Below are 55,371 nucleotides of genomic sequence, written 5' to 3'. Positions count from 1 at the left end.
CCCGCACGCGAACCGGCCAGCCCGTCGCAGGCGACCCCGCGGGCACCCGGCAACCACCGGGACCACCCCCAGCCCGGCCGGCGCTTGAGGCCAACCCCAACCCGCCACGAACCCGCAGGCGAACCAGCCAGCCCGCCGCAGGCGACCCCGCGGGCACCCGGCAACCACCGCAACCCACACAGCGCCGCAGGCCCACGCGGCACCCGACCGCAACCCGCGCAGCCCGCCGCAGGCGACCCCGCGGGCACCCGGCAACCACCGCAACCCACACAGCGCCGCAGGCCCACGCGGCACCCGGCACCCGACCGCAACCCGCACAGCCCGCCGCAGGCGACCCCGCGGCACCCGGCAGCCACCGGCACCCGCCCCCGCACCGGCACAGCGCCCAGCGTCACGCGTCCTCGCGGCGGACCGACAGCAGGTCCTCCAGTTGTTCCTCCCGGGCCTGCGCCGCCACGAACAGCAGCTCGTCCCCGGCTTCCAGCGTCTCCTCCGCGTGCGGCGTCAGCACCCGCGAGCCCCGGATGATCGTCACCAGCGACGTGTCCTCCGGCCAGGTCACGTCCCCGACCTGCGTCCCGGTCACCGCCGACTCCGGCGGCAGCGTCAGCTCCACCAGGTTCGCGTCGCCGTGGCTGAAGCGCAGCAGCCGCACGAGATCGCCGACGCTCACCGCCTCTTCCACCAGCGCCGACATCAGACGCGGGGTCGACACCGCGACGTCGACGCCCCACGACTCGTTGAACAGCCACTCGTTCTTCGGGTTGTTGACGCGGGCGACCACCCTCGGTACGCCGTACTCCGTCTTGGCCAGCAGCGAGACGACCAGATTGACCTTGTCGTCGCCGGTCGCCGCGATGACGACGTTGCAGCGCTGGAGCGCCGCCTCGTCGAGCGAGGTGATCTCGCAGGCGTCGGCCAGCAGCCACTCCGCCATCGGCACCCGCTCGACCGAGATCGCGGTGGGCGCCTTGTCGATCAGCAGGACCTCGTGGCCGTTCTCCAGCAGCTCGCCAGCGATGGAACGACCCACCGCGCCTGCTCCGGCAATCGCGACGCGCATCAGTGACCGCCCTCCTCAGGGCCCTCGGCGAAAGACGCCTCGACCTTCTGGATGTCGTCCGTACGCATCATCACGTGGACGAGATCGCCCTCCTGGAGCACCGTCTGCGACGTCGGCAGTATGGCCTCGCCGAGCCGGGTGAGGAACGCGACGCGGACGCCCGTCTCCTCCTGGAGGGTGCTGATCTTCTGGCCGATCCAGGCGGGCGACGCGTGGACCTCGGCGAGCTGTACGCCTCCGCTCGGGTCGCGCCACAGCGGCTCCGCGCCGGACGGCAGGAGCCGTCGCAGCATCTGGTCGGCGGTCCAGCGGACGGTGGCCACGGTGGGGATGCCGAGCCGCTGGTAGACCTCGGCGCGCCGGGGGTCGTAGATGCGCGCCGCCACGTTCTCGATGCCGAACATCTCGCGGGCGACCCGGGCGGCGATGATGTTCGAGTTGTCGCCGCTGCTCACCGCGGCGAACGCGCCCGCGTCCTCGATGCCCGCGTCGCGCAGGGTGTCCTGGTCGAAGCCGACGCCGTTGACGCGCCGCCCGCCGAAGCCGGAGCCGAGCCGGCGGAACGCCGTGGGGTCCTGGTCGATGACGGCGACCGTGTGCCCCTGCCTCTCCAGGCTGGTGGCGAGTGCGGCTCCCACTCGGCCGCAGCCCATGATGACGATGTGCACGTCCTCTTTACCCCGCAGTCCTGTTCGCCGAGCTGACCTGCGTAAACACCTGGTTCACTCTTCTTTCTCCGGGCGCCGGGCCACGGACGGGGACAACCGTACGGGGCGCCGCCCGGGACTGAGCTTATGCGTCCCTGTCCGACCTGCCGTCACCCGTGTCGGGGAGGCGCCGGGGGACACCCCGAGACGACCCCGAGTTACCCTCAGCGCACCCTGATATGTGTCAGGTTTCTTTGACAGGTCCGAACGCCCACTGTCAGTCTTCTCTGACAGGTGCTCATGAAGGGGGCTGCGTTGCCAGAGGTCCCGACCGGCGAAGAGCTGCTGAGAGTGCTCGGGGCGCTGGGCAATCCGCACCGTATGCGGATCGTCGGCGCGCTCCTGGGGGGCCGTAACTACGTCAGCAGGCTCGCCCGCGAACTCGGCATCGGCCGCCCGCTGCTGCACATGCATCTCCAGCGGCTGGAGGCGGCCGGGCTCGTCGTCGGGTCGCTGGAGCTGTCCGAGAGCGGCAAGTCGATGAAGTACTTCGAATTGACACCTTTCTGTTTCGCCCTGACCCCGCAGTCCGTCGCGACAGCGGCGCTGACGCTGCCCGAAGAGGAGAGAACGAGCATGAAGGAGTCCGCGAAATGAACGATTCGGGCTTTACGGACCTGGCCGGAGCGATCGGGGCCGGCGGTGTCTTCCTGTTCCTCATCGTGGTCGTCTGGCAGGTCGCGGCGACCTGGCGCGCGCGGATGCTGGCGGCGCGCGAGGAGCAGTACAAGCAGCTCGCCGTGAAGTACGCGCAACTGCTGGAGGACAACGTCGAGTTGCACCGCCGCACGGTCGACGAACTCACCCAGGCGCGCGGCGCGATCACGTCGATGGAGAGGATGATGCGCGAGGTCGGGTAGCCCCCAGGGGCACCGCGTGAAGCCGTACGGACGGTCGACGGCGCCGACGCGGGGGTGGGGGTCCTGCCGGCGGCTCGACTCGCGGAGAGGTCGTCGGGAGCGCGTGCGACGGAGCCTGTCCGACGCCTTTCCGGAGTCCCCGCGTCGCCGACCGTGACACTGGCGGGGCGCCGGGCCTCCGGCCCTCTCCGGGCGGGGTGGTGCTTGCTACGCCGCACGTGGGACGGCTTACGATCCTCAACGTGCCGAAACTGACCGACGTGCCGAAACGGATCCTGATCGGCAGGGCGCTGCGTAGCGACAGGCTGGGAGAAACGCTCCTTCCGAAACGCATCGCACTACCTGTCTTCGCGTCCGACCCGCTTTCCTCGGTGGCCTACGCGCCGGGGGAAGTCCTTCTGGTGCTCTCCATCGCGGGCGCGTCGGCGTACCACTTCAGCCCGTGGATCGCACTGGCCGTCGTGGTCCTGATGTTCACCGTCGTCGCCTCCTACCGGCAGAACGTGCACGCCTACCCGAGCGGCGGCGGTGACTACGAGGTGGCCAACACCAACCTCGGCCCCAAGGCCGGTCTGACCGTCGCGAGCGCGCTGCTCGTCGACTACGTCCTGACGGTGGCCGTCTCCATCTCCTCCGGCGTGGAGAATCTCGGCTCGGCGATCCCCTTCGTCATCGAGAACAAGATCATGTGCGCGGTGGGGATAATCGTCATCCTGACGCTGATGAACCTTCGCGGCGTCAGGGAGTCGGGCAAGCTCTTCGCCATCCCCACGTACATCTTCGTCACCGGCGTCTTCATCATGATCGCCTGGGGCGCCTACCGCGGGCTCGTGCTCAACGACACCATGCGGGCGCCGACCGCCCACTTCGAGATCAAGGCGGAGGAGAGCGGCCTCGCCGGTTTCGCCCTCGTCTTCCTGCTGCTGCGCGCGTTCTCCTCCGGCTGCGCGGCCCTCACCGGCGTCGAGGCCATCAGCAACGGCGTCCCCGCCTTCCGTAAGCCCAAGAGCAGGAACGCCGCCACGACCCTGGCCCTGATGGGCACCCTCGCCGTCACCATGTTCTGCGGCATCATCGTCCTGGCGATGGCCACCGACGTGAAGATGGCCGAGTTCCCCGGCAAGGACCTGCTGCGCGACGGGGTGCCCGTCGGCGACGGCTACGTCCAGAACCCGGTCATCAGCCAGGTCGCCGCCGCCGTCTTCGGCTCGGACACCTTCTTCTTCGTCCTGCTCGCCGCGGCCACCGCGCTCGTGCTGTTCCTCGCCGCCAACACCGCGTACAACGGCTTCCCGCTCCTCGGCTCGATCCTCGCGCAGGACCGCTACCTGCCGCGCCAGCTCCACACCCGCGGCGACCGCCTCGCCTTCTCCAACGGCATCGTGCTGCTGGCCGGCGCCGCCATCCTGCTGGTCTGGGTGTACGGGGCGGACTCGACCAAGCTGATCCAGCTCTACATCGTCGGTGTCTTCGTCTCCTTCACCCTCAGCCAGACGGGCATGGTCCGGCACTGGAACCGCCATCTGCGCACCGAGCGGGACAGGGCCAAGCGCCGCCATATGATCCGCTCCCGCGCGATCAACGCCTTCGGCGCCTTCTTCACCGGGCTGGTCCTGATCGTCGTCCTCGCCACCAAGTTCACGCACGGCGCGTGGGTCGCCCTGCTCGGCATGGTGATCTTCTACGGGACGATGACCGCGATCCGCCGGCACTACGACCATGTGGCGCGGGAGATCGCCGCGGCCGAGAGCCCCGGCGACGACGGCGTACGGCCGTCCCGCGTGCACACCATCGTCCTGGTCTCCAAGCTGCACAAGCCCACGCTGCGGGCCCTGGCGTTCGCCAAGCTGACCCGCTCGGACCGGCTGGAGGCGCTCAGCATCAATGTCGACCCCGCCGAGACGAAGCAGCTCAGGGACGAGTGGGAGCGGCGCTGTATCAATGTGCCGCTGAAGATCCTCGACTCCCCGTACCGGGAGATCACACGGCCGGTCATAGAGTACGTGCGGAGTCTGCGCACCGAGAATCCGCGCGATGTGATCAGCATCTTCATCCCGGAGTACGTGGTCGGCCGCTGGTTCGAGCAGGTGCTCCACAACCAGAGCGCGCTACGGCTCAAGGGGCGGCTGCTCTTCACACCGGGCGTGATGGTGACCTCGGTGCCGTACCAGCTGGAGTCCTCCGAGGTCGCGAAGAAGAGGGCGAGGCGCCGCGCGGAGTGGAACGCGCCGGGCGCGGTACGGCGGGGGCCGGTGGACACGCGGGCGAAGAAGGAGCCGGGGGCGAAGGAACCGACCGAGAAGCCCTGAGGCACTCGGTGTGGCGATGGCCGGCGCCGCCCGCACGTAGACTGGCTGGCTGCCGTCCGCCTCCGACCTTTTGGAGCACAGCCCCTCATGCAGACAGAACCGCAGCCTTCGGAGCAGGCGCCGGCTCCCCAGCAGGCCCCGGCTCCTGAGCAGGCTTCGCTGGTCGGGCGGGAGTACGAGGTCGAGGTCGGTCCCGTCGCGCACGGCGGCCACTGCGTCGCCCGCACCGACGAGGGCCGGGTGCTCTTCGTACGGCACGCGCTGCCCGGCGAGAGGATCGTCGCCCGCGTGACCGACGGCGACGAGAGCTCGCGCTATCTGCGGGCCGACGCGGTCGAGATCCTGGACGCCTCCAAGGACCGCGTCGAGGCGCCCTGCCCGTACGCGGGTCCCGGCATGTGCGGCGGCTGCGACTGGCAGCACGCCAAGCCCGGCGCTCAGCGGCGCCTCAAGGGCGAGGTCATCGCGGAGCAGCTCCAGCGGCTGGCCGGGCTCACCCCGGAGGAGGCGGGCTGGGACGGCACGGTCATGCCCGCGCCCGGCGACAAGCTGCCCGCCGGTGAGGTGCCCCAGTGGCGTACGCGCGTGCAGTACGCCGTCGACGCCGACGGCCGGGCGGGACTGCGCAAGCACCGCTCGCACGAGGTACAGCCCGTCGACCACTGCATGATCGCCTCGGCGGGCGTCAGTGAACTCGGCGTAGAGAAGCGTGAATGGCCCCAGCTGGCCTCGGTCGAGGCGATCGCGGCCTCCGGCTCCGGCGACCGCCAGGTGATCCTCGCCCCCGTCAAGGGCGGCAGGCTCCCGCTGGTCGAGCTCGACAAGCCGGTGTCAGTCCTGCGGATCGAGGAGCACGACGGGGGAGTGCACCGCGTCCACGGCCGCGCCTTCGTCCGCGAACGCGCCGACGACCGCACCTGGCGCATCGGCATGGGCGGCTTCTGGCAGGTCCACCCGAAGGCCCCCGAGGTCCTGGTGGAGGCGGTGATGCAGGGCCTGATGCCCCGCAAGGGCGAGACGGCCCTCGACCTCTACTGCGGGGTGGGCCTCTTCGCCGGGGCGATCGCCCAACGCGTGGGCGAGACGGGCGCGGTGCTGGGCATCGAGTCGGGCCGGCGAGCGGCGGAGGACGCCCAGTACAACCTCCAGGACCTGCCCCGGGTCCGCGTCGAACACGGCAAGGTCGACGCGGTCCTGCCCCGCACCCAGATCACCGAGACGGACCTGATCGTCCTCGACCCCCCACGCGCGGGCGCGGGCAAACAGGTCGTCACCCACCTCGCGTCGCTGGGCGCCCGCCGCATCGCCTACGTGGCCTGCGACCCGGCGGCACTGGCACGCGACCTGGCGTACTTCCGCACGGCGGGCTACAAGCCGAGGACGCTGCGCGCGTTCGACCTGTTCCCGATGACGCACCACGTGGAGTGCGTGGCGATCCTGGAGCCGGTGAAGAAGGACGCCTGACCCGCTGCTTCAGGGGGGAGGCGCCTGTGTCGGCAAGAGGCTCCGCCGCACCGGGGGCGTGGTCCGGCGGGCGGCTGGGTAGTTGGGCGGCGTCGTGGGCCCCCGCCGGGGTGAATTCGGGATTCACCGCGGCGGGGGCGGGGTGGTTCTCGATGTTCTGGGTCGCGGGGTGGGCTGTGGGGCCGGTCCGGTCGGTGGGGTACCGGGACGTGTCAGGCATCGGTGTCCGCCGTCGCGGCCTCGTTCTCAGCGGTTCGCCCTTCCGTCCGCGGCAGGTCCTCTCAGCTGTGGGTCCAGCGTTGGTTGCTGCCGTTCGAGCAGGAGTAGAGCTGGATCTGGGTTCCGTTGCCGGTGCCGGCTCCGACGGCGTCGAGGCAGAGGCCGGACTGGACCCCGACGATGGATCCGTCGGAGTTGAGGCGCCACTTCTGGTTGTCGCCGCCCCAGCAGCTGTAGATCTGGACCTGGGCGCCGTTGCCGGTGCCGGCGGCGTCCAGGCACTTGTTGCCGTAGACCCTGAACTCGCCGGCGTCGGTGTGGGTCCACTGCTGTTGTGTTCCGCTGTGGCAGTCCCAGAGGTTGACCCGGGTGCCGTCGGTGGTGCTCGCGTTGGGTACGTCGAGGCAGCGGCCCGAACCGACGCCCCTGATCGGTCCGGAACCGGTGGGGGGCGTGGTGGAGCCGCCGTTGAGTGCGTTGAGGACGGAGGTGTAGGCGGCCTTCTTGCTGCCGTCGCTGTTGAACAGCAGCGGCGTGTGCTCCGGGCGCCAGGAGTCGCTGTCGCGCACACCCCAGACGGTGATGCCCAGGCAGCGCGGGACGGCCAGGCAGTCGTTGGTCACGTTGGCGTAGGTCGTCCCCGAGGCACCCTGGATGTCGAGCTCGGTGATGGCCACGTCGACGCCGAGGGCGGCGAAGCTCTGCAGGGTGGTGCGGAAGTTGCTGTTGTAGGGGCTGCCGCTGTTGAAGTGCGACTGGAAGCCGACGCAGTCGATCGGCACGCCGCGCTGCTTGAAGTCTCGGACCATGGCGTACATGGCCTGGGTCTTGGCCCAGGTCCAGTCCTCGACGTTGTAGTCGTTGTAGCAGAGCTTGGCGGCCGGGTCGGCCGCGCGCGCCGCGCGGAAGGCGACCTCGATCCAGTCGTTGCCCGTGCGCTGGAGGTTGGAGTCGCGCCGGGCTCCCGAACTGCCGTCGGCGAAGGCCTCGTTCACGACGTCCCACTGGACGATCTTGCCCTTGTAGTGGCCCATCACGCCGTTGATGTGGTCGATCATCGCCTGGCGCAGCGTGCTGCCGCTGAGGCTCTGCATCCAGCCGGGCTGCTGGGAGTGCCAGGCCAGGGTGTGGCCGCGCACCTGCTTGCCGTTCTGCACCGCCCAGTTGTAGACGCGGTCACCGGCGGTGAAGTTGAACTGGCCCCGCTGCGGTTCGGTGGCGTCGATCTTCATCTCGTTCTCGGCCGTCACCGAGTTGAACTCACGGTTCGCGATCGTCGTGTACGTCGAGTCACCCAGCCTGCCCGAGGCGATGGCGGTGCCGAAGTACCGGCCGCTCTGCGCCGCCGCGGCACCGAGCGTGGCCTCGGCCGCTTCTGCTCTCGGCGGCGCGCTCAGTGCGGTGACGGTACCGAGGACGCCGACGAGCAGCGCCAGCAGCAGGACGCGGAGCTTCCGGTGGACGACGGTTCTGGGAAGGGCGAATAAGCCCATGGCTCTGCCTCCAGGGTAGGAATCACGGAAGTGATGAAGCGCGGGGAGTGCGTCGTGCCCGGATCTTTTCGCGCGGTTGTGGGCGGGTCTGCCGGTGCGGCATGTGCCCGGAACCAACGGGGGTCGAAATCCCGAACTACGACCGGTGTCTCACAGGTGGAGATGATTGAGGCATTGCCGAGAGGTCGTCAATACACCCGGCAAAGAAAGTTTCGGTTTCGATCCCGAAAATTTCCGAGACCCCGAGGGGTCGGATGAGTCCCCGCCGCCGTCGTCCGCGGACGCGGTGGATCCGGGCCAGGGCGCGCATGCGGGGGCTCTCCCGGTCTGCGCGAAGCTTCTCAAGGTCCACGGAGGGGAGCTGTTTATGGACAGATCGACGGCGGGGCTTGACCGGAGCGCCCGGTATTCCTAGCTTGTGGCGTCAGAGAATCGGAAAACTTTCCGAAACTTTTCGAAGTAGATCCCGGACCCGGCGCGGCCCTCCGCGGTTCATCGGGTCGCCTCGCCCCCGCCCCCACCGAAGGAGCCCCACCGATGTGGTTCCGCCACCTGTCCCCGGTCCGTCCACGACGCTTCCTCGCCGCCCTCGCGCCCCTGCTCCTGGTGGCAGCCTTCCTCGGCGCCCAGCCCGCCGGCGCGGCGACCGTAGACCCCAACGCCTCGTACGTGCTGGTCAACCGCAACAGCGGCAAGGCGCTTGACGTGTACAACATGGCGACCGACAACGGCGCCCGGATCACCCAGTGGACCAGGAACGATCAGTACCAGCAGCAGTGGCAGTTCGTCGATTCGGGAGGCGGCTACTACCGCGTCAAGTCCCGCCACTCGGCCAAGGTGCTGGACGTCCACAACTGGTCCACCGCGAACGGTGGTCCGATCGTCCAGTGGACCGACCTGAACGCCACCAACCAGCAGTGGCGGCTGGCCGACAGCTCGGACGGCTACGTCAGGTTGATCTCGCGCCACAGCAACAAGGCCCTCGAAGTGCAAGGCGCCTCCACCGCCGACAGCGCGAACATCGTCCAGTACGACGACTGGGGCGGCGCCAACCAGCAGTGGCAGCTTGTCAAGGTCGGCGGCGACAACCCCGGCCCATGCGATCTTCCGTCGGCATACCGCTGGACATCAACGGGCGCGCTGGCTCAGCCCAGGTCGGGATGGGTCTCGCTCAAGGACTTCACCGTGGCCCCCTACAACGGCAGGCAACTCGTCTACGCGACGACGCACGACACGGGGACGAGCTGGGGTTCGATGAACTTCGGCCTGTTCACCAACTGGTCGGAGATGGCCTCGACCAGCCAGAACGCGATGTCGGCGTCCACTGTGGCGCCCACGCTCTTCTACTTCGCGCCGAAGAACATCTGGGTGCTCGCCTACCAGTGGGGCGGAACCGCCTTCTCCTACCGGACGTCGAGCGATCCCACCAACCCCAATGGCTGGTCGTCCCAGCAGGTGCTCTTCTCCGGAAGCATCTCCGACTCCGGAACGGGACCCATCGACCAGGCCCTCATCGGTGACGGGACGAACATGTACCTGTTCTTCGCCGGTGACAACGGCAAGATCTACCGGGCCGCTATGCCGATCGGGAACTTCCCGGGCAGCTTCGGCACGACCTCGACCGTGGTCATGAGCGATACGGTGAACAATCTGTTCGAAGCCCCGCAGGTCTACAAGCTTCAGGGCCAGAACCGCTATCTCATGATCGTCGAGGCGATCGGCTCGCAGGGCCGCTACTTCCGCTCGTTCACGGCCACCGATCTGAACGGCTCCTGGACACCCCAGGCCGCGACCGAGAGCAATCCCTTCGCCGGCAAGGCCAACAGCGGCGCCGGCTGGACCAACGACATCAGCCATGGCGAACTGCTCCGCAGCAGCCCCGACCAGACCATGACCGTGGACCCCTGCAACCTGCAACTGCTCTACCAGGGGCGCAGCCCCAACTCCGGCGGCGACTACGGCCTCCTGCCCTACCGTCCAGGTCTGCTGACACTCCAGCGCTGACGGTGTGACACGGGTCCACGAGGGCCTGACCGGTGGAACAGGATCTCTCGTTCCGCGAGGTACGGCGTCTCCTCGGGGCCCGTACGGCGGAGGGGGCCGGCACGGCACCGTGCCGGCCCCCCTCGCGCGGGTGTCCGAAGGGTCAGGCGGCACGCGCCACCTGGCTGCCCGGCGCGTTTCAGGAGATCCGTACCGTCACGGACTTGCCGGGCTTCAGGTTGATCCGTTTGCGGAAGTCGCCCGCGCGCAGTTCCGTCGTCGTACCGCCGACGCTGCGGACCGTGGCCTCCGTCGCCCTGCCGTTACGCCAGGACAGATCCACCTCGAAGCCGCCCCGGGCTCCCACTCCGCTCACCGAGCCCTTCTCGGCCCAGGCGTCGGGGAGCGCGGGCAGCAGTTCGATCACGTCCGGGCGGGAGTAGAGGATCATCTCCAGCGCGGCAGCGGCCCCGCCCAGGTTCGCGTCGATCTGGAAGATCGTGTAGCTGCCCTGGCTGTACATGTCGAACCAGTTGGCCGAGGTGCCGTTGCCGTTGCTGATCGACGGCCGAAGAATCGTCAGATAGAGCTGGTACGCCTTCTCCGCGTCCTTCAGACGCGACCAGCACAGCGACCGCCACGCGCAGGCCCAGCCGTAACTGTCCATGCCACGGGCGGTGAGCAGCTCACGTACGCCGTCGAGCAGTGCGGCGGGGCTGGTGTCGGCGCTGATCCTGTCGCCGGGGTACAGGCCGATGAGCGGGGACAGATGGCGGTGCGTGGTCTCGCCGAGGTTGTCCGGGGTCATCCACTCCTCCAGCCAGCCGGTCTTCGGGCTGACCCTGGGCATGTAGAGCCTGTCCTGCATCGCCGCGAGGTCGGCGGCGAGCTCCACGTCCCGGTCCAGCGTCGCGGAGGCCACCTTGAACTCCTCGAAGAGCTCCCACGCCAGTTCCTGGGCGTAGGTGTTGCCCTTGCGGTCCGGGCCGTGCTCCGGCGACCAGGAGGAATCGTCGATCAGCACCTCGCGTGAGGTCCCGTCCGGATCGGTGACGTTCGTGGTGATCAGCCGTGCCTGCCAGAACTCGGCCGCGCCCTTCAGTACCGGGTATATCAGTTCGAGGTAGTCGCGGTCCTGGCTGTACTCGTAGTGCCTCCAGAGGGAGTTGCACAGCCAGGCGTTGCCCGACGGGTGCCAGGCCCAGCCGCTGCCGCCGTAGATGTTGGTGGAGAACGCGATCGCCCAGCCGGCTATCTTCCCGGAACTGTTGCGGAACCGGTTCTTCTCGCTGTTGTAGAGCCGCTTGGTGACATCGGTCCAGACCGGCAGCTGGGACACGCAGTACCTGGCGAGGGCGTGGGAGCTCTCGCCGAGTCCGGCCGGGTCGGCGAGCCAGTAGTTCATCTGGACGTTGATGTCGGTGTGGTAATCCGCGTACCAGTCCGGGTTGTTGTTGTGCACCCAGAGCCCCTGGAGGTTCATCGGGAGCCAGTCGCGGGAGCCGGTGATGGTGAGGTAGCGGCCGAACTGGACGTACGTGGCCTCCAGTTCCGGGTCCGGCGTGGATCTGTCGGTGTACCGCACCGCGATCCGCGACCAGGAGTCCAGCGAGCGCTGCACCGAGGACGACTTGCCGAGGTCCAGCGTGAACCGGTTGTAGAGCCGCTGGTAGTCCGCGACGTGCGTGTCGAGGAGCTTGCCGGCGGACACCTTCGCCGCGGCGCTCACCTTGCCGCGGGCCACGGCGAGGGGATCGGTGCCGGGCTCGCGATAGTTCTTCGCGGCGTCGGGGGAGTAGTCGGTGCCGCCGCACAGCACGATCAGCACCTCGCGGCAGTCGGAGAAGGCGATCTTGTCGCCGTCCACGCGCACCTTGCCGGTGTCGCCGGTCGCGGTCACGGCGGCGGCGTAGCGCAGGCCGTTGCCGAGGGCCCCGGCGATGGACAACTGCCCTTTCTCACCTGACGTCTTCTCCTCGTGCGTACCGAGCAGCGAGACCGTACCGGTGTGCTTGCCGTCGCCGGTGAGCCGGATGACGACCACGTCGTCCGGGTGGCTGATGTAGACCTCACGGCGGTAGCGAGTACCGCGGTGGCGGTAGGAGGCGGACACCACGCCGTTGCTCAGGTCGAGTTGGCGGCGGTAGTCGCTGATCGCGTCGCCCGTGTGGCCGGGCAGCGCGACGCGGAGTTTGGCGAGCAGTCCGAAGCTTCCGAAGTCGTCCTTGCCGTACGGCAGTTGTCCGTCATCGGTGAGGGTGTCGTTACGGCCGCCGGTCCAGAACGAACCGTCGGTGAGGTAGACGAAGTCGTCCACCGGGTCGCAGCCGACGAGCGCACCCAGCCGGCCGTTTCCGATCGGCAGGGCCTCCTGGATGATGTTCGCCTCGACGGCGGGTGTGCGGTACCAGAGGGTGGTGGCTCTGCCTTCCGGAACCAGGTCCACGCTGGACGGGCGGACCGGGGCGGCGTGCGCGGTGAACGGGTAGAGGCCGCCCGAGAGGGCGAGTCCGCCGCCGGCGGCGCCGGTGAGACGGAGGAAGTCGCGACGGGATGAAGAGGGCACGGCAGGTCCCTTCGACAGGAACACACGGGATGTCGCCGCTAACTATTCACAATTATTAGGTCGGGTCAACGGTCGGCGTCGACATTCATCCGATCTATAGGCCTGAAGTGGCCGGGTTTGTGTGCGTTTTCTTCATGGGGCGGCTCTTCTGGCGTCAACCAGGAGCAGGTGAGATCGGATGACTGAGTGTGACTCTCCGTAGCTGTTCGGTCGCGGTCGGACGAGGGCTTCAGAAGGGCCTCTCGTCTTCGGGGATCCGTACGACGATCGTGGCGCGTTTCTCCTCGGCTCCGGCTCCCTTGCGGGCGGCCCATGTTTCGTCGGAGCGCATCCAGGAGGGCAGTCCGGCCGGGAGGTCGGCCTCCGGGATCACGGCCAGTTCGGAGGGGGTGAAGGCCTCGCCGTACAGATCCAGGGGGCGTTGGACGTCCGGTGTGACGGCCCCGCTCAGGGTGGTCAACGCGCTGTTCCAGTTCTTCAGGAGGCGGCGCATGGCGACCTGGTAGTCGGTGCCGGAGGCCGAGGCGCTGTCGGGGTAGGTGGGATGCAGGATGTGCGCGTGCGCCCCGTCGTACGGGGCGCTGTCGGAGTCGTTCCGCCAGATGTCGAAGGCGGTGTTCGCCAGTCCGCCCAAGGAGATGACCGCTTCGATCCGGTTGTGGGTGACCAGGGTGTCGAGCCATCGGTGGCGGTAGCGCGCGATGTCGGGATCGTCGGCGTGGGCGTTGCCGGCCTGCTGGCCGTAGACGCTGTACAGGTAGGTGTTGATCAGCACATAGCTGGTGTCGATCCCGAGCTTGTGGAGAAAGCCCTGGAAGCGGCGGCCCGCGGTGCCGACCAGGATGCGGCGGGTGATGGCTTCATGGGTGGCGGGGTCCTGGCCGATGACCAGGACGCGTGCCGTGCCGTCGAGCCGGCCCCGGTGGAAGATCGGGCCCCACTCCACCCGGAATTCCCTCGGCGGATAAGTCTCCGGCCCCGGGTGCTCGCCGACCAGGGCGGCGTACGGGGCGTGGGCATAGCCGGGGTCGAATGAACGCATGCGGGCCTCCGGGTCCATACGAGGGATCAATGATGACTTAAAGTAATTATGTGTGACTTTACGTCATTATGCCTGTTAGGTGGCGGCACCGATCAGAACGTCTCCGGGGAGATCGGGCGAGAGGATGCCGCATGCCGCCTGGAAACGACGGCCCGACGACGCACCGCTTCGCACTGCGCGGACGCGTGGTCACCCTTGACGAGAGCGACACGGTGCTCGACGACGGCGTCGTCTACGTCGGCGGCCGGAGCATCGATGCCGTACTCCCCGCCGGGGCACCGGCTCCGCGGGGCTTCGAAGACGTGGCTCCGGTCGTCACCGGCGGCACCGTGTATCCCGGACTGATCGAGCTCCACAACCATCTGCCCTACGACGTCCTGCCGTTGTGGAACGTGCCGAAGAGGTACGGCAACCGCTCGCAGTGGGGCGGCAGCGGGAATCCGGCCTATCGCACCCTGGTCACCGGGCCCATGCGGGTGCTCGGAGAAGACCCGGACCTGATGCCCGCCGTCGTCCGCTACGTCGAGGCCAAGGCGCTGGTCAACGGAACCACCACCACGCAGGGCATCGCCCTGTTCAGCAACGCCGGGGCGCGCCGGATGTACCGGGGAATCGTCCGCAACGTGGAGGAGACCGACGATCCGGAACTGCCGGAGGCCGCTTCCCGGATCGCCGACGTGGAGGCGGAGGACGCCGAGAAGTTCCTTGCGCGTCTCAAGCAGTCGCGCCGGCTGCTGCTCCATCTCGCCGAGGGCACGGACGAGGCGGCCCGGGAACACTTCCTCGCTCTCAGGATCGAGGAGGGCCGCTGGGCGATCACCGAGAACCTGGTCGGCATTCACTGCACCGGGCTCGCGGCCGAGGACTTCCAGATCCTCGCCGACCACGGCGCCTCGATGGTCTGGTCACCGTTGTCGAACCTGCTGCTGTACGGGCGGACCGCCGACATCGCCGCCGCCCGCCGGGCCGGTGTGCTCATCGGGTTGGGTTCGGACTGGTCGGTCTCCGGCAGCAAGGGTCTCCTCGGTGAGCTCAAAGCCGCCCGGCTCGCCGCCGATGCCGGAGAGGTGGACCTCGGTGACCGCGAGCTGGTGGCCATGGCCACCCGGGACGCGGCCCGGATCCTGCGCTGGGAACACGCCGTCGGTTCCCTCCGGCCCGGACTGCGCGCCGACCTGTTGATCACCGCCGGCACGGCCGACGACCCCTACACCGCCCTCGTGCAGGCCCGGGACACCGACATCCAGCTGGTCGTCATCGACGGCATCGCGCGCTACGGACTCCGTGACCTGGTCGGCGCCTTGGTCTCCGACGGAGAACTGGAAGAGGTGTCCGGGACCGGGGCGGACGACCGGGTCGTCAACCTGGACGACGCGGCCGGTGATCCCCTTGTCGCCGGTCTGACGCTGGCCGAGGCCACCGATCGGCTGACCACCGCCCTGGCCGACCTGCCCGCGCTCGCGGCCCGCCCTCCACAGCCGGCGCCGCTGACCGGGGCCCTCGCAGGGGGTCTGCGCTGGCGGCTGGCACTGGACGAACTCGCCCCGACCGGGGCCGAGTTGCGCCCGCGACTGACTCTGTCTGCCGCCGGGCGCACCCACCGTACGGGGCCGGAACTGGGACCGGTGACGGCAGCGGTCGGCGCTCTCACCCCGCTCAGGCTCGACGGCCTCACCGCCAGTGGCGACAGCTCCTTCGGCACGGTCCTGGCCCAGGAGGCCAACCTGCCCGCCGACTACGGCGCCCGGCTCGCCCGGCTGCTGACCTGACCTCGTCGTCCGGCGCGATCGCACCCACACCGACCGAACAGGAGCCCAGCCATGCTCGTCACCCAGCTCGCTCTGGTGTCCGAGACCCGCCGGATCAACCCCTCGCAGCTCAACCGGGTGGCCGCCGCCCTGCAGAAGCAGGCGATGCGGGACTTCTCCCCGATCTGGAAGATCCCGGCCAGCGTCGACGCCTTCGACAACCTCGACGACGTCCCGGTGGGCTACTGGCCGATGATCGTCAAGGACGACATCAACCAGGACGGGGCGGCCGGCGTCCACCTCGACAAGAACGGCCAGCCCTTCTCCCTCATCGAGTACAGCGACAGCTGGTCGCTCACCGCCAGCCACGAGATGCTTGAGATGCTCGCCGATCCCGGCGGCAACCGCCTGGTCGCCGGCCAGTCCCTGAAGCCCGGCCAGGGAGTGGTGGAGTTCCTGGTGGAGGTCGCCGATCCGTCCGAGGCGCCGGAGAACGGCTACACCATCAACGGTCTGCTGATGTCGGACTTCTTCACGCCCAACTTCTACGACCCGGTCGCGGCACCCGGTGTGCGCTACAGCTTCACCGGCAAGCTGGGCGGGCCCCGCACGATTCTGCCCGGCGGCTACATCAGCTGGCACGACCCGGTCAGTGACCACTGGTGGCAGCAGGTCTGGTTCGGCACCGAGGAGCCCGAGTTCGTCGACCTCGGCCGGCTGACGGCCCGGGCGGGAAGCCTCCGGTCGGCCATCGATTCGCGCACCGGGACGAACATGCGCATCGCCCGCAGCGGTCCGCGGTCCGATCGTTTCGCGGCGGCCCGCACGTTGACCGCGGCGGTCAAGCAGTCCACCGCCTCCCGGGCCGACGGATGGCGCGGCCGGATCGAACAGCTACAGGCCGATCCGGTCGTCGAGGGCACGTGGGAAGACGGCGAGTAGGACAGCCGGAGCAGGTCGTCGGTGGTAGGAGAATGGAAGCGATGTCGGCATCGGATCGCCGGAGACGGAGGGCGCACCGTGGCTGAGGACGAGAACGAGAACGCGAACGAGAAGAGCGCCAAGGACCGCGCCGATCAGCTGCATGAACTGATCGACCGGCTCGAAGCCGGTGCGGAACGTCCCGACGGTCCCGCCCCGACCGGTCCCGCCCCGACCGGTTCCGGCGGGGAAAGCCTCCGTGAGGCCGTACACCGTCGGATGCGCGAACTCCGTGCTCGGGGAAACGACACGGAGGAAGAGCCGACTCCGGACGACGGGTCCACATGAGCCGATTCGATCGCGGCGGCAGCACGCGTGCATGTCGCGGAGCTGTGTCGCCGAATCGCTGAGCCCGCCACTGTCGTGCGCCGGCTCCTACGCCCAGGGAGTGACGGTGAGCCGGATTCGCGACCCCTCACCGAGGATGGGCACGGCGGTGGCGGGCACCGGGATGTCCGCGACCCACACACCGCCGTCCGGGTCCTCGTCGTCGAGGGGCGTGCCGTCGGGTTCGTGGTGACTGATGGCGCCCGGGATGACGGAGTTCCAGGTGGCCCAGATCCCGGGACCGGTGTCCGCCGTACCGATGTCGACGACCAGGATGTCGTCGAAGTCGGCGGTCTGTTCGAGATGGTCGCCGAAGCTGAGGAACCCGTGGTGTTCCCGTAGCGAGAGCACCCGCACGTGCAGCGCGTAACGCATGGTCCCGACACCCGGCGGACGCGACAGGTCGCCGCACAGGAATGTCGTGGCCAGTGGGACGGCCCCGTCGGACGAGTCGTCGGCGTGCTGGGCGGAGAGCTGGATGGGGCACCAGTGGGAGGCCAGTTGTTCGTGCATCACGATCGGCAGGCCACGTACCGACAGCCGCGTCTCGGCCTGCCAGGTGACGCCGTCTCCCGTAGCGAGCCGATGGTCGACCAGTGCGGCCTCGACCTTCCGGTCGCCGAAGAGGAAACGTCGCAGGTTCTGGTATCCCTCCTCGGAGTTGACCAGGCCGTACCGTCCGCTGTGGCTGCGGTGCACATACGCGCGGTGGGCGCCCGGGACATAGGCGTTCTCGATCTGTACGAGCCCGTCGCTCCGGGCTCCGACCGCGGCCGAGGACAGGCCGAGCGCGACGTCGTAGTCCTTCGGGTCGGTCCCCACCAGGCAGAAGACCCGGTGCCGAGGGAAGGACCCGGGGCCCTCGGGCATGTCACGAGGACTCCAGGAGCCGGGAGGGCCCTGCGGGTCCAGGTCGCTCTCCGGGGTCAGATACTCGTACATGCGCCGCGGGCCGAAGATGTCGGCTCCGTCGACGCCGGTGACATCCCGTATTTTCTCCAGGAGTCCGAAACCGATGTCGAAGGTGATACCTCCGTGCGGGGTTCCGTAGGTGAAGAGCTTGTCGACGTAATCCGTCGGTTCGCGATTCAGATCGGGGAGGATCTTCTGCAGGAGTGAGCGGCAGATGAGCCCGCCCATGGAGTGGGCGACGAGAATCACGCGGGGCGCACCGGTCTTGGCCCGGATTTTCTCGACCAGACGCAACAGGTCGGCCGCCGCGTCCTCCAGCCGGAACTCCTCGGGTTTCCCGCCCCAGGTGCTCGCGGAGGCGTCGTAGAAGCGGTGCACCCAGATGCTGTTGGGCGCAATGGCGTCATGACTGTCGAGATAGGCCTCCTGGTCGCCCTCGACGAGAATCTGGTAATCCTCGTCGGTGTGCAGTCGCAGCAGCGGGCTCTCGAACTGGTAGAAGCTGGGCCGGTCGTCCGGACCGACCCGTACATGGGTGGACCCTTCGTTGAATCCGTAGAAGGGGTCCACGACGGCGGAGTTGATCCCCGAGGTGTCGCCCGCGAATCCCCTCACATAGACGATCGGAAACCTGACCACATCCGTCATGACGTCTCCTTCGTGGTTCGACGAGAACGGCGGGGACCGGAAAAAAGGGGCCGACTGTCCACCCGTACCGTGCCGTCCCGCTCCCCGCACGCCCAGGACTCCGAGCGTCACTCACCTGGCTCAATGGGCCCCCGGAGGGGTCGTGTGTCGGCGCTCTCTCCCGACGAGAAGATTGCTCCAATGGGGTCTATCGTTTTAACCATGACGACACAAACGACACACCTCACGCACTACACGGTCCAGCGCGGTGACACGCTCAGTGAAATCGCCGAGATGTTCGGGACAACGGTCGAGAAGCTCGTCAAGTGGAATCAGATCGATGACGCGGATCTGATTCATCCTGGTGACCGGCTGATCGTTGCTCAGAGCGACTCACCCAAGGACATCTTCTACACGGTGAAGGCAGGTGACACGCTCGGCGCCATCGCCAAGACGTACGGACAAACGGTCGACAAGCTTGTCAAGTGGAACCGGATCAAGGACCCGGATCTGATTTATCCCGATCAGCGGCTCATAGTCGCCAAATCGGATGCGGCAGCGGCGTGACCGGGAAATCCGAGCAGTGAGTCCATTCGAGCCTCGCGTCCACCGCGAGGCTCTACGCGTCAGCGGTCCGCTCTACGCGGCCGGGGTCTGGGAATCGCGTTTGCGCTTGCCGGCCTGCTTGGTCGGGCCCCCGACGGAGTTGAGAACGGACTGGCCCTGATTGTCGACGAACACGGTGAAGAGCTGCTGGGCGTAGCCGAAAATGGCGGCCCACGCGATGATCTGCGCCGATGAATCGAGTGCCTGGAGACCCGGCACGAACTCCCCGCGCATGAGCAGCAGTCCGAGCACGGCCGTGAGCGCACCGGTCGGCAGTTTCAGCAACGCCAGCGCGACGGGAACGTTGTAGGGCGTGGACGTGCCCCTGATACGTCGCAGTGAGGTGGCCGCGGCAACGGTGGCGGCCACGAGCCCGACGAATTCGACGACGAGATAGTCCCACCGGGATGCCACGGTGGCGTACAGGTCGTCGACGTCGCCCGGGGCCTCCGGGCCTCCTCCTCCGCCGTCGGCGCTCGCGGTGGGACAGACCACTCCCATGCGCTCGGGGTTGAAACAGAGGGGAACCGTTCTCGGTGACAGACCGCCGAGCAGCCCGACCAGAATGGCGACGACCGCCAGAACCGCCGCCATGCCGTAGACGATGTAGGCGAAACTGCGGACCCTGAGGGCCTCCTTCAGATGCCCCTGCCGGGCGACGGTCATCGCGTCGACGAGCACCTCGCGCTGTACGTCGTCGAGGATTCCCCCCGCCCGGACGGAGAGGGCGATCTCCTCGACCTGCACTCTCCGCTCGTCGGTGACAGGGAGATGCTCCCGGACGTACGCGACCAGGCCGGACAGCATCGCCTTGACGTCGTCCAGGGGAGACAGACGCAGCATGAGGTTGTGCGCGGCGTCGTAATGGGTCTGGGCCACCGCGAGGTGGGCCGCCGGGTGCTGTCGCAGATGATCGTGGTGGAGCTGCTCCCTGGCTTCCTTGAGCTCCTTGAACGCCTGCGCCGCCAGGGGCTGTACCGCCGCGGGCACCTGTCCCTGCCCTGCCCTGGTCTCGAGGAGCGCTTCCAGCTCGCTCACGCGCGAGCAGAGACTCTCCTTGAGTTCCCAGCTTCCCCTCTCGTATCTGCTCATCCTCCTACGCTCCCAGAAACTCGATTTATCTCCCATGTGCCGACTATCGCCGCTTTCGCCCGGTGCGTGCCGCATTTCCCGGCCCCGGGATCGGCCCCGCGTCGCGGCAGGGCTCGCCGGGCGGCTGGGGAATGCGCGTGCGGTCGTCGGCCTCGGCGTGTGTACGGGAGACGATCACGCCGTCGTGGGTGGCTCCGGTGCCATCGCGACGGCGTCAAGGGCCTTGTGGAGGAGGGGAATCAGATCCTCGGCCTCCGGGCCGTTGAGCTGGGTGTTGCCCAGGATCATGCGTGTGAGCAGGACGCCGGAGCAGATGGCGACCAGGAGCGCGGCGCGGCTGTCGGTCTGCCTGCCGGGCAGTGCGTCGGCGAGGAGGTGCTGGTAGCTGTTCTCGATGATGTCCCGCATGATCGCCGCCGCCTGTGGGTTCGCCGCGGATCGCAGGGTCAGCAGCAGTCCTTCCAGGGCGGACCGGTCGGCGTCGATCAGCAGCGCGCGGGCCGCCTCCCCGTTCAGCTCGGGCGTCATCATGAGCGACTTCTGGTAGGCGAGGCCGACCACTTCCGCGAACAGCTTCTCCTTGGAGCCGAAGTAGCGGCCGATCAGCCGGGGGTCGACGCCGACGGCGCCGGCGATGTCCCGCACGCCCGCGCCGTCGTAACCGCGCTCGACGAAGAGCCGCCGGGCCGCCTGGAGGATCGCCGCCCGCGTCGCGGCGGAGTCTCTGCGTCGGGCCGTGGCGGGGGGAGCGCCGTCGTCATCTTGCATACGCACCAGGATACGAAGCGCGCGGGCGCCTCCCGTCTCCGCGCGTGGTACGGAGGCACCGTTTGCATGTCCTCACCTGAGGACATAGCATGGTGGCGAACGGGAACGAAGGCGACTTCCCCCTTGAACTATCACAATTCGTGAGGTTTCCCATGACTCTCCCCCAACGTCTCCTTGGCACGAACGGCCCGGTGGTGGGCGCCATCGGCTACGGCGCCATGGGCTTCGCCCGCCCGTACGGCCAGAGCGAGAACGACATCGCCGACGGTGCCGATGAGCTGCTCAACCGCGCCCTTGATCTCGGGGTGACGCTCATCGACACGGCCGACGGCTACGGCCCCAGCGAGGCGATCATCGGCAAGGCCGTGGCCGGCCGCCGTGACAAGGTCGTGCTCGCCACCAAGTTCGGAATCGTCCGCGCCATCACCCCCGAGGGCCCGCCCGTCGTCAACGGCCGCCCCGAGTACGTACGCGAATCCATCGAGCGATCGCTGACCCGGCTCGGGACCGACCATGTCGACCTCTACTACCAGCACCGCGTCGATCCCGGCGTGCCCATCGAGGAGACGGTGGGGGCCATGGCGGAACTCGTCGCGGAGGGCAAGGTGCGCCACCTCGGACTCAGCGAGGCGTCCGCCGACACCGTCCGGCGTGCCCACGCCGTCCACCCCATCGCCGCCGTGGAGACCGAATGGTCCCTGTGGAGCCGGGACGTCGAGCACGAGGTCGTGCCGGCGTGCCGGGAACTGGGCATCGGCCTCGTGCCGTACAGCCCGCTGGGGCGCGGCATGCTCACAGGGAAGATCAGGTCGCGGGACGACCTGCCGGAGAACGACTACCGGCGCGGGATGCCGCGGTTCTCCGAGGAGTTCTTCGACGTGAACCTGCGGGCCGTCGACGTGGTGCGCGGGATCGCGGCGGCGCACGGCGCACAGCCCGGGCAGGTCGCGCTGGCCTGGCTGCTGGCCAAGGCGCCGGACGTCGTGCCCATCCCGGGCACCCTGCGCATCGAGCGGCTGGAGGAGAACGCCGGCGCCGCCGAACTCGCCCTCTCCACCGAGGAGATCGCCCGCCTCGACGCCTCGTCGGCGGTGGGTGAACGCGAGAGCGAGATGGGCCACAACTGGATCGCCGGGACCACCCCGGCACGATGAGGGGGCGGCTCCGTCGGCCACCCCGCCGGCGCATGGCCTCAGCCGCTCGTCACGTCGGTGAACCGCTCGACGACCGGAGGCGCGGACAAGTACGGCCGGAGAGCTTCCCCGTACCTCGTATACCGGTCGGTGCCACGGAAGTTGTCGAGATGGGCTTCCCAGGACTCCCACTCGTTCACGCCGACGAACCGCGAACTCTCACCGCTCCGGTACATCTTCACGCTGAGGCACCCGGGCGTCGTGGCGAGGAGTTCGTGGCCGACATTCTGGAAGGCGGTCGCGAACGCGGCCTCCTGGCCGGGCCGGACTTCGATAATCGCGATTTCGGTGACCATGGGAGCATTTTTCCTCCCAGACGGACGCCGGGGCGCATGACGCGCCACTCAAGCGATCGATCCGTGGCCTGCCCGTCAGGCCGCGCGAGGCCGGGCGAGGGTCAGGCCAGGCCCGGTCCTCGGTAGAGGTCGAGCTCTCCGGCCAGTTCGAGCGCGAGTACCGTCGCCTCGGGGTCCACGTCCGACGCATGGGGAGCGTCCGTCCACAGGACGCCCGGCACGTCGTGCAGGCCGCCGACGACACGGTGGGCGAGTTCGGTGCCCGTGCCGAGGACGGTCACGCGCGTGACCGGCGTACGCAGTCCCCGTACCGCGACCGTCTCCCGGGGCGGGTCGAAGCAGACCAGGTAGAGGGTCCGCCGGTCGGCGGAGAGCGTGCTGGGGCCGTAGTGGTGTCCTGCGGGCAGTCCGGCGACGGTGCCGTACACCGCCTCCCTGTGCCGGGCGATCCACGCCCCGAGCCCTTCGAGGCGCGCCGTCTGCTCCGGGGTGATCGTGCCGTCCTCCCGTGGGCCCACGTCCAGGAGGAGATTGCCCCCCATCCCGATGGTCTCGGCGAAGTAACGCACCAGCCGGCGTACGGACTTGTGCTGGTGGTCGGTGGGCTGGAAACCCCAGGAGTCGTTGACCGTCAGACACAACTCCCAGGGCCCGTCCGGGGCTTGGAGCGGGACACCCTGCTCCGGGGTGGCGTAGTCGCCGTGGCTGAGCATCCGGGCGTTGAGGACGGTCCTCGGGTTTCCCGCGTGGATCAGCGCCGCCAGCTCACCCGTCCGCCACTGTTCCTCGGCGCGTTCCCACTCGCCGTCGAACCAGATCAGATCGGGCGCGAAGCGGTCGACGAGTTCGCCCACCTGGGCGTCGCGGTAGTCCAGGAAGCGGCTCCAGGCACCGGGGTCGTCGGCGGCGCCGACGGGGGGAGCGCTGAACGGGTTGGTGTTGATGCCGGGGTTGTGGTGCGGGGGGTCGGGGTGCCGCACGCTCGCGTAGTCGGGGTGGTTCCAGTCGGAGTGGGAGTAGTAGAGGCCGACCTTGAGCCCCCGGGCGCGCAGCGCGTCGACGTACGGCGCGACCAGGTCGCGGCCCGCCGGAGTGTGCCGTACGACGTTGAGATTTCCCTGGGCGGTGTCCCACAGCGCGACGCCGTCATGATGCCGGGCGGTCAGTACGGCGTACCCGGCGCCCGCGCGCGCGAAGAGATCGGCCCAGCCCTCGGGGTCGTACGCCGACGCGGTGAAGCCGTCGAGCTGCCTCATGTACCGGGCGTGCGGCACCTGGCCGAGATAGAAGGCCCAGGACTCGGGCACGCCGTCGACGGCGTAGATCCCGTAGTGCACGAATATGCCGAGCTTGGCGTCGGGGAACCAGGGTTGCATGGCCATGGCGTCACGCTAGACCGGGGGCGGGCGCACGGCCACGGGCGGGCCGGACCGCTCATTCGCCGGGGGGCCCGGGCTCCGGCATGAACTCCCGGACGAGTTCGACGAACTGGGGCGGGGCCGGAGGCATCGGGGTCCCGATGAACGTGCCGAGCCCGACGTCGTACCGCTCTCCCCAGGGAGGATCGACGACGTGGTATCCGTCGAGTCGGAGCTGTTCGACGTTGCGTCGCACGGCGGGCTTCTGCCACATCTCGCCGGTCATCACCGGGACGAATACCACGGGGAATTCGGCGGCCAGGATCGTCGCGGACAACATGTTCGGGACCGCGCCCGTCGCGGTGACGGACAGCACGTTCGCGGTGGCCGGCAGGACGACCATCATGTCGTGTTCCGCCGCGAGGGTCCCATGATTCTCCTGGGCCCATTCGTCCGGGTCCGTTCCCGTGACCACTCGGTCCGCGAACAGCGCGACGGTGTGCGGGGGAAGGAAAGTGGTCGCCGTATGCGTCATCAGGACGGTGACGGTCCCGCTGAACGCGCCGCGGAGCGCGCTGATGTACAGGGGAAGGGAGGCGACGGCGGCGGCGCCCGTAGCGCCGATGAGGAGACGCCCGCCGAAAGGGGCGGTATCGCTGGTGGTCATTTCCGCACGATAGGTCGCGGCGGAATCCGCTCGGACGCAACGCGCCGCCCGGGTCGTCGGGCCGGGCGCTTCGGACTCAGGAGATCTTCGAGAAATACCGCGCCCGGATGTCGAGAACACCGGGCCCGCTCCGTCCCAGGGGCAGAAGCGGCCACGTACCCGCCGCTCGACCACGCCGACGAAGGAGCGACCACCATGCGGCAGACCGAGATCACCGAGATCCTGAACCGCCCGCTCAGCCGCGAACTGCTGGCCCGCGACCTGACCAGGCTGGCCTACGTCGCCAAGGACGGCACGCCGCGCAGCATCCCGATCGCGTTCTCCTGGAACGGTTCGGAGATCGTCCTGTGCACCTCGAAGAACGCCCCGAAACTGCCCGCGCTGCGCGCGAACCCCATGGTCGCCCTGACCATCGACACCGAGGTCCACCCGCCGAAGATCCTGCTCGTCCGCGGGCGTGCCGAGCTGGACGTCGTGGAGGGCATCCCGGACGAGTATCTCCAGATGAACGGCAGTTACGAGATGACACCCGAGCAGCGCGTCGAATGGGAGGCAGAGGTCCGCTCGCTCTACGACGGAATGGTCCGGATCGTCGTCACCCCGACCTGGGCGAAACTCATCGACTTCGAGACCACGCTGCCGAGCGCGGTGGAGGAGCTGATCCAGCGGCGGGCGGAGCGTCAGCACGCCTGAGATCGGCGGACCAGAGGAACGGCCGCACGGATACCGCGGAGGTCAGCGCCACCGGGCGGTTCGAGCCGCGTCAGGCGAGGCAGGCCTCGGCGACCGCCGTGTCCTCGGCGACCCGGCCGCCCGAGACGCCCACGGCGCCGACGACGCGCCCGTCCCTGACGAGGGGCAGACCGCCGCCGAAGGTCACCAGGCCGCCGTTGGTGACCTCGATGTTGAAGAGCTCGCCGCCGGGCTGGGAGAGCTTGCCGATCTCGGCGGTCGGCATCTTGAAGTAGACCGCGGTCCTGGCCTTCCTGATCGCGATGTCGATCGAGCCCAGCCAGGCGTCCTCCATCCGCGAGAAGTGCAGGAGGTGGCCCGCGTCGTCCACCACGGCGACGTTCATGGCCACGCCCATCTCGGCGGCCTTGGCGACGCCGGCCGCGGTCCGGTCGATCGCTTCCTGGAGCGTCAGTGCGGTCACTGTTCCTGGCCCTTCTCGGCGTTGACCCCGCTGGCGGGCCCCTCAATCCGGGGGACCATAAGCGGACATTATGCGATGAACCTACCGCATTCATGCGCTCTGGGCCGGGAGGCCGAAGCACGTGGCAGAGCCAGGCCCTAGGGCCGAAAGCCGATGGCAGGCGCCTCCCGGCCGAACATAGCGTGGGCCGCATGGCTGACAGCACACGGACAACGACAGGGTTCGACCTCGACGCGTACCTGGAGCGGATCGGCTGGACGGGGGAGCGGCGGGCCGACGCGGACACCCTGTGGGGCACGCACCTCGCCCATCTGGAGGCCATCGCCTTCGAGAACCTCGACGCCGTCGGCGGTACCGCGCCCTCCCTCGGCCTCGGCGACCTGATGGCCAAGCTGGTGCACGATCGCCGGCGCGGTGGCTACTGCTACGAGCACAACACGCTGTACGCGACCGCCCTGGAGGCCCTGGGCTTCGGGGTGACCCGGCTGAGCGCCCGCGTCGTCCTCGGGGCGGAGCGCTTCGAGGACCGTCCCCGTACGCACATGGCCCTGCTGGTCGAGATCCCCGGCGACCCGCGGCGCTGTCTGGCCGACGTCGGCTTCGGAGCCATCGGCTCCCTGCTGGAACCGGTGCCCCTGGTCGCCGACACCGAGTTCTACGGTGCCGGGCGCCGGCACCGGCTGGTGCGCGTACCCCACCGGGGGCCGCTGGAGATGTGGGTGCTGGAGGCCCACGACACGCCCGCGGAGCCCTCGCGGGGCGGCTGGACGGCGCAGTACGCCTTCACGCTGGAGCCCTTCGAGCACTCCGACTACGAGGTCGTCAACTGGCACGTCGCCACGAACCCGCGCTCCCCGTTCTCGCACCGCCTGTACGTCCAGCGCCTGACACCGGACGGGCATCTGCTGCTCGACGGCGACCGGGTGACCGGGACCGGCGACGACGGGACGGTCACGGAGCGGAAGCTCGACGACGAGGCGGACGCGCGCCGCGTGCTGGCGGAGGATTTCGGCATCGACGCCCCCGACGGGCTGACACTGCTGAGCTGACGAGGGCGGCCCCGCCCTCGTACGAGCCCCGCCCCGCGACCATTCGCCAGCGGGTCCGACCTGTCCTAGCCTTGTTTGTTGAGTATGGGTGGATCGGCTGCCGATGCTTCCCGGAAGGGAAAACACCGTCGCATCGGGCCGGTGGGCCTCAACGGTTCAGGGAGCCGGCTCCGAGGCCCCTGCCGAACGGCAGTGATTCCGGTGCTCGGCGCGCCGCCCATCTCGGCGGTCCGCAGGGCAACGCCGACGGCACCCGCTCCGGAAGGCACGGGATGACGTTCGCACGGAGTTCGACCAGCACTGCGACCGCGATGATGGCTGAAGCCGCGGTCGCGGTTCTCGACGCGGCGGGTGCCGTGACGGGGTGGACCGGGCATGCCAGGCGCCTGCTGGGCTACTCGGCGGCCGAAGTCGTCGGGCGGCCCGGGGCGTTCATGCTGGACTCGTCCGAGGACGGCGAGGCGGTGGCGGCGGACATCGCCGAGCGGAGCCGGGGCGGCGGGGACTGGTCGGGACGCCTGAAGTTCCGGCACCGCGAGGGCGGCACCCTCTCCCTGGAGGTCCGGGTCTCACCGCTCAGCGGGCGCGGCAAGCCCCGTACGACCGGCTGGCTGGTCGTCGCGGCCAACCCGCAGACCAACGCCCAGGCGGCCTGGAACGCGGCCGTCTCCGCCGCCGTCGTCACGTACTCACCGGTGGCCACCGTCATCTGGGACACCGGGCTGCGCTATCTCTGGGTCAACGCGGCGCTCGAGGCCGAGAGCGGAATCCCGCAGGACCAGTGGGTGGGCCGGAGCATCGAGGAGGTGCTCGGCGACGCGCTCGACGTGCCGTCCCTCGAAGCGGTGATGAGGGAGGTCCTGCGGACCGGCCGTACGGTCCTGGACTACGAGTACACCCGTCGCACACCGAGCGACCTGCACCGAAGGCGTACGTACTCCATCTCGATGTACCGCCTCGAAAGGGGCGACGGCACCCCGCTCGGCATCTGCGGTCTGCGCTCCGACGTCACCACCGCGCGGCGGAACCGCGAGCATCTGGACACGCTCAGCGAGGCCGGCACGAAAATCGGCACCACCCTGGACGTGATACGCACCGCCCAGGAGTTCGCCGACTACGCGATCTCGCGGCTGGCCGACTACGTCACCGTCGACCTCGCCGACACCGTGCCCCTGGGCGGCGAGCCCCTGGAGCGGCTGGAGGCGGACGACGGCCGGATACCCGTCTTCCGCCGCGCGGGCGTGGCATCCGTCCATCCGCAAGCCCCGGAATCCCTCTTCGACCGGGCCCAGCCCGTGTTCGTACCTCCCTCGTCCCCGTTCACGAAGGCCCTGTCGAGCGGCCGGGCCGTCATCGAACCCGTTCTGGACACGACACCCGGCAACTGGCTCGACCAGGACCCGGAGCGGGCCCGCGTCATCCGCGAGACGGGCATGCACTCCCTGATCGTCGTGCCGATCGAGGCCCGCGGAGCCGTGCTCGGTGTCGCCGTGTTCGTCCGTCACGAGACCCCGGCGCCGTTCGACCGGGACGACCTCTGGCTGGCGAAGGAACTGGTCGCACGCGCGTCACTGAGCCTGGACAACGCCCGCAGATACGCCCGTGAGGCGGACGCGGCCCTCGCCCTGCAACGGCATCTGCTCCCGCAGCGACTCGTGGGAAGCCGAACCGTGGAGGTGGACGCCCGGTACCTGCCGGCGGACATGGCCAGCAGGGTCGGCGGCGACTGGTTCGACGTGATCCATCTGAGCGGCGCCCGGACGGCCCTGGTCATCGGCGACGTCGTGGGGCACGGGATCAACGCCGCCGCCACCATGGGCCGGCTCCGTACGGCGGTGCAGACCCTCGCCGAGATGGATCTGCCGCCCAGCGAGCTGCTGTCGCGCCTGGACCGCATCGTCGTGCGCCTCAACCAGGAGGGCCCGGAGAGCCTCGGGCCGGTCGCCGTCGGGGCCACCTGCCTGTACGCCGTTCACGACCCGATCAGCCGGCGGCTGGAGATCGCCAGCGCCGGGCACCCCCCTCCGGTGATCGTCGACCCGGCGAACGGCGCCGCCTTCCCCGACCTCCCTCCCGGGACGCCCCTGGGGCTCGGGGTGAACTCCTTCGAGTCCGCGGAGATCGAAACCTCCGAGGGGAGCACCATCGCCCTCTACACCGACGGGCTCGTCGAGACGCGCGAGGACGACATAGACGTCGGGATGAACCGCCTGGCGGGCGCCCTCACCACACCCCTGGCCCCCCTGCGGGACCTCTGCGAAGCCGCGCTGGGAACCGCGGACACCAGCTCGCTCACCGACGACGCCACACTCCTCGTGGCCCGGTTCCACGACGTGAAGACGGACCACGTCGTCTCGTGGGACATAGCGAACGAGCCCGCCGCCGTCTCCCGTGCCCGCTCGACGGTCGCCTCCCAGCTGCGGACCTGGGGGCTGGACGACCTCGTGCCCTCGACCGAGCTCATCGCCGACGAACTGCTCACCAACGCGCTCACACACGCCGTGCCGCCCATCCGGCTGCGCCTGGTCCGCCACGACACCCTGCTCTGCGAGGTCTCCGACGCGGGAGCCGGCGCACCCCGCCCCCGCCAGGCCGGCCCTCCGGGCGACAACGGATTCGGGCTTCTGCTCGTCGCCCACTCGGCCGACAGCTGGGGATTCCGCCGTACACCGGACGGAAAGGTCGTATGGGCGGCCCAGCACACACGAAGAGGTACGAAGCATGACGCCGCGTGAGCTGACACCCAAGGGAACTCCGGCAGTCGTCGCGGTCCGGCGCGACGGGGTGATCTTCTGGTGCTCGCCCGCCGCGACGGAGCTCCTCGGGCTGTCCGCGCGGGAGCTCCGTGGCCGGTCGATCGGTGAGTTCCTGACCCGGGAGTCCGGCGGCGAACCCGGTCCCGACCCCGGTCCGGACCTGCGTACACCCGGAGTGCACACCGCGTATCCGCGGCAGGGCGACAGCCGGGCCGCGGAGATCGCCTACCGCGTCGTACCGGTGGAGGGCATGGGGGAGAGCCTGGTGCTCGCGGCGAGGACCGCGTGGGCCGGGAGCCGGGAAGAGACGGAGACCCTGCTGGAGGGGCCGGTCGCGCAGCGGGAGATCGACGTCGCCGTCGCGGACCTCGCGCATACGACGAGTGGACCCGGATCCCGCAGATACCAGGAACGGCGGCTCCGTCTCGCCAGGGTGCACGACGCCTCTGTCCGTATCGGCTCCTCCCTTGAAGTGACCGAGACGGCGCAGGAGTTGGCGGATCTGCTGGTGCCGGACCTGGGCGATCTGGTGACCGTCGACCTCGCCGAGGCCGTGGTCGTCGGCGACGAGCCGCCGAGAATGGTGGGCGGCGGAAGGCCCCACATGCTGCGGTCGGCCATCGCGTCGGCGTCGGAGGCCTGGCTGGGCAAGATCCTCATGCCCGGGGCGCCGTATCCGGTCCTGCCCGACAGCTCGCAGCTGCGGGAGATCCAGATGGGTGAGGTCGTCACCATGGACCGGGCCTCCGTGGTGGCCGCCCTCGACGACGAGGAGCTGATGGAGCAACTCGTCCCGCCGTTCGCCCACTCCGTCACCGTGTCGCCGCTGATCGCTCGCGACCTCATCCTGGGCACCGTCTCCGTATGGCGCGACGAGCCGCCGGATTCGTTCCAGGAGGACGAGAGGAAACTCCTGACGGAGATCACCTCCAGGGCGGCCCTCGGCATCGACAACGCCCGCCGCCACAACCGTGAGCAGCGCGCGGCGGTCACCCTCCAGGAGCGGCTGCTGCCCAGCGCGACGACGTCGTCCGCCGCCGTGTCCACCGTGGGGATCTACCGGCCCGCGGGCAAGGGGGCCGGTATCCGGGGGGACTGGTTCGACGTGATCACTCTGCCCTCGCTCAGGGTCGCCCTGGTGATCGGCGATGTCGTCGGCCACGGCCTCTCCGCCACCGCCACCATGGGACGCCTGCGTACGGCCATACAGACCCTGGCGGATCTGGAACTGGATCCCCCCGAACTCCTCGCGCACGTCGACGAACTCGTCCAGCGCCTGGCTGCGGAGGGCCCCGGTGACCAGGACCCCGTCGGCGCTACCTGCCTCTACGCCATCTACGACCCGCTGACCCGCCAGTGCACTCTCGCGAGCGCCGGCCAGCTTCCCGCGGTCGCGATGCGGCCCGGCGGCCCCACGGAGTTCATCGACGTCCTGCCCGGTCCGCCGCTGGGCGTGGGTGGGGTGCCGTTCGAATCCAGGACCCTGGAACTCGAACCGGGCAGCGTGCTCGTGCTCTTCACGAACGGCCTGCTGGAGGCGGATCACGATTCCGAGACCGGGATGCGCCGTCTCCGGGCCCGGCTCGCGACCTTCAACGACCAGGGCCGCTCCCTGGAGGCGATGGGCAATTCCCTGCTCAGCGATCTGGGGACCACGCCCACGGACGACGACGTCGCCTTCCTGCTGGCCCGGACCCGCGCGGTCCCGCCGGACTCCGTGGCGAGCTGGGAGTACCCGGCCGAGCCGGACTCGGTGGCGCTCGCCCGCAGGGACATCATGGACCAGCTGGCGGCATGGGGGCTGGAGGCCCAGTCCATGGACACCGAACTCGTGATCAGCGAGCTCGTCACCAACGCGGTCCGGTACGGGGGCGGCCCCGTCGGCGTACGCCTCATCCGTGACGGCGTCCTCATCTGCGAGGTCACCGACTCCAGCAACACCCAGCCGCGACTGCTCAGGGCGAACGCCACCGACGAGGGAGGCCGGGGCCTCTTCATCGTCGCCCAGTGCACGACGCGCTGGGGTAGCCGGTACGGGCTCCGCGGAAAGACGATCTGGACCGAGCAGCCGATCACCTGACCCCCGCCACCTGTACAGATCACCTGCCCCCGCCAACTGGCCGGCCACCCGACCGATCACCCGACCGATCGCCTGGCCGGCGTGGCGGTCGAACGCGCCGCGCGGGCGGGCGTGATAAGCCCGGAGCGGGTCATCGGCCCACTCCCTCGCCGACGACAGCGTCGGCCACGCGACCCACGTACGGAGGACAGAGATGTCCCAACGCCCGTTCCGCTTCGGCATCAGTCTCCTCACCGTCGGCTCACGGTCCGCCTGGCACGCCCGGGTCCGCGAGGCGGCGGATCTGGGATACGACGTGCTCCAGGTCGCCGACCACCTCGGCACCACCGCGCCCTTCCCGGCGCTGGTGGCCGCGGCCGAGGTCACACGGATGCGGCTGGGCACGTTCGTGCTCAACGCAGGCATCCTCAGCCCCGCCTATCTCGCCCGCGACGTCGCCGACGTGCACCGGCTGACCGACGGCCGCCTGGAACTGGGGCTCGGCGCCGGCTATGTCCCGGCCGAGTTCGAGGCCGTCGGTCTGCCCTTCGGCACCGGCGGCGAGCGGCTGCGCAAACTGGAGGCGACCCTCGCGGCGACCCGGTCCCTGCTCGCCGCGGAGGCCGACGCGCCCCTGCCGCCGATCCTGCTGGGCGGCGCCGGGGACCGCATGCTGCGGTTCGGCGGACGGGAGGCCGACATCTTCAGCTTCTCGATCATGGCCGGGGTCACCGAGCACATGGCCCCGGAGGACGCGCTGGCGCGCCGTATCGGCATCCTGCGCGAGAGCGCCGGAGACCGGTTCCCCGACATCGAGCTGAACATCTTCGTCGCTGCGGTGGCCGCCAGTCCCGTGGAGGCCGACCTCGACATCATCCGCCGGGCGAGCGGGCTCCCCGAGGAGCAGCTCACGCAGCTGCCCGGCGTGCTGACCGGATCGCCCCAGGAGATCGCGGAACGGCTCCAGCGCTATCGCGAGCAGTTCGGCATCACCTACATCAGCGTGCTGGAGCCGCACATGGCCGCCTTCGCCGAGGTCATCAAGCTGCTGCGCTGAGCGCTGACATCGGCTCAGGGACGTCGCCCACGGACGCGGCCGAGCGGTTGCGGCCCCCGACGGTGGTTGCGAGAGTGATTGCTGTGGTGATCAAGCCGGTCATCCTTCGAGAAGACGGAGAGGCCCGGGTCATGTACCAGATTCTCGTTTCTTTCACCGTCCGGCCCGAGCATCGGGACGACTTCGTCCGGGCTGCGAAGAAGACGGCTCGTGACTCCGTGGCGAACGAGCCTGGCTCCGCCCGGTTCGAGCTTCTGGAGGACGAGAAGGACTCCACGGTCTTCTATCTGAACGAGGTCTACGCGGACGCCTCGGCCCTGGAGACCCACGCGGGCGGCCCGTACTTCGGCGCGTTCTTCGCCGAGGTCAGCGGATACGCCGAAGGCCCCACCTGGCTCATGCGCGCGAACCGCGTCGAGAACAACGCCGCCGCCTGATCCCTCCCGGACCCACCCGTCCCCGGTGGCTGGACGGCGGCGCATGGGGCCGAGACCCTCGCGCATGGTCACCCCGGACGGCCGCTGTTGTACTCGAAACCATGACAGACCACACCCCGCGTCAGCGGCGCGCCCGGCGCGACAGCCTGAGATCCGTGATGCTGATTCTGGCGATCGTGACCACCGGACTGCTCGCCGGTGTCTTCGCGAGCTGGTCGAACGCGATCATGCCCGGTCTGCGCGAGGTCGACGACCGTACCTTCGTGGCGTCGTTCCGGGCGCTCGACGAGGCGATCACCAATCCGTTGTTCCTCGGGGGATTCACCCTCGCCCTGCCGCTCATCGCGCTGTCCGCCGTCCTCCACCGACGGCCGGAGCACCGCGCGGTGCTGGTCTGGGTCGGGGTGGCACTGGTGTGTTACCTGATCGCGGTCGTGATCACGTTCGGCGTCCATGAGCCGCTCAACGGGGAGTTCAGGACCGCGGCCGAACCCGGCGCCGGTGTGGGGAGCGCCGCCGCTCGGGCCCGGCTCGACGAGGCGAAGTGGACGGCCTGGAACACCGCGCGGGCGTGGGCGTCGACGATCGCGTTCGGCTGCCTGGCCCGGGCCCTGGTGATCCGTGGGCGGCTCGACGCCTCACCGGCGAGGACCGGCCCCCCGGCGTCGGCCTGACGGACGGACACATACCGGCCACCACCGCCTGTGGGTCGTTTCACCCGTCTGCCGCCGCACGCTGTCGCCCCTGGTGGGGGCGGCTCGGGCACCGTAGCCCTAGTGCCCGAGCCACCGGCGTACACCGGCCGCGTGCGACCGGGCGTGCGGCCGATTCGATGTGACGGGGAAGCGGGGAAGGCGTGAGCGGATGAACGGCTTCACGGCCGCGCTGTCCCTGCTGGCCCTGGCACTGCTCGTCGTGGCCGGTCTCCACGGCGCCGGGCGCGCCCTGCGCGTCTCGCACGAACCGTTGGACGCCCGGCCGTTCGGGTCCGGGCACGAGCCTGTCGAGCACGCGGTCAGCCGCTTCCATCTGCGCTGGTACACGGTGTCGATGCTCTTCCTCGCCTTCGACATGGAGATGGTCTTCATGTATCCGTGGACGCTCGTCATCTCCGTGATGGGGCCCACCGCGGTGATCGAGATGTTCGTCTTCCTCGGCGTTCTGCTCTGCGGCGTCGTGTATGCCTGGCGGGAGGGGGCGTTGCGATGGGCCTGACGGACCTTCTCCTGCGCGCGGCGGCCCTCCGGCCGCGCGTGCTGCTGGTGACGACACCCGGCGGGACCCCGGCACGGCTGGCCGCCGAGAGGGAACTGCGCTGCCGGGGCTGGGCGGTGGCGCCGACACCGGCCTCGGCGGATCTGCTGCTGGTGGCAGGCCCCGACTGCCCGACGCTGGAATCCCAACTCGACAGGGTGTGGCGGGACATGGCCCGTCCCCGCGCACGCCTGCGGGCGGAGAGGCCCGAGGACGTGGCGTCGGTCCTCGACACCGGGCGTGCCCGGCTGGGCAGGACGGAGCGCGGGCGGCGGAGCCACGAGAGAGCGGCGGCCGATCACAGCGGCGACAGCGACGGCATGGGCATGCCCGCCGGGCTGCCGATGGCCCAGCTCGGCGAGGACCGCGACGGGCTGACCCTGGACCGACTGCACGTGTCGCTCGGGCCGTTCCTCGCCGACTGGCCGGCCGGACTGGTCGTGCGGGTCGTGCTCCAGGGCGATGTCGTCCGGTCTGCGCAGCTCGGCGAACCGTACGCGACCGGCCCCGCCGGCCCGTTCTGGAGCGGGCCCTGGATCCGGGCCTCGGCCGGTGAGCCGGTGCGCCTCGCCGAGGCCGCCCGGTGCCGGGCGGCGGCCCATCTGGACAGTCTGGGCCGGTTGCTGGCGGTGGCGGGCTGGCCCGCCGAGGCGCTCACGGCCCGGCGGCTCCGCGACGATCTGCTGGAGCGGGCACCCGCGAACGCCGTTCTGCCCCGGGCGGTCCGCTTCGCCCGCCGCGTGGGCCGGTCCCGGACCCTGTACCGGCTGACCCGGGACATCGGCCCGCTCACCGCCGCCGACGCGCGGGCCGCGGGGGTGGGCGGACCGGCGGCGCGGGCGGACGGGGACGTACCGGCCCGCTACCGGCGGTGGCTCTCCGACGCCCTCGCCGACATCCGGCGACCGGACGACGGAGCCACCCTTCTCGACCCCCGTACGGAGGAGAGCCCGCGCGGCCCGTGGGACGCCGGACGGCCCCCGTCGGCCGCCCTGGCCGCCCTGCTGCCCCGGCTGCTGGAGGGTGCCGAGCTGGCCTCGGCGCGTCTGGTCGTCGCCAGCCTCGACCCCGACCCGGACGAACTCGCCGTCAGGCACCCGGAGGTGGCGCGTGGTTGAGGCGGGAGCGTGGTGGACCCTGCCGGTGGCCCCGGCCCTGCTGCTCGGCCTCGCGGTCCTGGCCGCGGCCGGCGACGCCGCGCTGGACGACCGGGCCTCCGGACGGACCGTCACCCCTCTCGGCGCGCTGCGTCCGCTGCTCGCCGTGCCCCGGGCCCTGATCGCGCAGCCCAGACGGCTCCCCGCCTCGGACCGGCCGTTGTGGCGCCTGGGCGTGGTCACCGTGCCTGTCGCGGCGGTGCTGTCCACGCTGGTGATCCCGTTCGGGAACCACGCGGTCGCCGATCTCTCCGTGGGAGTCGTGTGGTTCAACGCCATGGAGGTGCTGACCTGGGCCGGGCTGTGGCTGGCCGGGTGGGGCCCGAACGCGGCGTTCTCCCTGGTCGGCGGTTACCGCTTCGTCGCCCAGGGCCTCGCGTACGAACTGCCGTTGATGTTCGCCCTGATCTCGGCCGCCACCGGCGCGCAGTCCCTGCGGGTCACCGAGATCGCCGGCGCGCAGCACGGCCTCTGGTACGCGGTGTGGATGCCGTTCGCCTTCGCCGTCCATCTGGCCGGGGTGCTCGCGTTCAGCTTTCTGGGCCCGTTCGCCCATCCGGCCGGCCGCGACATCGCGGGCGGTGTGCTGGGCGAGACCTCGGGGGTGGACCGGCTGCTGCTCCAGGCCGGGCGGTGGCTGTGGCTGGCGGCCGGGGCGGCGATGGCGGTGCCGCTGTTCCTGGGCGGCGGCGCCGGTCCGGGGCTGCCCGGCTGGGCGTGGTCGCTGGTCAAGACGGTGCTCGTGCTGGGGCTGTTGGTGTGTGCGGCGCGGCGGCTGCCGGTGCTCCGCGCCGACCGGTACGTGGAGTTCGCCTGGGTGGTCCTCCTGCCGGCGGCGGTCGCGCAGGCGCTCGTGCCGGCCCTCGTGGCCCTCGGCCCGTAACGCCGCCCGTCCGGAACAACCCGTCGGCCGACCCGGCCCGTGGAGAAGGAGCGTGTGATGGGCGTGACGCACACTGTGCTGCTGTGGGTGCTCGGTCCGCTCGCCCTGGCCGGCGGTGTCCTGGTCTTCACGCTCGACTCGATGGCCCGGGTCACCTTCGCGCTGCTGGGCTGCCTGGTGTGCGTCGGCGGCGTGGTGACGGTGCTGGGACTGCCGTACCTGGGCGTGGTGATCGTGCTGATGATGGTCCTGGAGATGGTGATCATGGCCGGGTTCATGGTCGCGTACATGATGGATCCGGCCGGTCTGATGCCGATGACGATGCGGCACAACACCCGTGGCGCGCTGGTCATCAGTGGCGCGGTCTTCGCCGCGCTGGTCGCCGGGATCGCGCTGGTGCGCCGGCCCGCCCGCACGGGTGCGCGGCCGGGCGACAGCACCTTCCAGTTGGGCGTGTCGCTCATGGGGGACCAGATGCTCACCATGATCACCCTCGGGTTCGTGCTGCTGGCCACCATGGTCGGGGCCACGGTGCTCGCCGCCGGGCGCGGCCGTTACGACCGCTTCGGCGACGATCTCGACCGCCGGCCCGCCGACGACCCGGCCGGTGGGGGAGTGGGCCGATGACGTACGAGCTGCTGCTGGTCCTCGCCGCCGGACTCTTCTCGACCGGGCTGTTCGGCGCGCTCTCCCAGCGGTCCATCGTCATGATCATGATGGGGATCGAGCTGATGATCGGCGGCGTCGTCGTGGCCGCCGCCGTCTACTGGTCCTTCCTCTCCCCGGCCGCCGCGAGCGGCCAAGTGGTCGTCGTCGCCGCCGTGTTGGCGATGGCCGTGGAGATGGCCATGGGCTTCGCCGTCACCACGGCCCTCTACCGGGCCCGGCGCGCGGAGACGACCGACGCGGCCGGGGATCTGAAGGGATGAGCGCGCTGCTCTGGGCGCTGGTCACGCTGCCGCTCGGCGCGGGAGCCCTGCTCACCGTGGCGGTCCCACGGCGCGACCGCTGGGTGCCCGCCGTCGCGGTGACAGTGGCCGTGGCCACGCTCGGGATCGCGATCGCCGCCGCCCTCACCCGCCCGGCCGTGCGCGCGCCCCTGTTCGCCGGGATGGACGCGGGCCTCGCGGTCGACGGCCTGTCCGCGGTCATGGTGGTCACCGTCGCGGCGGTCACCACCGCCGTCCTCGCCTTCGCGGTGGGGGAGTTCGGCGCGGACGCCGGTAGCGAACGTTCCGCCGACGCGGGCCGCGAACGTTCCGCGGACGCCGGCCGCGGCCGGTTCTTCGGGCTGATGCTCGTCTTCTCCGGCGCCATGCTCGTCACCGTCACCGCGACCACCCTCCCCCTGCTGCTGATGGCCTGGGAGCTGATGGGCGCCACCAGTTGGGCGCTCATCGGCCACCGCCGGCGAGCGCCCGGCACGGCGCTCGCCGCCGATGTCGCGTTCCTGACGACCCGTACGGCCGACCTCGGCCTGTACGTGGCGGCGGGTGCCGCCCTCGCCGGGGGCGTCACCACCCTGCGTCTCGACGCCCTGCCGGGGGCCGCCTCGCCCTGGCCGCATGTGATCACCGCGGGCATCGTGCTGGCGGCGCTCGGCAAATCCGCCCAACTGCCCTTCTCCTTCTGGCTGTCCCGGGCCATGGAGGGACCCAGCCCCGTGTCCGCACTGCTGCACTCCGCCACGATGGTCGCCGCCGGTGCCTATCTGCTGCTGCGCCTGGAACCCCTGCTGACCGCGACCGGCTGGGCCGGGCCGCTCGTCGCCTGGTCCGGCGTGGTGACCGCCCTCGCCCTCGGAGTGGTCGCCGCCGCCCAGACCGACCTCAAGCAACTGCTCGCGGCCTCCACCTGCGCCCAGATCGGCTTCATCGTGCTGGCGGCCGGCAGTCACGGGGTGGCCGGGGGCACCACCCAGCTGGTCGCCCACGCCGCCACGAAATCCGCCCTGTTCCTCGCCGCCGGCGCCTGGCTGACGGCGCTGGGCACCAAGCGGCTGCCCGCCCTGCGCGGTGCGGCCCGCGCCTACCCGCCGGTCGGCGCCGCCTTCACCGTCGGCGCGCTCACCCTGGCCGGACTGCCGCCGCTGTCCCTGTGGGCGGCCAAGGACCAGGTGCTCGCCGCCGCCCGGACCGAGAGCGTCGGTCTCTACGTGGTGGGGCTCATGGCCGCCGCCGTCGCCGCCGTCTACAGCCTCAAGGCCCTCTGGTACGTCACCCGGCCCCTGCCGCCCGGCCCGGAGACCGGCTACGACACCGAGGGACGCGGCACCCGTCACACCGCCCGTACGACACCGGTCCCGCTCCTCGCCCTCACCTTCGCCGCCGCCGTCCTCGGCGTACTGGCCCTGCCGGGGCCGGACTCCTGGCTCCGGGGCCTGCTCGGCGCCGAGGGTGAACCGTCCCCCGAGGCGTGGGAGCCCGCCCTCTCCGCCTGTGTCGCCCTCGCCGCCGCCGGGTTCGTCCGGTGGTGGGCGTCGCGCCCCGTGCCCCTGCCGCGCACCGCCGTGCGAGGGGCCCGGAACTGGCTGTTCCTTGAGCGGACCGCGCGGCTCACCGTCTTCCGTCCCGTGCTCGCCCTGGCCAGAGCGCTGGCCGTCTTCGACGACCGCGTCGTCGACGGCGCCGTACGCGGGATCGCCCGGGGCGGACTCGCGGCGGCGCAGCTCGCCCGCCGCCTGGACGACGGCGGCGTCGACGCGGCCGTGCGCGCCGTCGCGTCCGGCGCCCGGAGTCTCGGCCGCGCCGCGCGCCGCCCGCAGACCGGACTGCTCCACCAGTACTACGCGCAGGCCGCCGCCGGCTTCGCCGCGCTCGTCCTGATCATCCTTACCGTGAGGTAGACCCTGTGCTGAGCGTCGTCACGTTCCTGCCCCTGCTGGTGTGCGTGGTCCTGCTGCTCCTGCCGCGCACCCTCCCGGACAGGGCGTACCTCTGGATCTGGACCGGCACCGCCGCCGCCGATCTGGCGCTGGTCGTCGCGGTGTGGGCGGGGTTCGAGACCGGCGCGGGGGTGCGGTACGAGGAGCGGGCGCGCTGGATCCCCGGCGCCGGCGTGGGCTACCACGTGGGTGTGGACGGCCTGTCGCTGCCGCTGGTGGCGCTGACCTGTCTGCTTTTTCTGGCCGTCGCCGTCCACTCGCTCGGCGAACGGCGGCGGGTGCGCTCCTACGTCTGCCTCTTCCTCTTCCTCCAGACCGTCTGTGTCGGCCTGTTCGTCGCCCTCGACCTGATCCTGTTCTTCGTCTACTTCGACCTGTCGATCGTCGCCATGTTCTTCGTGATCGCCGGCTGGGGCCACGGCGAACGTGCCCGCGCCGCCGCCCTGAAGTTCTTCCTCTACACCTTCACCGGCTCCCTCGCCCTGCTGCTCGGCTTCATCGGCCTGTATCTGGCGGCCGACCCCCACACCTTCGACATCGTCGACCTCACCCGGAGCGACCCGCTCGCCGGCCGGGGGACGTACGCGGGCCTGGTGCTGCTGGCCATCGGCGTCGGGCTGGCGGTCAAGACCCCGACCGTGCCGTTCCACACATGGCTGCCCCCGGCCCACACCGAAGCCCCCGCCACCGGCTCGGCGATCCTGGCCGGGGTGCTGCTGAAGATGGGCACCTACGGGTTCGTACGGATCGCGATGCCGCTGCTGCCGGGGAGCTGGCGCCACTACGCGCTGGTCATCGTGGTCGTCGGGGCGGTGTCGGTGGTGTACGGGGCGCTGGTGGCGCTGGCGCAGACCGACTTCAAGCGCATGATCGCGTACACGTCCGTCAACCACATGGGCTATGTCGTCCTGGCCGTCGGCGCCGCCGGGACGCTCGCCGGAACCGACGCCCAGGCCCGGTCGCTCGCGGTGACCGGAGCGCTCACCCAGATGGTCAGCCACGGCCTGATCACCGGCGCGCTCTTCCTGCTCGCCGGAGTGCTGTACGACCGCGGCCGTACGTACGCGATGGACGCCTACTCGGGACTGGCCGCCCACACACCGCGGTTCGCGGCGGTCACGGCCGTGGCCGCGTTCGCCGCCCTCGGCATCCCCGGCTTCTCCGGATTCATCGCCGAGTTCCAGATCCTCACCGGCAGCCTGGCGTCCCAGACGGTCGCCACGGCCGTCGCGGTGACCGGCATCGTGATCACCGCGGCGCTGTTCCTGACCGCGCTGCGGCGCGTGTTCTTCGGTACGCCCCGGCTGCCACCGGCCGTGCCCGCCGACGGCGTAGCCGATCTGAGGGGCACCGAGGCGTGGTCGACGGTGACCCTGCTCGCCGTGGCCCTGGTGATCGGTGTCGCGCCGCGCTGGCTGCTGGACGTCGTCGAGCCGGCCGGCCGCACCCTGACCGGGCTGGTCGCCAGGTGAACCAGAACCTGACCGCGCTGCTCCCCGAACTCCTTCTGCTCGGCGCCGCTGTCGTCGGCCTGGTCACCGGCTCCTGGCTGCCCCGCCGCCGCCAGTGGATCGTCGCCGCACTCGTCGCCGCCGCGTGTACGGCCGGTCTCACCGCCACCGCCGTCACCATGGCCACCGGCCGCGAACAGACCGTCTTCTCCTCGGCGTTCGCCGTCGACACCGCCACCGACATCGGCCGGCTGATCGTCCTCACGGCCCTGCTGCTGATCGTCGGCATGTCCGTGGAGACCGTCCGCGACCACCGCAACGAGACCGAGTACTGGGTCCTGCTGTCCCTGTCGGGCGCCGGCACGCTCGCCATGACCGGCGCCGACGACCTGCTGATGCTGTTCGCCGGCTATCTGCTGGCGAGCCTGCCCGCGTACGCGCTCGCCGCGTTCGCCAGGGACGCCCGCGGCACCGAGGCCGCCCTGAAGTACTACCTGATGGGCGCCCTGCTCGGCACCACGATGCTCGCCGGTACGGCCCTGCTGTACGGCGCGGGCCACACGACCGGGTACGGCGCGCTGAGCAAGGCCCTGCCCGGCGCGCCGTACGGACCGGTCGCGGTCGGACTCGTCGGCGTCCTGGCCGGACTCCTCTTCAAGATCGGCGCGGTCCCCGCCCACTTCTGGGTACCGGACGTCACCGACGGCGCGCCCACGCCGGTCGCCGCGTACGTCACCACCCTCCCCAAGATCGGCGCCCTGATCGCCGCGTACCGCCTCCTCCACCAGGCGTTCGCCGACAGCGACGTCAACTGGCCGCTGCTGGTGGCGGTCGTCGCCGCGGCCACGATGACCCTGGGGAACCTGGCGGCGTTCTTCCAGACCTCCGTGAAACGGCTGCTGGCGTACTCCACGATCAGTCAGGTCGGCTATCTCCTGATGGCCGTCGCCGTCGCCACCCGCAGCGAACTCGCCCAGCGGGGCCTGCTGTTCTATCTGGCCGCCTACACCGTCACCCATCTCGGCGCCTTCGCCGTCCTCACCGAACTTCCCCGGGCCCGCTCCCTCGCCGACTACCGGGGGCTCGCGCGCTCGCGCCCCGGCCTGGCCGCCGTCCTCGTCGTCTGCCTCCTCGGTCTGGTCGGCACCCCGCCCACCGGTGTGTTCCTCGGGAAACTGGAGGTCTTCAGCGCGAGCGTCGACGGCGGCCAGACCTGGCTCGCCGCCCTTGCCGTCGCCAACACCGTGGCGTCCCTCTTCTACTATCTGCGCTGGCTCGGGCCTCTTTTCGTCACCACCGGCGCGGCGCCCGCCGCCGCGCACGCGGTACGTGGACGTGCGGCGGCCGTCACCGCCTGTACGGCAGCCGTGCTCTCGCTGGCCCTCGGTATCGGGGGGCAGGCCCTTCTCACGCTCGCCGACGACCCACTGCTGCCCTGAAGTGCCCTGGGGCGAGGGCCACTTGAGCGGAGGGGCCGGTCCTCGGCCCGGCACTCGCCGGTACCGGGACGGCGTGTCCGTGGCGGGGACCCATTGACCAGTCTTGTTCATGGTTCTAGCCTGAGTTCTCATACGTAGACGGCATGCGGCATACTCCTAGGGGAAAGCAGGGCGGAAGCATGGCAGCGCTGAGCGTGGAGACCGACGAGGTGACCCGGCGGCTCCGTGCTGCGACGACGAGGGGCGTGCTCTCCTTCCCCCTGACGAGTTTCCAGGCGGACGGCGATCTTGACGAGAAGGCCTACCGGGCCTATCTGGCCGCCCAGTTGGCCACCGGGCCCGGTGCCGTCTTTCCCGCCTGCGGGACCGGCGAGTTCAGCGGGCTGGACGAGGACGAGTACCGCACGGTCGTCACGGCCACCGTCGAGGTGGCGGCCGGCCGGCTCCCCGTGGTCGCCGGCACCGGCTACGGCTGGGCGCAGGCCCTGCGCTTCGCCCGGATCGCCGAAGAGGCGGGCGCCGACGCCCTGTTGGTGATGCCGCACTATCTGGTCGAGGCCACCCAGGACGGTCTGGTCGAGCAACTGCGCCGGATCGCCGCCGGCACCCGGCTGCCCCTCGTCGCCTACCAGCGCGGACCCGTCGGCTTCACCCCCGAGAGCCTCCGCCGGATCGCGGACATCCCCACCGTCATCGGCCTCAAGGACGGCCACAGCGATCTCGACCGGCTCCAGCGCCTGACCCTCGCGGCACCCGACGGCTTCCTCTTCTTCAACGGCGCCGCCACCGCCGAGATCCAGGCGCGCGCGTACGCCACGGTCGGCGTCCCCGCCTACTCCTCCGCCGTCCACGCCTTCGCGCCCGAGATCGCCGACGCCTTCTTCTCCGCGCTGCGGGACGGTGACGAGGCCACGGTGAGCAAGCTCCTGCGCGACTTCTACGTACCGTTCGTCGAACTGCGCGACCGGGTGCCCGGCTACGCCGTCTCCCTGGTCAAGGCCGCCGCCCGGCTGCGCGGCCTGCCCGTCGGCCCCGTACGCGCCCCCCTCACCGACCCCGGCCCGGCGGACCTCGGGGACCTGGGGGAGCTCCTCGACCGGGGCCTGGACCTGGTGGGGGCCCTGAGACGGCGCGCCTGAACGGGCTCCCCCGCATGCACCCAAGCCAGCGACCGGGGACCCAGGAGACTGGTGCCCGCACACCCTCGTCCGTAAGGATTGCCGACCATGAGCACGCGTACCCGTACGAGCACGAGCGGCCGGCCGACCGTCACCGCGTTCTCCGTCTACCCGGTCGCCGGCCGGGACTCCATGGAGCTGAACCTCTCCGGCGCGCACGGGCCGTACTTCACCCGTAACGTCGTGATCATCGAGGACTCCGAGGGACGGACGGGGCTCGGCGAGGTGCCGGGCGGGGAGAAGATCACGCGGACGCTGCGCGACGCCGAGTCGCTCGTCGTGGGCGCGGGAGTCGGGGACTTCAAACGGGTCCTGCGCGAGATCGGGGAACGGTTCGCGGGCCGGGACTCCGGGGGCAGGGGCGGTCAGACCTACGACCTGCGGACGACGGTCCACGCCGTCACCGCCGTCGAGTCCGCCCTCCTCGATCTCCTGGGACAGCATCTGGACGTGCCCGTCGCGGCGCTGCTCGGCGACGGGCAGCAGCGCGACTCCGTGCGGGTGCTCGGCTATCTCTTCTACGTCGGCGACCCCGACCGGACCGATCTGGAGTACGTCCGTGAACCCGACGCGGCCGAGGAGTGGTACCGCGTCCGGCACGAGGAGGCACTGACGCCGGAGGCGATCGTCCGCCAGGCCGAGGCCACCCACGACCTGTACGGCTTCCGGGACTTCAAGCTCAAGGGCGGTGTCCTGGAGGGCGCCGAGGAGGTCAAGGCCGTACGCGCCCTCAAGGACCGCTTCCCCGAGGCCCGGATCACACTCGACCCCAACGGGGCGTGGTCGCTGCGCGAGGCGGTCGAGCTGTGCTCACCGCTCGTGGGCACCCTCGCCTACGCGGAGGACCCGTGCGGCGCCGAGGACGGCTACTCGGGGCGGGAGATCCTGGCCGAGTTCCGCCGCGCCACCGGACTACCGACGGCCACCAACATGGTCGCCACCGACTGGCGCCAGCTGACCCAGGCGCTGGCCCTCCAGTCGGTGTCCATCCCGCTGGCCGACCCGCACTTCTGGACCATGCAGGGGTCGGTCCGCGTCGCCCAGCTCTGCGAGGCGAGCGGTCTGACCTGGGGCTGCCACTCCAACAACCACTTCGACATCTCCCTGGCCATGGTGACCCACTGCGGCGCCGCCGCCCCCGGCGACTACAACGCCCTGGACACCCACTGGATCTGGCAGGAGGGCCTGGAGCGGCTCACCACCGCCCCGCCGCGCATAGCGGGCGGCGAGATCGCCGTCCCCGACGCTCCCGGCCTGGGGATCAGCATCGACATGGACCGGCTCCTCGCGGCCCACGAGCTCCACCGGGAGAAGGGGCTGGGCGCGCGGGACGACGCGACCGGGATGCGTTGTCTCGTCCCTGGGTGGGAGTTCGACGCGAAGAGGCCCTGTCTGGTGCGGTGAGTCCGCGGTCCGCCTGACGGGGCGACACGACGACACCACGGCACGACGACACGGCGACACGACGAGGCCGCCGGTCCCGGGAGCCCGCTTGCTGCCCCCCGGCCCGGCGGCCTCGCCGTCGTTCGAGCGGTGCCCGAGATCAGACGCCCACGCCGAAGTCGGTGGCGATACCCGAGAGACCGGAGGCGTAACCCTGGCCCACCGCGCGGAACTTCCACTCCGCGCCGTTGCGGTACAGCTCACCGAAGACCATCGCGGTCTCCGTCGAGGCGTCCTCCGTCAGGTCGTAGCGCGCGAGTTCGGCGCCACCGTCCTGGTTCACCACGCGGATGAAGGCGTTGCGGACCTGGCCGAAGCTCTGGCCGCGCGACTCCGCCTCGTGGATCGAGACCGGGAAGACGATCTTGTCGACCTCGGCGGGCACACCGGCGAGGTTGACCTTCACCGACTCGTCGTCACCCTCGCCCTCACCCGTGAGGTTGTCACCGGTGTGCTCGACCGAACCGTCGGGGCTCTTCAGGTTGTTGTAGAAGATGAAGTGCTGGTCGGAGGGGACCTTGCCGTCCGCCTTGACCAGCAGCGCGCTCGCGTCGAGGTCGAAGTCGGCGCCGGTCGTGCTGCGCGCGTCCCAGCCCAGGCCGATGAGCACCGCCGTCAGGCCCGGGGCCTCCTTGCTGAGCGAAACGTTGCCGCCTTTGGAGAGGGAAACTCCCACGATCTTCTCCCGGTGCTCGTTGGTGTGCGCGATGGTGTGGACCGATCAAAATCTACAACACTGTAGAAGTTGTCGGGCGGTCGCGTCGGTCAGGCGGTGGCCGACGGGCCGGTCCCAGTTCCCAACTCGCCTTCCGCGCACGAGGAAAGGGCTTGCTCCCGGTGTACTGCGAGCGCCCTAAGGGCAACTTCGTGATGAAATCCGACGGCGTTGTCGGGTTTGTGGCGCCTTCTGTCACGTCCGTCTCACTAGGTTGCGCCTGCCGTCCCGCTCTCCGATGGGGCGGCGGGGGTGGGGACGAGATGACTGACACAGGTGGCCTGGACGCCGGCGACAGAGCGGACAGAACGGACGCGAGTGGCGCCCGATGCCGGATAGACGTGGATGCTGACGGGGCGTACAGCTGGCGGGTGATCGCGCAGAACGGCCGCGTGGTCGCGGTGTCGGCGGAGCCGTTCGGTGAGTACGGACAATGTCGCAGCGCCTTCGAGGCGTTGTGCCGAGGTCGCGCGGAGCTCGCGGGCGCCGTGCAGCACACGGCGGGAGGTAATGGCTGGATGTGGTTATTACGTGACGCCGAGGGCGGTGTGGTAGCCGTCTCGGCGCGTCCCTACGAACGGCATTCGACCTGCCGTGCAGCTTGGCAGAGATTCCACGCCCTGCTCACCCAGATGGTGGAAGTTACGGGAAGTTGCCCTTAGGGCACACCTCGTTCACATCTCGGTGCGCGGACGTCAATCGCGTATCGACAACGTCGGCCGCGTGACCAGAAAAGTGAGTGGGGCGGAAGCCGAAGCGCCCCGGAGGCTGTACGCGGACCCGGGCCTGCCCGACCGTGTCTTCCGGGGCGTCGCCCGTGGCGGGGGCGGGCTGGTTCTCGCCGTCATGCTCATGGTGGGCGGGTTTCTGCTCTACCGCGCCTGGCAGGCGCTCTCCAAGGCGGGCTGGTCGTTCCTGACGACCGAGGCCTGGGAACCGGACGCCGGCCGCTTCGGCATCGCGGCGGTGCTGGTCGGGACCGTACTGATCGCGCTGGTCGCGATCACCGTCGCGGTACCGCTGGCGATCGGCGGAGCGCTCTACATCTCGGAGTACGCGCCGCCCCGGCTGCGCCAGACGCTGATCGGCATCGTGGACCTGATGGCGGCCGTGCCGTCGGTCGTCTACGGCTTGTGGGGTCTGTTCTTCTTCGAGGGCCAGATCCTGCCCACCGCGCGCTGGATCGCCACCTATCTGGGCTGGATCCCGATCTTCAAGGTGAACGGCGCCGATCCGGCCGATCCGCTCGCGCCGGAGACCGTCTACACGTCGTCGACCCTCATCGCGGGTGTCGTCGTCGCGCTGATGGTCGCGCCGATCGCGTGCTCCGTGATGCGCGAGGTGTTCTCGCAGGCGCCGGTCGGCGAGCGCGAGGGCGCGTTCGCGCTCGGCGCGACCCGCTGGGGCATGATCACCAGCGTCGTCCTGCCCTTCGGCAAGGGCGGCATGATCGGCGGCACGATGCTCGGGCTCGGCCGCGCGCTGGGCGAGACCATCGGCGTGTATCTGATCATCTCGCCGGTCTTCGAGATCCAGTGGCATGTGCTGCAGAGCGGTTCCAGCTCGGTCGCGGCGCTGATCGCCCTGCGGTACGGCGAGGCGAGCGAGTTCGGCATGTCCGCCCTGATGGCCGCGGGCTTCGCGCTCTTCCTGATGACTCTCGTCGTCAACTTCGCCGCCTCGTCGATCGTCGCCCGCAGCCGTTCCGGAGCTTCGAGCGAATGAGACCGGAGCGAATCAGGCCGGAGCGAGCGAGGCCGGAGCGATCGAGGCCGGGGCGACCGACGCCGCGACGAGTGGGACCCCGACGCGTGGGGCCGGGGCGCCCGAGAGAAGTCAACAAGTCGATGAGGGGACACCGCAGATGACCATCGCGCCGGAGAAACCGGCCGCGCCGGGCAGTTCCGGTCCGCATCTACGCGCGCAGCGTGTGGGGGAGGTGCGGCGCTCACCGAGCCAGCTGCGCGCCACCGACGTGTACGCGCTGCTGGGCGCGGCCGCCGCCGCTCTGTCCCTCACCGGGCTGATGTTCACCATGCTGCTGCCGTTCAGCGGTGTCGTCGGGTTCCTGGTCGTCGCGTACATCCTGTTCCTGCTGCTCTACGGCCTGCTGGTCTCCTTCGACGAGGCGGGACCCGCCGTACGCGACCGGATCGCCGCCGTCGTGATCCAGAGCCTCGGCCTGGTGACGGCCGCGGCGCTCACCTGCGTCGTCGTCTACACGCTGTGGGAGGGGCGCAAGGCGCTGCCCCATCTGAACTTCTTCACCGAGGACATGGCCGAGGCGGGTCCGCTGGACCCGCTGACGACCGGCGGCATCCTGCACGCGATCCTCGGCACCCTCCAGCAGATCACCATCGCGCTCGCCATCACGGTGCCGACCGGGCTGCTCTGCGCGGTCTTCCTCAACGAGGTGCCGGGCCGCTTCGCCCGGTTCGTACGGACCGTCGTCGAGGCGATGACCGCGCTGCCGTCCATCGTCGCCGGTCTGTTCATCTACGCGACGATCATCCTCGCGCTCGGTTTCGACCGGTCCGGCTTCGCGGCCTCCCTCGCGCTCTCCGTGATGATGCTGCCGATCATCATCAGGGCCGCCGACGTGGTGATCCGGCTGGTGCCCGGCAATCTGCGCGAGGCGGCGTACGCGCTCGGTACCTCGCGCTGGCGCACCGTCTGGCACGTGGTGCTGCCGACCGCGCGCTCCGGGCTGACGACATCCGTCATCCTCGGCACCGCGCGCGGGGTCGGTGAGACCTCGCCGGTGCTGCTCACCGCTGGATTCACCGCCGAGATCAACGGCAACCCGTTCGAGGGGCCCCAGCTCTCGCTGCCCCTCGCCACCTTCGAGTTCGTCAAGTCGCCCGAACCCACCATGATCGCGCGCGGGTTCGGTACGGCGGCGGTGCTCATGGCACTGGTGCTGCTGCTGTTCGTCATCGCACGGGTCATCGGCGGGCGCGGCCCCGGTCAGCTGACGCGCCGTCAGGAACACCGCAGGGTACGGGCGTCCAGGCAGGACGCCGAGCGCTTCGCGGCCCGCGCGGCCGCCGGACCCACCGACGCCGTTCCGCCGCCCGGCCGCCGCCCCGGGTTCCTCACCAAGCAGCCGAGTCCACCCCGTACACCCCGAAGGAGTGCCCCGTGAGACCGGCCACCGTCTCCCGACTGACCATGGCGGTAGCCGCGTTGCTCTGCGCGCTGCTCGCCCTCCACCCGCCGGCCGCCGAGGCGGCCTCGTACACCAAGATCAGCGGCGCGGGCTCCACGTGGAGCTCCAACGCGCTCGACCAGTGGCGCCGCAACGTCGCGTCGAACAGCGGCATGACCGTCAACTACGCGGCGCTCGGCTCCTCGGTCGGCCGTGAGCAGTTCAAGAACGGCACCGCCGACTTCGCCGTCTCCGAGATCCCCTACGGGCTGACCGAGGCCGGCGCCACGGACGCGCCGCCCAAGCGCGGCTACGCCTACATGCCGATCGTCGCGGGCGGCACCGCCTTCATGTACAACCTCAAGATCGGTGGCAAGAAGGTCACCAACCTCCGGCTCTCCGGCGACGTCGTCACCAAGATCTTCACCGGGAAGATCACCATGTGGAACGCCGCGGAGATCCGCGCCGACAACCCCGGGCTCAATCTCCCCGCGCGCCGGGTCATCCCGGTGGTGCGCTCCGACGGCTCCGGTACGACGGCGCAGCTGACCACCTGGATGTCCAAGCAGCACGGGGGCCTGTGGAACGACTACTGCCGCCGGGCAGGCCGGTCCACACCGTGCGGAATGACCTCGTACTTCCCCGTCGTGCCCGGCTCCTCGCACATCGCCAAGTCCGGTTCGCTCGGTGTCTCCGGCTTCACCAAGCAGGGGCACGCCGAGGGCGCGATCACCTACGTCGAGTACTCGTACGCGATCACGACCGGTTTCCCGGTGGCGAAGATGCTCAACGCGAAGGGGTACTACGTCGAGCCGACCGCGTCGAGTGTCGCCGTCGCGCTGATGAAGGCCCGTATCAACCAGGACAAGAGCTCGCCGAACTATCTGACGCAGATCCTCGACGACGTCTACCGCTCGGCCGACGCCCGCACGTACACGCTCTCCAGCTACAGCTACATGATCATCCCGACCAAGGCCGAACAGCCCTTCACCACCGCCAAGGGCAAGACGCTCGGCACCTTCGCCAACTACTTCCTCTGCGACGGCCAGCAGCAGGCCGAGGAGCTCGGCTACTCACCACTGCCCAAGAACCTCGTCCAGGCCGGCTTCTCGCAGGTCAAGAAGATCCCCGGAGCGCCGTCCGGCAGCACCGACATCTCCAAGTGCCGTAACCCCACCTTCTCGGCGGACGGCTCCAACACCCTTGCCAAGAACGCCCCTTACCCCAAGGCGTGCGACAAGCGCGGTCCGACGCAGTGCGCGGACGGTACGGCGGGCGCCAAGGAGAAGACATCCGTGAAGCCCGGCGCGTCGGGCAGCGGCGACGGCGGCGGCACGGGCGGCTCCTCCACCGGCGGCGGCACCGGGGGCACCGGCACGGGCGGCGCCTCGGGCGGTGCCGCGACCGCGGGCGCGTCGGGCGGCTCCACCGAGGGCGCCACGGGCGCCGGCGGAGCCTCCGGCGAGACGGCGGGCAGCGCGGCCGGCGGTGCCATCGACCCCGACACCGGCGAACTGATCAGCGACGGCTCCGCCGGAGACTCCTCGGTCGTGGCCAACCCCGTCACGCTCGCCTCGGGTGAATCCGGCGGTCTGCGCGGCGTCCTCATGGCCCTGTCCGCGGTCCTGCTGCTCGGCGTGGTCGTCGGCCCGCCGCTCACCGCACGCGCCCTGGCCGCGCGCACCCGACGCAAGGAAGGCTTCCGATGAGCAGGCCCACGGCTGTACGCATCCGGACGACGACGGGCATCGCCGCGCTGTTCGCCGCCCTCGTGGTGGCGCTGCTCCCGCTGCCCGCCGCCACGTCCGCGCAGGCGGCACCGGCAGGCTCCGCCGTGACGGTGACCGGCAGGAAGGGGACGTACGACGACTTCTCCGACCTCAAGGTGACCGTCCACCAGACCAAGCAGCTGCGCGCGCAGGGTGTGCGCGTCACCTGGACCGGGGCCAGGCCGACCGAGACCGGCTTCAACTACAACTACCTCCAGCTGATGCAGTGCTGGGGCGACGACCCGTCCGGGCCCAGCCGCGAGCAGTGCCAGTTCGGCGGCAGCGGCATCACGCAGAACGGCGGCGGATGGGCCGCGCTGCGACAGATCGACGGTCCGGCCGACCCGGCGGAGACGGAGTACGTCGGCAACGGGCAGGGCGAGAGTTACGTACCGTTCCGCCCCGCCAACGGCGAGGCGCCGACCACCGGTTCACGCGACTGGACCTACTTCGGAAACCTCAACACCAACGAGGAGCCGTACGCGATCACGCACGCGGACGGCACGGGCGAGTTCACCTTCCCGATGTACACCGACCAGGAGGCCGACCAGCTCGGCTGCGGCGCTCCCGTGAAGCAGGGAGGCACCGTCAAGGGGCGGGGCTGCTGGCTGGTGATCGTGCCGCGCGGCGAGCACGACGTCGACGGCACGACCGGCCAGGGCAACCGGCTCCAGTCCTCCCCGCTCACCGCCTCCAACTGGGCGCAGCGGATGGTCGTCCCGCTCGACTTCCTGCCCGTCGGCAACAGCTGTCCCGCCGACCGGGCGGAGCGCCGGGTGACCGGCTCCGAGCTGGTGACCGACGCCATCTCGTCGTGGCAGCCCGCCGTCTGCACGTCCCCCGGCGGCGCGAAGTTCGCCTTCAGCCAGAGCGGTGAGGGCGGCGCCAGGGACACGATCTCCCGCGCGGTCAGCGGCGCGCCCGGACTCGCCTTCACCGTCGATCCGCTACAGGCGCCGGCCGACGGACCCGACGTGGTCCACGCGCCGGTCGCGATCAGCGGACTCGCGGTCGGCTTCTTCGTCGAGATGCCGGGCTCCGGGGAGCTGGAGTCGATGAGACTCACCCCGAGACTGCTCGCGAAACTGCTCACCTCCTCGTACCAGAAGGATGTGACACGCGCCCGCCGGGATATTCCGGAGCATGTCAAGGACAATCCGCTGAGTCTTTTCCACGACCCGGAATTCAAAGAGATAAACCCCGAGTTCAAGGACTGGAAACCGACGTCCCTGCCACCCATGAGTCTCATGGTGCAGCTCGCGAACACGGACACCACGCGAATGACATGGCAGTGGCTCAGATCGGACCGTGAGGCGAAGGAATTCCTGTCGGGCACCGCGGACCCCTGGGGCATGAAAATCAATCCGTACTTCGCGGACATCGGTCTGACCACCGACGTGTCCCTGTCGGACTTCCCCAAGGCGGACCCGACCCGGACGACGGTGACCATCGGCGAGGAGACCCTGGAGTACGGCACCACCGAGGTGGCCCCGTACGTCCAGGACATGCACGACGGCGCGCTGCGCACCCGGCGCGGCAACAACCTGGCCACCACCACGCCCTCCGCGGGCGGCAACGGCTCGCCCGCCAAGCTGGTCAACACCCCGCCGATGCCCGGTCAGCGCATGGTCCTCGCGCTCGTCGACGCCGCGTCCGCCGCGCGGTACGGCCTCCAGACGGCGGCCCTGCGCAACGCCGACGGCAAGTTCGTCACCCCCACCGCGGGCTCCCTGCTCGCGGGTGTGGCGGCCATGAAGAAGTCCCCCGTGCCCGGGGTGCTCGGAACCGACCCGGGCGCGGCGAAGGGCGGTGCCTACCCGCTGGCCTCGGTCGTGTACGCGGCCGGGTTCACCAACACCCCGGCCGATGACCGCAAGGACTACGCGGGCCTCGTCCGCTACGCGGCGGGCGCCGGCCAGGCACCCGGTGTCTCGCCGGGACAGCTCCCGCCCGGATACGCGCCGCTGCCCGCGGCGATGCGCACGCAGGCGCTGGCGGCGGCCGACCGGCTCCAGAACGCCGAGGAGGCCGGCGGGGAGGGCGATTCCGGTGGCGGCGACGGCGCCGCGATCGGCGGCGGCTCCGCCGGGGGCTCCATGGCCGGCGACGGATTTACCAGCGGGGGCGCGGCCGGCGCGGCCGGCGGTTCCGGCGGGGCGGGCGGCTCCGGCGATCGGTCCGCCGACCCGGACGCGGCGGCGCCCGAGGTCTCCGCGACCCCGCCCGACCCCGACAAACAGAACGTGGCCGAGTCCGGCGGGCTGACCCCCTCCACCGTCCTCGGGATCATCCGCTGGGTGCTGCTCGGCGTGCTCGTCGCGGGCGGCGTCGCGGCCCTTTCCGGCCCGATACTGCTGCGCCTTTCGGCCCGGAAATCAGGGCCGGGCTCTCCAGGAGTCACCTAGGAAATCATCTCGTAACCTGATCAACCTTATGAGTTGGTGGTCGGCCGTCACCGGATACGGAAAGGTAATCGGTGGCCGGTCGACGGGCCGGCGGACCAAGAATTCAGAATTCTGCGCCACTGCGATTCCGCGTTTTCGCGATTCAGTGTCTTCGCTTGACCGTCCATTCCTCGTATCCGTCATCACGGAGGAGAACCGAAGTGAACGTCAAGTCCCGCGCACGTATCGGTGCCCTTGTCGGCGCCACCGCCCTCACGCTCGGCGCCCTGGCCGTCCCGGCCTCCGCCGACGTACCGCCCGGTGACTACCGGGTGCTTGCCGGCGTCGGCTCGGACACCACCCAGGACGTCCTGAACGGCCTGGGCACCGCCGTCGACGGCGGCGACCTCATCGCCTCGTACAACGCCACCGGCTCGGCGACCATCAAGACGCGTGCGACCAACTGTGTGATCACCCGCCCCAACGGCTCCTCGGCGGGTATCACCGCGCTGAACAACGCGATCGACAACAACACCGGCTGCATCGACTTCGCGCGCTCCTCGCGCGGTGTGGCCAACAGCTCGACGACGGACCTGACCTTCATCCCGTTCGGCAAGGACGCGGTGACCTTCGCGGTCCGCGGCAACAGCGCGCTGCCCAAGGCGCTGACGACCGCCCAGCTCACGTCCATCTACACCTGTGAGACCACCGAGCTCAACGACGTCGAGCTCACCCCGCTGCTGCCCCAGGCCGGCTCCGGCACCCGCTCCTTCTTCCTGGGCGCGCTGGGCCTGACCGAGGACACCTTCGGTGCCTGCGTCGACGACACCGTCCAGGAGCACAACGGCGAGGAGCTGGACAGCGCGGGCGACATCGCCCCGTACTCCATCGCCCAGTACATCGCCCAGGGCAACCAGCCCGGCGACGTCATCGACCGTCGCGGCCTCGCCGTGCTCGGCTCGGTGAACGGTGTCCAGCCGACGCTGGCCGACGGCACCCTCAACACCGCCTTCCCGTTCAACCGCAACGTCTACAACGTCGTCCCGACCGCCAAGCTGACCGACCCCACCATCAACGCCGCGTTCGTCGACGGCGACTCCAAGGTCTGCCTCCAGGAGTCCGTCATCGAGGAGTACGGCTTCGGAACCGTCGACAACTGCGGCAGCACCATCACCAAGGGTGAGAGCTGATCACCATCAGCTGACCGCTCACCGGCCGGGCACCCCTCAGGGGTGCCCGGCTCCACGGCGTATCCCGGCACCGGGAGACGCCACCGCCCACCGGCCCCCACGCCACCGCTCTCCACACCACCTCCCACAGACCGCAACTCCACCTCATCGACAGTCCCATTGGGGGGCAACCCGCCATGAGAAGCACCGCACTACCGGACACCCGGTCCGGCACGTCCGCCGTCACCGCCCTGCTGCTCTGCTGCTCGCTGCTGCTGGCAGCGGTCGCCGCCGCCGTCGGCCTCGCCCCCCAGGCACGGGCGGCCGAGAACCTCGGCGAGCTGACGTTCGCGACGACGTCGGGCAAGATCGCCGACAGCCCGACCTTCCCGAAGGTCAGCACCGGGGCGGCCTGCCCCACCGACTACGCGGCGCAGCTCCAGCTGTCCCTGGTCCTCTCGACGGGCGGCACCGCCCTGCTCGGCCGGACCAGCGTCGGCGCGCCCTACAACCAGGGCCCCCTGACGGCCGACATCCCCGTCGGTACGCCGCTGGAGACCCGGCTGCGCAACGCGATCCCCACCGGATCGCTCGACGGTACGTACGAGATCCGTCTCTTCTGCCGTAACGCCACCAACGTCGGTCCCGAGTACTTCACCGCCCAGATCCAGGTCACCGGCGACTCCTGGGCGGTCAAGGCCGCCCCCGCCACACCGACCACCACGAGCCTGGCCGCGACACCGGCGGGCACCGCCCCCGCCGGGGCCGAGGTCACGCTGAAGGCCGCCGTCACGCCCGCCGACGCGGCGGGCAAGGTGACGTTCCTCGACGGCAGCGACGTGCTGGGCGCGGTCGACGTCGCCGCCGGCGCCGCGGAGCTGAAGACATCGGCGCTCGCCGCCGGCGCGCACTCGCTGACCGCGAAGTTCGTCCCGACCGACCCGGCCGTGTTCGACCCCTCCGAGTCACCGGCCACCACCTACACGGTCACCGAGGCCGGCGACCCGTCGGACCCGCCGGGCGAGGACCCCGAGGACCCGGCCGATCTCGAGGTCACCGACGAGGACGGCACACCGCTGGACGTCAACCCGACGCTCACCGCCGGGCAGACCGTCCTCGTCACCGCCCGCGGCTACACCGCGGACTCCACCGTCAAGGTCGTACTCACCGGCAGCGAGGCCACCTTCCCCGACGCCACCGCCGACGCCGAAGGCACCGTCACCGATTACGAGTTCAAGGTGCCGGACCCGCTGGAGGACGGTTCGTACACCCTCACGCTCACCGAGGACACGGCGGAGGGCCACCTCGTCGAGTTCGTCTTCGGTATCGGCGACGCCCCCGACCCCGACCCCAGCCCGAGTGAGTCGGAGAGCGCCGACGGCGGCGCCACCGGCGGCACGTCGGAGGGTTCCGGCGGCGGTGACACCGGCGGCTCGGGCGGTTCGGGCGGCTCCGGAGGCGACGACGGCGGCTCCGGGCCCCTGGCCTCGACCGGCAGCAGCGCGCTGACGCTGGGCCTGGCCGCGCTCTGCCTGTGCGGGCTCGGCACGCTGTTCGTGGTGCGCGCCCGGCGCGGGGACCTGCTCAAGTTCTGAACCCACGGGGGGGGGGGGGGGGGGGGCCGCCCCCCCCCCCCCCCCCCCCCGGGCCCCCCCCCCCCCCCCCCCCCCCGGCAAGAAAAAAAACAAAACCGCCACCACAC

46 protein-coding genes are annotated in these 55,371 nt (G+C 70.4%); 33 read left to right on the top strand and 13 right to left on the bottom strand.

Annotation, left to right across the window (positions count from 1 at the left end):
* Positions 1-391: 391 nt before the first annotated feature.
* Positions 392-1,063 carry a TrkA family potassium uptake protein gene (locus tag ACFWU9_RS31815; protein ID WP_023538137.1) on the bottom strand — a complete coding sequence of 224 codons (672 nt, stop codon included), beginning with the start codon at positions 1,061-1,063 and terminating at the stop codon, positions 392-394.
* On the bottom strand, positions 1,063-1,731 hold the full coding sequence (locus ACFWU9_RS31810) for a potassium channel family protein (protein ID WP_384324538.1): 669 nt from the start codon (positions 1,729-1,731) through the stop codon (positions 1,063-1,065). Before ACFWU9_RS31810 ends, ACFWU9_RS31815 begins: the two co-directional genes overlap by 1 nt.
* Positions 1,732-2,010: 279 nt before the next feature.
* On the opposite strand from ACFWU9_RS31810, the gene ACFWU9_RS31805 reads away from it, so the two are divergent.
* The 4 genes from ACFWU9_RS31805 (at position 2,011) to ACFWU9_RS31790 (ending at position 6,403) form a co-directional block, all read left to right on the top strand.
* Positions 2,011-2,367, top strand: coding sequence for an ArsR/SmtB family transcription factor (locus ACFWU9_RS31805; protein WP_384324537.1), 357 nt, complete (start codon positions 2,011-2,013; stop codon positions 2,365-2,367).
* Positions 2,364-2,630, top strand: coding sequence for a hypothetical protein (locus ACFWU9_RS31800; protein WP_384324536.1), 267 nt, complete (start codon positions 2,364-2,366; stop codon positions 2,628-2,630). The genes ACFWU9_RS31805 and ACFWU9_RS31800 overlap by 4 nt, the downstream gene beginning before the upstream one ends.
* A 242-nt stretch (positions 2,631-2,872) precedes the next feature.
* Positions 2,873-4,939 (top strand): APC family permease, encoded by a 2,067-nt coding sequence (locus ACFWU9_RS31795; protein WP_384324535.1) that lies wholly within the window; start codon positions 2,873-2,875, stop codon positions 4,937-4,939.
* A gap of 87 nt (positions 4,940-5,026) precedes the next feature.
* Positions 5,027-6,403 (top strand): class I SAM-dependent RNA methyltransferase, encoded by a 1,377-nt coding sequence (locus tag ACFWU9_RS31790; RefSeq protein ID WP_384324534.1) that lies wholly within the window; start codon positions 5,027-5,029, stop codon positions 6,401-6,403.
* A gap of 281 nt (positions 6,404-6,684) precedes the next feature.
* Here ACFWU9_RS31790 and ACFWU9_RS31785 read toward each other — a convergent pair whose 3' ends face one another.
* A complete protein-coding gene (locus ACFWU9_RS31785) occupies positions 6,685-8,115 on the bottom strand; it encodes an endo-1,4-beta-xylanase (protein WP_384324533.1) in 1,431 nt (476 codons plus the stop codon).
* Between the two features lie 537 nt (positions 8,116-8,652).
* On the opposite strand from ACFWU9_RS31785, the gene ACFWU9_RS31780 reads away from it, so the two are divergent.
* Entirely contained in the window at positions 8,653-10,119 is a 1,467-nt protein-coding gene (locus ACFWU9_RS31780) for a non-reducing end alpha-L-arabinofuranosidase family hydrolase (protein WP_384324532.1), read from the top strand.
* Positions 10,120-10,297: 178 nt separating this feature from the next.
* Here the strand turns inward: ACFWU9_RS31780 and ACFWU9_RS31775 are convergent, their stop codons facing one another.
* Together ACFWU9_RS31775 and ACFWU9_RS31770 are read right to left on the bottom strand one after the other, a co-directional pair.
* Positions 10,298-12,664: a glycoside hydrolase N-terminal domain-containing protein gene (locus tag ACFWU9_RS31775; protein ID WP_384324531.1), complete on the bottom strand. Its 2,367-nt coding sequence runs from the start codon at positions 12,662-12,664 to the stop codon at positions 10,298-10,300.
* Positions 12,665-12,893: 229 nt separating this feature from the next.
* Positions 12,894-13,706, bottom strand: coding sequence for a uracil-DNA glycosylase family protein (locus tag ACFWU9_RS31770; RefSeq protein ID WP_384324530.1), 813 nt, complete (start codon positions 13,704-13,706; stop codon positions 12,894-12,896).
* 131 nt (positions 13,707-13,837) lie between these two features.
* Here ACFWU9_RS31770 and ACFWU9_RS31765 point away from each other — a divergent pair, with 131 nt between their 5' ends.
* The 3 genes from ACFWU9_RS31765 (at position 13,838) to ACFWU9_RS31755 (ending at position 16,723) form a co-directional block, all read left to right on the top strand.
* A complete protein-coding gene (locus tag ACFWU9_RS31765) occupies positions 13,838-15,475 on the top strand; it encodes an amidohydrolase family protein (protein WP_384324529.1) in 1,638 nt (545 codons plus the stop codon).
* Positions 15,476-15,526: 51 nt separating this feature from the next.
* Entirely contained in the window at positions 15,527-16,396 is an 870-nt protein-coding gene (locus tag ACFWU9_RS31760) for a hypothetical protein (RefSeq protein ID WP_384324528.1), read from the top strand.
* Positions 16,397-16,474: 78 nt separating this feature from the next.
* On the top strand, positions 16,475-16,723 hold the full coding sequence (locus tag ACFWU9_RS31755) for a hypothetical protein (protein WP_384324527.1): 249 nt from the start codon (positions 16,475-16,477) through the stop codon (positions 16,721-16,723).
* Positions 16,724-16,810: 87 nt separating this feature from the next.
* On the opposite strand, the gene ACFWU9_RS31750 is transcribed toward ACFWU9_RS31755, so the two are convergent.
* Positions 16,811-18,322, bottom strand: coding sequence for an esterase/lipase family protein (locus tag ACFWU9_RS31750; protein ID WP_384324526.1), 1,512 nt, complete (start codon positions 18,320-18,322; stop codon positions 16,811-16,813).
* A 201-nt stretch (positions 18,323-18,523) separates the two neighbouring features.
* Here ACFWU9_RS31750 and ACFWU9_RS31745 point away from each other — a divergent pair, with 201 nt between their 5' ends.
* Positions 18,524-18,868, top strand: coding sequence for a LysM peptidoglycan-binding domain-containing protein (locus ACFWU9_RS31745; protein WP_384324525.1), 345 nt, complete (start codon positions 18,524-18,526; stop codon positions 18,866-18,868).
* A gap of 72 nt (positions 18,869-18,940) precedes the next feature.
* Here the strand turns inward: ACFWU9_RS31745 and ACFWU9_RS31740 are convergent, their stop codons facing one another.
* Both ACFWU9_RS31740 and ACFWU9_RS31735 read right to left on the bottom strand, forming a co-directional pair.
* Positions 18,941-19,999, bottom strand: a complete 1,059-nt coding sequence (locus ACFWU9_RS31740) for a hypothetical protein (protein ID WP_384324524.1) — start codon at positions 19,997-19,999, stop codon at positions 18,941-18,943.
* Between the two features lie 174 nt (positions 20,000-20,173).
* Positions 20,174-20,767, bottom strand: coding sequence for a TetR/AcrR family transcriptional regulator (locus ACFWU9_RS31735; RefSeq protein WP_384324523.1), 594 nt, complete (start codon positions 20,765-20,767; stop codon positions 20,174-20,176).
* Between the two features lie 152 nt (positions 20,768-20,919).
* Between ACFWU9_RS31735 and ACFWU9_RS31730 the strand changes: the two genes are divergently transcribed.
* Entirely contained in the window at positions 20,920-21,921 is a 1,002-nt protein-coding gene (locus ACFWU9_RS31730; RefSeq protein WP_384324522.1) for an aldo/keto reductase, read from the top strand.
* 38 nt (positions 21,922-21,959) lie between these two features.
* On the opposite strand, the gene ACFWU9_RS31725 is transcribed toward ACFWU9_RS31730, so the two are convergent.
* From ACFWU9_RS31725 to ACFWU9_RS31715, 3 genes are all read right to left on the bottom strand, one after another.
* Positions 21,960-22,256: a putative quinol monooxygenase gene (locus tag ACFWU9_RS31725; protein ID WP_384324521.1), complete on the bottom strand. Its 297-nt coding sequence runs from the start codon at positions 22,254-22,256 to the stop codon at positions 21,960-21,962.
* A 101-nt stretch (positions 22,257-22,357) separates the two neighbouring features.
* Positions 22,358-23,638, bottom strand: coding sequence for an alpha-L-fucosidase (locus ACFWU9_RS31720; RefSeq protein ID WP_384324520.1), 1,281 nt, complete (start codon positions 23,636-23,638; stop codon positions 22,358-22,360).
* A 52-nt stretch (positions 23,639-23,690) separates the two neighbouring features.
* Positions 23,691-24,281, bottom strand: coding sequence for a flavoprotein (locus ACFWU9_RS31715; RefSeq protein ID WP_384324519.1), 591 nt, complete (start codon positions 24,279-24,281; stop codon positions 23,691-23,693).
* A gap of 195 nt (positions 24,282-24,476) precedes the next feature.
* Here ACFWU9_RS31715 and ACFWU9_RS31710 point away from each other — a divergent pair, with 195 nt between their 5' ends.
* On the top strand, positions 24,477-24,974 hold the full coding sequence (locus ACFWU9_RS31710) for a pyridoxamine 5'-phosphate oxidase family protein (protein ID WP_384324518.1): 498 nt from the start codon (positions 24,477-24,479) through the stop codon (positions 24,972-24,974).
* Positions 24,975-25,044: 70 nt separating this feature from the next.
* On the opposite strand, the gene ACFWU9_RS31705 is transcribed toward ACFWU9_RS31710, so the two are convergent.
* Positions 25,045-25,437, bottom strand: coding sequence for a heme-binding protein (locus ACFWU9_RS31705; RefSeq protein WP_384324517.1), 393 nt, complete (start codon positions 25,435-25,437; stop codon positions 25,045-25,047).
* A 191-nt stretch (positions 25,438-25,628) separates the two neighbouring features.
* Between ACFWU9_RS31705 and ACFWU9_RS31700 the strand changes: the two genes are divergently transcribed.
* The 16 genes from ACFWU9_RS31700 to ACFWU9_RS31625 all read left to right on the top strand — a co-directional run bounded on the left by ACFWU9_RS31700 (position 25,629) and on the right by ACFWU9_RS31625 (position 44,445).
* Positions 25,629-26,486: an arylamine N-acetyltransferase gene (locus tag ACFWU9_RS31700; protein ID WP_384324516.1), complete on the top strand. Its 858-nt coding sequence runs from the start codon at positions 25,629-25,631 to the stop codon at positions 26,484-26,486.
* Between the two features lie 311 nt (positions 26,487-26,797).
* Positions 26,798-29,221, top strand: coding sequence for a SpoIIE family protein phosphatase (locus tag ACFWU9_RS31695; RefSeq protein WP_384324515.1), 2,424 nt, complete (start codon positions 26,798-26,800; stop codon positions 29,219-29,221).
* On the top strand, positions 29,208-31,322 hold the full coding sequence (locus tag ACFWU9_RS31690) for a SpoIIE family protein phosphatase (protein ID WP_384324514.1): 2,115 nt from the start codon (positions 29,208-29,210) through the stop codon (positions 31,320-31,322). The genes ACFWU9_RS31695 and ACFWU9_RS31690 overlap by 14 nt, the downstream gene beginning before the upstream one ends.
* A 193-nt stretch (positions 31,323-31,515) precedes the next feature.
* Entirely contained in the window at positions 31,516-32,358 is an 843-nt protein-coding gene (locus ACFWU9_RS31685; RefSeq protein ID WP_384324513.1) for a TIGR03621 family F420-dependent LLM class oxidoreductase, read from the top strand.
* 131 nt (positions 32,359-32,489) lie between these two features.
* The gene (locus tag ACFWU9_RS31680; RefSeq protein WP_384324512.1) at positions 32,490-32,795 is read left to right on the top strand and encodes a putative quinol monooxygenase; all 306 of its coding nucleotides are present in this window, start codon (positions 32,490-32,492) and stop codon (positions 32,793-32,795) included.
* 101 nt (positions 32,796-32,896) lie between these two features.
* Positions 32,897-33,469 (top strand): DUF1772 domain-containing protein, encoded by a 573-nt coding sequence (locus ACFWU9_RS31675; protein ID WP_384324511.1) that lies wholly within the window; start codon positions 32,897-32,899, stop codon positions 33,467-33,469.
* Positions 33,470-33,659: 190 nt separating this feature from the next.
* Positions 33,660-34,010, top strand: a complete 351-nt coding sequence (locus ACFWU9_RS31670; protein ID WP_384324510.1) for an NADH-quinone oxidoreductase subunit A — start codon at positions 33,660-33,662, stop codon at positions 34,008-34,010.
* Complete coding sequence (locus ACFWU9_RS31665) at positions 34,001-35,167, top strand: hypothetical protein (RefSeq protein WP_384324509.1); 1,167 nt, start codon at positions 34,001-34,003, stop codon at positions 35,165-35,167. Before ACFWU9_RS31670 ends, ACFWU9_RS31665 begins: the two co-directional genes overlap by 10 nt.
* A complete protein-coding gene (locus tag ACFWU9_RS31660; RefSeq protein WP_384324508.1) occupies positions 35,160-36,089 on the top strand; it encodes an NADH-quinone oxidoreductase subunit H in 930 nt (309 codons plus the stop codon). Before ACFWU9_RS31665 ends, ACFWU9_RS31660 begins: the two co-directional genes overlap by 8 nt.
* Before the next feature lie 57 nt (positions 36,090-36,146).
* Positions 36,147-36,716 (top strand): NADH-quinone oxidoreductase subunit J, encoded by a 570-nt coding sequence (locus ACFWU9_RS31655; protein WP_384324507.1) that lies wholly within the window; start codon positions 36,147-36,149, stop codon positions 36,714-36,716.
* A complete protein-coding gene (locus tag ACFWU9_RS31650; RefSeq protein ID WP_384324506.1) occupies positions 36,713-37,018 on the top strand; it encodes an NADH-quinone oxidoreductase subunit NuoK in 306 nt (101 codons plus the stop codon). Before ACFWU9_RS31655 ends, ACFWU9_RS31650 begins: the two co-directional genes overlap by 4 nt.
* Positions 37,015-38,934, top strand: a complete 1,920-nt coding sequence (locus ACFWU9_RS31645; protein WP_384324505.1) for an NADH-quinone oxidoreductase subunit L — start codon at positions 37,015-37,017, stop codon at positions 38,932-38,934. Before ACFWU9_RS31650 ends, ACFWU9_RS31645 begins: the two co-directional genes overlap by 4 nt.
* Before the next feature lie 5 nt (positions 38,935-38,939).
* Positions 38,940-40,445 carry a NuoM family protein gene (locus ACFWU9_RS31640; RefSeq protein ID WP_384324504.1) on the top strand — a complete coding sequence of 502 codons (1,506 nt, stop codon included), beginning with the start codon at positions 38,940-38,942 and terminating at the stop codon, positions 40,443-40,445.
* On the top strand, positions 40,442-41,863 hold the full coding sequence (locus ACFWU9_RS31635; protein WP_384324503.1) for an NADH-quinone oxidoreductase subunit N: 1,422 nt from the start codon (positions 40,442-40,444) through the stop codon (positions 41,861-41,863). The genes ACFWU9_RS31640 and ACFWU9_RS31635 overlap by 4 nt, the downstream gene beginning before the upstream one ends.
* 179 nt (positions 41,864-42,042) lie before the next feature.
* Complete coding sequence (locus ACFWU9_RS31630; protein ID WP_384324502.1) at positions 42,043-43,002, top strand: 5-dehydro-4-deoxyglucarate dehydratase; 960 nt, start codon at positions 42,043-42,045, stop codon at positions 43,000-43,002.
* An 87-nt stretch (positions 43,003-43,089) separates the two neighbouring features.
* Positions 43,090-44,445: an enolase C-terminal domain-like protein gene (locus tag ACFWU9_RS31625; protein WP_384324501.1), complete on the top strand. Its 1,356-nt coding sequence runs from the start codon at positions 43,090-43,092 to the stop codon at positions 44,443-44,445.
* A gap of 139 nt (positions 44,446-44,584) precedes the next feature.
* On the opposite strand, the gene ACFWU9_RS31620 is transcribed toward ACFWU9_RS31625, so the two are convergent.
* Complete coding sequence (locus ACFWU9_RS31620; protein WP_189109133.1) at positions 44,585-45,160, bottom strand: TerD family protein; 576 nt, start codon at positions 45,158-45,160, stop codon at positions 44,585-44,587.
* A 762-nt stretch (positions 45,161-45,922) separates the two neighbouring features.
* Between ACFWU9_RS31620 and pstC the strand changes: the two genes are divergently transcribed.
* From pstC to ACFWU9_RS31590, 6 genes are all read left to right on the top strand, one after another.
* Positions 45,923-46,924 carry a phosphate ABC transporter permease subunit PstC gene (gene pstC / locus ACFWU9_RS31615; RefSeq protein WP_384324500.1) on the top strand — a complete coding sequence of 334 codons (1,002 nt, stop codon included), beginning with the start codon at positions 45,923-45,925 and terminating at the stop codon, positions 46,922-46,924.
* 139 nt (positions 46,925-47,063) lie between these two features.
* The gene (gene pstA, locus ACFWU9_RS31610; RefSeq protein WP_384324499.1) at positions 47,064-48,344 is read left to right on the top strand and encodes a phosphate ABC transporter permease PstA; all 1,281 of its coding nucleotides are present in this window, start codon (positions 47,064-47,066) and stop codon (positions 48,342-48,344) included.
* Positions 48,341-50,056, top strand: coding sequence for a phosphate ABC transporter substrate-binding protein PstS (gene pstS / locus ACFWU9_RS31605; protein ID WP_384324498.1), 1,716 nt, complete (start codon positions 48,341-48,343; stop codon positions 50,054-50,056). Before pstA ends, pstS begins: the two co-directional genes overlap by 4 nt.
* Positions 50,053-52,521 (top strand): hypothetical protein, encoded by a 2,469-nt coding sequence (locus tag ACFWU9_RS31600; protein WP_384324497.1) that lies wholly within the window; start codon positions 50,053-50,055, stop codon positions 52,519-52,521. Before pstS ends, ACFWU9_RS31600 begins: the two co-directional genes overlap by 4 nt.
* Before the next feature lie 200 nt (positions 52,522-52,721).
* Positions 52,722-53,690 (top strand): hypothetical protein, encoded by a 969-nt coding sequence (locus ACFWU9_RS31595; RefSeq protein WP_384324496.1) that lies wholly within the window; start codon positions 52,722-52,724, stop codon positions 53,688-53,690.
* 176 nt (positions 53,691-53,866) lie between these two features.
* Positions 53,867-55,264 (top strand): Ig-like domain-containing protein, encoded by a 1,398-nt coding sequence (locus ACFWU9_RS31590; protein ID WP_384324495.1) that lies wholly within the window; start codon positions 53,867-53,869, stop codon positions 55,262-55,264.
* The last annotated feature ends 107 nt before the right edge of the window (positions 55,265-55,371 follow it).

It is taken from the genome of Streptomyces sp. NPDC058653, from assembly GCF_042716895.1.
Lineage (GTDB): Bacteria > Actinomycetota > Actinomycetes > Streptomycetales > Streptomycetaceae > Streptomyces.
This window is presented reverse-complemented; position numbering and strand designations above follow the sequence as displayed.

What these genes read in the sequence shown, in the direction of transcription:
- ACFWU9_RS31725 (WP_384324521.1), bottom strand. Translation starts at nt 22,256, where the DNA reads ATGGTCACCGAAATCGCGATTATCGAAGTCCGGCCCGGCCAGGAGGCC.
- ACFWU9_RS31665 (WP_384324509.1), top strand. Translation starts at nt 34,001, where the DNA reads ATGGGCCTGACGGACCTTCTCCTGCGCGCGGCGGCCCTCCGGCCGCGC.
- ACFWU9_RS31685 (WP_384324513.1), top strand. Translation starts at nt 31,516, where the DNA reads ATGTCCCAACGCCCGTTCCGCTTCGGCATCAGTCTCCTCACCGTCGGC.
- ACFWU9_RS31745 (WP_384324525.1), top strand. Translation starts at nt 18,524, where the DNA reads ATGACGACACAAACGACACACCTCACGCACTACACGGTCCAGCGCGGT.
- ACFWU9_RS31655 (WP_384324507.1), top strand. Translation starts at nt 36,147, where the DNA reads ATGGGCGTGACGCACACTGTGCTGCTGTGGGTGCTCGGTCCGCTCGCC.
- ACFWU9_RS31750 (WP_384324526.1), bottom strand. Translation starts at nt 18,322, where the DNA reads ATGACGGATGTGGTCAGGTTTCCGATCGTCTATGTGAGGGGATTCGCG.
- ACFWU9_RS31770 (WP_384324530.1), bottom strand. Translation starts at nt 13,706, where the DNA reads ATGCGTTCATTCGACCCCGGCTATGCCCACGCCCCGTACGCCGCCCTG.
- ACFWU9_RS31720 (WP_384324520.1), bottom strand. Translation starts at nt 23,638, where the DNA reads ATGGCCATGCAACCCTGGTTCCCCGACGCCAAGCTCGGCATATTCGTG.
- ACFWU9_RS31735 (WP_384324523.1), bottom strand. Translation starts at nt 20,767, where the DNA reads ATGCAAGATGACGACGGCGCTCCCCCCGCCACGGCCCGACGCAGAGAC.
- pstA (WP_384324499.1), top strand. Translation starts at nt 47,064, where the DNA reads ATGACCATCGCGCCGGAGAAACCGGCCGCGCCGGGCAGTTCCGGTCCG.
- ACFWU9_RS31630 (WP_384324502.1), top strand. Translation starts at nt 42,043, where the DNA reads ATGGCAGCGCTGAGCGTGGAGACCGACGAGGTGACCCGGCGGCTCCGT.
- ACFWU9_RS31765 (WP_384324529.1), top strand. Translation starts at nt 13,838, where the DNA reads ATGCCGCCTGGAAACGACGGCCCGACGACGCACCGCTTCGCACTGCGC.
- ACFWU9_RS31760 (WP_384324528.1), top strand. Translation starts at nt 15,527, where the DNA reads ATGCTCGTCACCCAGCTCGCTCTGGTGTCCGAGACCCGCCGGATCAAC.
- ACFWU9_RS31785 (WP_384324533.1), bottom strand. Translation starts at nt 8,115, where the DNA reads ATGGGCTTATTCGCCCTTCCCAGAACCGTCGTCCACCGGAAGCTCCGC.
- ACFWU9_RS31805 (WP_384324537.1), top strand. Translation starts at nt 2,011, where the DNA reads ATGAAGGGGGCTGCGTTGCCAGAGGTCCCGACCGGCGAAGAGCTGCTG.
- ACFWU9_RS31625 (WP_384324501.1), top strand. Translation starts at nt 43,090, where the DNA reads ATGAGCACGCGTACCCGTACGAGCACGAGCGGCCGGCCGACCGTCACC.
- ACFWU9_RS31710 (WP_384324518.1), top strand. Translation starts at nt 24,477, where the DNA reads ATGCGGCAGACCGAGATCACCGAGATCCTGAACCGCCCGCTCAGCCGC.
- ACFWU9_RS31815 (WP_023538137.1), bottom strand. Translation starts at nt 1,063, where the DNA reads ATGCGCGTCGCGATTGCCGGAGCAGGCGCGGTGGGTCGTTCCATCGCT.
- ACFWU9_RS31690 (WP_384324514.1), top strand. Translation starts at nt 29,208, where the DNA reads ATGACGCCGCGTGAGCTGACACCCAAGGGAACTCCGGCAGTCGTCGCG.
- ACFWU9_RS31700 (WP_384324516.1), top strand. Translation starts at nt 25,629, where the DNA reads ATGGCTGACAGCACACGGACAACGACAGGGTTCGACCTCGACGCGTAC.
- ACFWU9_RS31590 (WP_384324495.1), top strand. Translation starts at nt 53,867, where the DNA reads ATGAGAAGCACCGCACTACCGGACACCCGGTCCGGCACGTCCGCCGTC.
- ACFWU9_RS31790 (WP_384324534.1), top strand. Translation starts at nt 5,027, where the DNA reads ATGCAGACAGAACCGCAGCCTTCGGAGCAGGCGCCGGCTCCCCAGCAG.
- ACFWU9_RS31680 (WP_384324512.1), top strand. Translation starts at nt 32,490, where the DNA reads ATGTACCAGATTCTCGTTTCTTTCACCGTCCGGCCCGAGCATCGGGAC.
- ACFWU9_RS31740 (WP_384324524.1), bottom strand. Translation starts at nt 19,999, where the DNA reads ATGAGCAGATACGAGAGGGGAAGCTGGGAACTCAAGGAGAGTCTCTGC.
- ACFWU9_RS31645 (WP_384324505.1), top strand. Translation starts at nt 37,015, where the DNA reads ATGAGCGCGCTGCTCTGGGCGCTGGTCACGCTGCCGCTCGGCGCGGGA.
- ACFWU9_RS31670 (WP_384324510.1), top strand. Translation starts at nt 33,660, where the DNA reads ATGAACGGCTTCACGGCCGCGCTGTCCCTGCTGGCCCTGGCACTGCTC.
- ACFWU9_RS31715 (WP_384324519.1), bottom strand. Translation starts at nt 24,281, where the DNA reads ATGACCACCAGCGATACCGCCCCTTTCGGCGGGCGTCTCCTCATCGGC.
- ACFWU9_RS31600 (WP_384324497.1), top strand. Translation starts at nt 50,053, where the DNA reads ATGAGCAGGCCCACGGCTGTACGCATCCGGACGACGACGGGCATCGCC.
- ACFWU9_RS31695 (WP_384324515.1), top strand. Translation starts at nt 26,798, where the DNA reads ATGATGGCTGAAGCCGCGGTCGCGGTTCTCGACGCGGCGGGTGCCGTG.
- ACFWU9_RS31800 (WP_384324536.1), top strand. Translation starts at nt 2,364, where the DNA reads ATGAACGATTCGGGCTTTACGGACCTGGCCGGAGCGATCGGGGCCGGC.
- ACFWU9_RS31675 (WP_384324511.1), top strand. Translation starts at nt 32,897, where the DNA reads ATGACAGACCACACCCCGCGTCAGCGGCGCGCCCGGCGCGACAGCCTG.
- ACFWU9_RS31780 (WP_384324532.1), top strand. Translation starts at nt 8,653, where the DNA reads ATGTGGTTCCGCCACCTGTCCCCGGTCCGTCCACGACGCTTCCTCGCC.
- ACFWU9_RS31730 (WP_384324522.1), top strand. Translation starts at nt 20,920, where the DNA reads ATGACTCTCCCCCAACGTCTCCTTGGCACGAACGGCCCGGTGGTGGGC.
- ACFWU9_RS31650 (WP_384324506.1), top strand. Translation starts at nt 36,713, where the DNA reads ATGACGTACGAGCTGCTGCTGGTCCTCGCCGCCGGACTCTTCTCGACC.